The following is a 54,203-nucleotide window of genomic DNA, read 5'->3' on the forward strand; positions in this document are numbered from 1 at the left end:
CGCGCTAGCTTCAGGTGTTAGTGTCCCACGGATGTGAGGGTTCGAGTCCCTCTCTTCGCACCATCATTCTGCAAAGGCCCGTTACGAGAGTAACGGGCCTTTTGTGTTTTCATGCCCCATGGCTATGCTGTTGAAGATGCTGCGCCACCACGGGGGTTTTCCCATGATCCTGGATACCGATATTCACAACTTCTATGAGCATCTGGTGCTCAAGGAGATAGAAAAACAGGGGTTGGCTCGAACATTGACCCCCTATCAGCTGGCAGACCTCTGCTGCCTGACACTCAACCAGCTTCCTTCCCACTACATCCGCCACGATGTCGACATGATCTACTTCACGACAGATGCCGAACGCAGCGAGATGGAGAAGAAGGTCATCGCCTCCCTGCGCCAGGCCTACGACAAGATCCAGGCCGTCCCCACTCGCCAGGCTTAATGCCAGCCCTGCTGCCAGAGCAGAGTGACGACCCCTGTCATTCCCGCAACCGGCAGCAGGATCAACACCGGTCTCAGCCTGGGTTCCAGCATGACCCAGGCAGCCAGCAAGAACCCCAGGCTCCAGAACCCGTATTCCTTCTCCTGACCCCAGACCAGCACCGCCAGAAGGGCGGCCAAGAGCAGAGCGCGTGCTATCCAGTTCATTGGCATTGGTCCGAAAAAGATTAATGATAACTATTATCATCTTTGGTGTTGTCATCTGCAATCGAACTTGCCTATGGATCTCCGGCTATCAAACGGTGTCGATTGAACAGTGAAAAATGCCGTTCAGATCAACTATTTTGTGGGATTTTAAAATTTTAAAGCTGTTTTGCTGAATGAGCGGGGATTTTACACCTCCGCTTTATGGTAGATTGCGCCCTCTTTTGGTAAGCCTCTCGGGATCGACACATCCGCAGGACGAGAGGGGCTGACCTTGGCGAGCAAGAGTTTAGGGAGCGTCTATGCAAAACCAACAACACCACATCCGATTGCCGGGCATGTCGCAAGTATTTGCCTGCCTGGCCATTTTCCTGGCCCTGGCCTTCTCCTTCACCAGCGTGCTGGATCTGCCAATCCAGCTGGCACTGTTCATCGCCTGGTTCGTCATCATGGGGCTCGGCATCAAGCTCGGCCATGATTACAAATCCCTGGAACAGGCGGCAGTCGACGGCGTCGCCAAGGGGATGGGGGCCATCCTGATACTGATCTCCGTCGGTGCCCTGGTGGGCACCTGGATTGCCGGCGGCATCGTCCCCAGCATCATCTACTTCGGCCTCAAGGTGATACACCCCTCCATCTTCCTGCTGGCGACCCTGATCATCTGCTCTCTCACCTCGCTGGCCACCGGCACCTCCTGGGGCTCGGCGGCCACCGCCGGCATCGCCATGATGGGTATAGGCCACAGCCTGGGGGTACCCGCGCCGCTGGTCGCCGGTGCCGTGCTCTCCGGCGTCTACTTTGGTGACAAGCTCTCCCCGCTCTCCGACTCCGTGGTGCTGGCCTCTACCATGTCCAACGTCGACGTGATGGAACACATCAAGGGGATGCTGCCCATCAGCCTGTTCTCCTACGTCATCACCGCCGCCCTGTTCACCGTGGTCGGCATGCAGTACTCCGGCAACGTCAGCCTGGAGCAGGTCAATCTGGTGATGGACGCCCTCGACAAGCAGTTCAATATCACCCCCATGGCCATAGTGCCCGTGGTGCTGGTGCTGGGCCTGTTGGCCAACCGCAAGCCCGCCTTCCCGGTGATCAGCTTCGGCGCCTTGCTGGGTCTTGTCTGGGCCATCGTCTTCCAGGACATGGATCCGGTGAAGGCCATGCACTCCGCCTACAGCCCGTTTGCCATCACCTCAGGCGTCGATTTCATCGACAACATCCTGGGCCGTGGCGGCATGGAGTCCATGCTGGGCTCGGTAGCCGTCATCATCTTCGGCTTGGGCTTCGGCGGTCTGCTGGAGAAGGTCGGCATCCTGGAAGTGATCGCCAGCGCCTTCGAGAAGCGCATCAACAGCGCCGGCAGCCTGACCAGCCACACCATAGGCACCGCCTTCCTGGCCAACGTGTTCGGCTCGGCCATGTATGTGTCCCTGATCCTGACCCCCAAGATCATGGCCAAGAACTACGACCGGCTGGGGCTTGCGCGCAAGAACCTCTCCCGCAACGCCGAGTTTGGCGGCACCCTCACCTGCGGCATGGTGCCCTGGAGCGACAACGGCATCTTCATGGCCGGGGTCCTCGGGGTAGCGACCCTCGACTACCTTCCCTACATGTGGCTCAGCTTCACCTGCATCATAGTGACCATCACCCTCGCCTATCTGGGCAAGGGGGTGAACCGTGTACCGGTCACAGAGGCGGTGACAGCCCGCTAATTTCCGTAAAAACAACGACAAAGGCGCCATCACGGCGCCTTTTGTCTGGGTGCGATTCGAGGTTAAGCTGGCACTCACCTTGATCCCACGTGGCAGGACGCCCAGATGAACTTCACCTTTCGCCAGATCCGCTATTTCGTGGCGGTGGCCGACAGCTTCTCGGTCAGCCGGGCAGCCGCCGAGCTGCACATCTCCCAGTCGGCGGTCACCAGCGCCATCCGCGAGCTGGAGACCGAGCTCGGCGCCGCCCTGTTCGAGCGCAATCCGCGCGGGGTCAGCCTCACCACCCAGGGCCACCAGTTTCTGCTGCACGCCCGTCGCATCCTAAGCGCCATGACCGAAGCCGGCCAGTCCCTCAAGGCGGTGGCCCAGCAGGATCAGGGGCGGCTTACCATAGGCGTGACCACGCTGGTGGCAGGCTACTACCTCTCGGAGGCCCTCGGCCGCTTTCGCCGCGCCTTCCCGGCGGTACAGATCGAGGTGAAAGAGGATGAGCAGCCCTACCTCGAGCACCAGATCGTCAACGGTGAGGTGGACGTGGGGATCCTGATGACCAACCGCACCATCCGCCAGGAGGCGTTCGATACCGAGCTGCTGACCCGCTCGCCGCTGCGGGTCTGGCTCGCCGCCAACCACCCCCTCTGCGCCGAGTCGACCCTCTCCCTCAAGGCGCTCGGCGAGGAGCCCATGATCTCGCTGACCGCCGACCAGCTGGACCAGATCATCGGCGGCGGCCTGCGCCGCTACGGTATCGCGCCGCGCATCGTGCTGCGTACCGCCTCGGTGGAAGCGGTGCGCAGCCTGGTGGCGAGCCAGCTCGGGCTCGCCCTGCTGCCGGACTTTGCCTACCGCCCCTGGTCGCTGGAGCAGGAGCGGGTCGAGGCCCGCGCCATCAAGGAGCCCATTCCCGCCATCGACATTGGCCTGGTGTGGCGGCGTGGCTCGCGCCTTGACTGGGCCGCACGCGAGTTCATCGACATCGCCAGAGATCAGAGCCGGCTACGGGCCCGCCAGCACCTCCCCCGCTAGGACTGAGCCTGAACAGCCGTGACTCCGGCAAAAAATCAGATTCATCTGCACTCGATATCGATTTTACAGATACCAAAGCCGCTAAAAATTGAAATTCTCATTGCTCACCGCTTCTCCTACGCTCATGGCTGGTTAACAGGATGTTAATTGTCTGCGTGGCACCACAACCGTGCCCGCCCATGCAAGGAGAGCAAGATGAAACTGACCCCCCTCACCCTGGCCCTGATCCCCGCCCTGCTGGCAGGCCAGGTCCAGGCTGCCCCCACCACCCTCGGCAAGGGTGAAGGCCAGCTCAACATCGTGGCCTGGGCCGGCTATGTGGAGCGCGGCGAGACCGACAAGAACTACGACTGGGTCACCGGCTTCGAGAAAGAGACCGGCTGCAAGGTCAACGTCAAGACGGCCGCCACCTCGGACGAGATGGTGGCGTTGATGAACGAGGGGGGCTTCGATCTGGTGACCGCCTCCGGCGACGCCAGCCTGCGCCTCATCGCCGGCGGCAAGGTGCAGGCACTCAACCTGGCGCTCATCCCGAGCTACGGCAAGATAGATCCCCGCCTGCAGAATGCCCCCTGGCACACGGTAGACGGCAAGCACTATGGCGTGCCCTACCAGTGGGGCGGCAACATCTTGATGTACAACACCAAGGTGTTTCCCAAGGCGCCCGACTCCTGGAGCGTGGTGTTCGAGGAACAGACCCTGCCGGACGGCAAGTCCAACAAGGGGCGGGTGCAGGCATTTGACGGCCCCATCCACATCGCCGATGCCGCCCTCTATCTGATGACCCACCAGCCGGCGCTCGGCATCAAGGATCCCTACGAGCTGAACGAAGAACAGTACAAGGCCGCCCTCGACCTCCTGCGCCAGCAGCGCAAGCTGGTGGGACGCTACTGGCACGATGCCTTCGTCCAGATCGACGACTTCAAGAACGAGGGGGTGGTGGCCTCCGGCTCCTGGCCGTTCCAGGCCAATACCCTGATCGCCGACAAGCAGCCCATCGCCACGACGGTGCCCAAGGAGGGCGTCACCGGCTGGGCCGATACCAGCATGGTGCACAGCGAGGCGAAGAACCTCACCTGTGCCTATCAGTGGCTGGAGCACTCCCTCAACAACAAGCTGCAGGGGGATCTCGCCTCCTGGTTCGGCTCCGTGCCCGTGGTACCGGCCGCCTGCGAAGGCAATGCCCTGCTCGGGAAAGAGGGGTGCAAGACCAACGGCATCGACAACTTCGATCGGGTTCACTTCTGGCGTACTCCTGTCTCCCAGTGCAAGAGCCAGGGAACCTGCGTGCCCTACTACCGCTGGGTTTCGGACTATATCGCCATCCTGGGTGGTCGCTGAGGTGCCTCAGTAAATGCCGATATGGGGCCGGACAGGAGTCCGGCCTGCTTCCCACACAGACAAGGACGTCCCATGAATGCCGTACAATTTGACCGGGTCAGCCGCCACTATGGCGAGGTGAAGGCGGTCGACGACATCTCCTTCCAGATCCCGGCCGGCGAGTTTTTCACCCTGCTGGGGCCGAGCGGTTCCGGCAAGACTACCTGCCTGCGGATGATCGCGGGCTTCGAATACCCGAGCGAGGGGGAGATCCAGCTGTTTGGCGAGCCCTGCTCCACCGTGCCCCCCTACGATCGCAACCTCAATACCGTGTTTCAGGACTACGCCCTGTTTCCCAACATGGATGTGCGCGACAACATCGGCTACGGCCTGATGCTCAAGGGCGTCGCCAAGGCGGAGCGTTACCGCAAGGTGGACGAGATGCTGGAACTGGTGCGCCTGCCCGGCGTCGGCAACCGCAAGCCGGGCCAGCTCTCCGGCGGCCAGCGCCAGCGCATCGCCATCGCCCGAGCGCTGATCAACCAGCCGCGCATCCTGCTGCTGGACGAACCGCTCGGGGCCCTCGACCTCAAGCTGCGCGAGCAGATGCAGCTCGAACTGAAAGCCTTGCAGCGCCAGCTCGGCATCACCTTCATCTTCGTCACCCACGATCAGCAGGAGGCGCTCTCCATGAGCGACCGGATCTGCATCTTCAATCAGGGCAAGATCGAGCAGATCGCCGCGCCGGATACCATCTACGACGCCCCCGCCACCCCCTTCGTCGCCCGCTTCGTCGGCACAGTCAACCTGTTCGAGGGGGAGCAGGCCCGCCGTCTGTGCGGCGATGAGCGCCAGATGATGGTGCGCCCGGAGCGGATCCGCCTCGCCGAGGCCGGCACGCCCGGCTGGTCCGGGGAGGTGCGCGAGGTGGAGTATCTCGGCCCCTTCGTGCGCTACCGGGTCGATCTCGGCGAGCAGCTCGAGCTTATCGTCAACCATCCCAACGAGGGCCAGGCCCGCCTGCCCCGTGGCGCCCGGGTCAGCCTCAGCTGGCCGGAGCAGGCGATCCATCGCCTGCACACCGCCCCTCAGGGAGCTCAACCATGAGCGCCCCCCACAGTGCGAGCCTTGCCATGAGCCACACTACCGACTCCGTTCGCGTCAGGCCGCTGCGGCGCCTCTCCACCCTGCTCTACGGGCGGCCAGGCCTGCTGCTGGCCATCCTGCTGGGGCCGCCACTGCTCTGGCTTGGCATCATCTATGTCGGCTCCCTGCTGATGCTGCTCTCCAACGCCTTCTTCGGACTGGACGAGTTCAGCGGCCAGATCCGCCACGAGCTGGGGCTGCAGAACTTCGTTGCCCTGCTGCGGGCTGAGAACCTGGACGTGATCCTGCGCACCGTCGGCATGTCGCTGCTGGTGACCCTGGCCTGCGCCCTGCTCGGTTTTCCGATCGCCTACTACATGGCGCGCTACACCAGCGGCAAGACCCGGGCCCTGTTCTACGTCGGCATCATGCTGCCGCTCTGGTCCAGCTATCTGGTGCGGGTCTACGCCTGGAAGCTGATCCTGGCCAAGGAGGGGGTCATCAGCTGGCTGGCAGACACCCTGGGACTGGACTGGCTGCTGGACGCCATCCTCTCGCTGCCGGTGATCGGGGGGCCGTCGCTGTCATTCTCGCGCATCGGCACCTTCATCGTGTTCGTCTACGTCTGGCTGCCCTTCATGATCCTGCCCATCCAGGCGGCGGTGGAGCGGATCCCGCGCTCCTTGCTGGAGGCGAGCGGCGATCTCGGCGCCACCCCGGCCCAGACCTTTCGCACCCTGATCCTGCCGCTGGCCCTGCCCGGCGTGGTGGCGGGCTCCATCTTCACCTTCTCCCTAACGCTGGGGGACTACATCATCCCCGGCATCATAGGCAACTCCACCATGTACATAGGTCAGGTGGTCTACATGCAGCAGGGCACGGCGGGCAACCTGCCCTTCGCCGCCGCCTTCTCGCTGGTGCCGATCCTCATCATCGCCATCTACCTGACCATCGCGAAACGCTTGGGGGCCTTCGATGCGCTCTAATACTTCCATGAAACGGGACCATGACAGCCAGCCCTCCGGCCTGCTCAAGTACGCGGCCATCGGCGGCCTCTTGTTCCTGCACTTCCCGATCCTGTTCATCTTCCTCTACGCCTTCACCAGCGAGAGCAAGAGCTATCAGTTCCCACCGCCCGGGCTCACCCTCAAGTGGTTCGAGGTGACCCTCAACCGCCCCGACGTGTGGCGCGCCATCCAGCTATCGCTGGAGGTAGCGGGGCTGGCGACGCTGGCCGCCATGGTGCTCGGCACCCTGGCGGCGGGGGCCATCGCCCGCAGCCGCTTCTTCGGCCAGGAGGTGGTATCGCTGTTGCTGGTGCTGCCCATCGCCCTGCCCGGCATCGTCACCGGCATCGCGCTGCGCTCCGCCTACGGGGTGATGGAGATCCCTTTCAGCTTCTGGACCATCGTCATCGGTCACGCCACCTTCTGCGTGGTGGTGGTCTACAACAATGCCCTGGCGCGCTTTCGCCGCACCAACCAGAGCCTCATCGAGGCGTCGATGGATCTCGGTGCCGACAGCTTCCAGACCCTGCGCTACGTGATCCTGCCCAATCTGGCCACGGCACTGCTGGCGGGGGGCATGCTGGCGTTTGCCCTGAGCTTTGACGAGGTGATCGTCACCACCTTCACCGCGGGCCAGCAGACCACGCTGCCGATCTGGATGTATCAGGAGCTGATCCGGCCACGGGACAGGCCGGTCACTAACGTGGTGGCGCTCATCATAGTGGCCTTCACCACCATTCCCATTCTGCTTGCCTACTACCTCACCCGCGACGGCCAGGACGTTGCCGGCAGCGGCAAATAACGACTCAACGCGTGCGCAAGGATGCAACCATGAAACTCTCTACCCAACTTTTGATCGACGGTCAGTTCGTCACCGGTGACGGCCAGGCCGAGCCCATCCTCAACCCGGCCACCGGGGAGCTCATAGCCTCCGTGCCAGAAGCCTCGTTCGAGCAGGTGAACCGGGCGGTGAACGGCGCCCAGCGCGCCTTCGCCCAGTGGAGCCGCACCACCCCGGCGAGCCGCAGTACCCTGCTGCTGCGCCTGGCCGATGCCATCGAGCGCCACGCCGAGGAGTTTGCGGCCCTCGAATCCCTCAACTGCGGCAAGCCCTATCTGGCGGTGCTCAATGACGAGCTGCCGGCGGTAGTGGACTGCTTCCGCTTCTTCGCCGGCGCCGCCCGCTGCCTGCAGGGGCCGCTGGCGGGGGAGTACATCGAGGGGCACACCAGCATGATCCGCCGCGACCCCATCGGTGTGGTGGGCAGTATCGCCCCCTGGAACTATCCGCTGATGATGGCGGCTTGGAAGATGGCCCCGGTGCTCGCCGCCGGCAATACGGTGGTGCTCAAGCCCTCCGAGCAGACCCCGCTCACCGCCCTGCGCCTGGCGGAGCTGGCCAGCGAGCTCTTCCCGCGCGGCGTCATCAACATCGTCTGCGGCCGGGGCGAGAGCGTGGGGGCGCCGCTGGTGGAGCACCCGCTGGTGCGCATGGTGTCGCTCACCGGTGACATCGCCACCGGCCAGAAGATCCTGCAGAGCGCCGCCCGCACCATGAAGCGCACCCACCTGGAGCTGGGGGGCAAGGCACCGGTCATCATCTTTGACGATGCGGATCTGGAGGCCGTGGTGGCCGGCATTCGCACCTTCGGCTTCTACAACGCCGGCCAGGATTGCACAGCCGCTTGCCGCATCTATGCCCAGGGCAAGATATACGACAAGTTCGTCGCCGCCATGACCGAGGCGGTCGCCTCCATCAAGGTGGGCGGTCCGCGCGAGGAGGGAGTGGAGATGGGGCCGCTCATCTCGGACCGGCAGCGCAACCGGGTGGCCAGCTTCGTGGAGCGGGCCCAGAGCAGCGGTCATGTGGAGGTGACGGCGGGGGGCAAGATCCGCCCCGGCAACGGCTTCTTCTTCGAACCGACCCTGATCGCCCATGCCCGTCAGGAGGATGAAATTGTGCGCCGGGAGGTATTCGGCCCGGTTGTGTCGGTGACCCGCTTTGGCGACGCCGAACAGGTGGTGCAGTGGGCCAACGACTCGGACTACGGCCTCGCCAGCTCGGTCTGGACCCGGGATCTCGGCCTTGCCAGCAAGGTAGCCAGCCACCTGCAGTACGGCTGCACCTGGATCAACACCCACTTCATGCTCACCTCCGAGATGCCCCACGGCGGCATGAAGATGTCCGGCTACGGCAAGGATCTCTCCCTCTACGCGCTGGAGGACTACACGGTGCCGCGCCATATCATGGTCAAGCTCTAGGCTCCCGCCCTCCTGAAAACAAGATGGCCCCAAGGGGCCATCTTGTTTTGCATCAGGTCTGTGCATCCCTGCTGTGCACCGACGCAGCGTCACCGTTCACCCGACCGCGACCCGCGTCAACGTCATGACAACCGCCACAGCCAGTGGTGATCCAGAATCAGCAGACCAAACAGCAGCATCAGGTGATAGATGGAGAAACGGAAGGTGCGCATCGCCTGGCCGGGGCGATCCCCATACTTCAACAGCCAACCATGCCAGCAGAATCCGAGGTTCAACCCAAGGCTGCCGACCAGGTAGACAAGCCCCGACATGCCGATCAGATAGGGCAGCAGACAGACGAGCGTCAGGATCAGCAGATAGAGCAGGATGGCGGTCTTGGTGAAATCGGTGCTGTGGGTGACGGGCAGCATGGGAATGTCGGCACCGGCATAGTCATCGCGCCGGTGGATGGCCAAAGACCAGAAATGGGGCGGCGTCCAGGTAAAGATGATCATCACCAGCAGCCAGGGCTCGGCCGAAAGCTGCCCCGTGATGCTGGTCCAGCCCAAGAGCGGTGGCATGGCTCCCGCCAATCCGCCGATAACGATATTCTGCGGCGTGGCCCGCTTCAGCAGCAGGGTATAGACGACCGCATAGCCGAACAGGCTGGCCAGGGTTAGCCAGGCAGTCAGGGGATTCACGCCCCAATGGAGCAGAACAAACCCCGACAGTGCCAGACAGATCGCAGAACTCATCGCCTGCCCCGGCGTGATCCGTCCCATGGCGACCGGGCGCCAGCGCGTTCTGCGCATCCGGGCATCGATGCCGCTATCCAGAGAATGGTTCATGGCCGCCGCCCCGGCAGCGAGCAGTCCAATCCCCGCCAGGCCCAGTATCATCTCGTCCAGAGAGGCGCGTGTCGGCTCGGCCAGCAGCATGCCCACCCAGGCGGTCAGGAGCAGCAGGGCGACCACCTTTGGTTTGGTCAACTGACAATAATCGCGCACCCGGCGGAGGGCGAAGCGCTGTGCCCGCACTCTCCCATTCATGTCCGGCTCCTGACCATCCCAGGGGATGGCAAGGGGTTGTGATGAGGCATAGAGAGTCTCCCGCGCGCCAGCACACAGCAGACCAGCAGGTGGGCGGCCACCAGATTATGCGCAAGGGCGTTGGCCAGTGGCAGGGCCAGATGGACGTTCGCCAATCCCAAGGCAATCTGCACGGTCAGCAGACCCAGCAACAGCCAGCCAAACCCTCTCAGGGGGGGCCGCTGGCAGAGCAGCGCGAGGGCGAAAGCTCCCACCAGCAAGGCCGTGGTCAGCGCTCCCAGGCGATGGGCGATGTGAATGGTCTGGCGCGCCTCCTTGCCCAGCACGCCGAACTCATAGCTGGCGTGCCCCAGAGGGAGATGAAAGGCTTGCGCCCAATTCAGCTCTGCCTGCCAGTTGCCCTGGCACAAGGGAAACTCCACACATGCCATGGCCGCATAGTTCGCCGACGTCCAGCCCCCCAGCGCGATCTGCAGCAGCAACACGCCACAGGCCATGCTGCCAAGCCAGGAAACGCCCTGGTGTACGGGCGGGGGTGAAGGGAAACCTGCCAATTCGGCCCGATAGAGCCAAAGCAAGGTCAGGATGGCGAAGCCGCCCAGCAGATGAGTGGTCACCACCAGGGGATGCAGGGCCAGGGTCACCGTCCACATACCCAGTGCCGCCTGACCCGCAACCAGCACCAGCAAGATGAGCGAGAGGTGGCGCAGTCGGCCGCCTGTACGCCAGCCCAAGCCGGACAGGAGCACAATCACGCCTCCCAGCACCCCGGCGAAGTAGCGATGCACCATCTCGCTGCGCGCCTTGTGAGGAACAAGCGGGCTGGCCGGATAGCGCTGTGCCGCCAGTTCCGCATGCTCGGCGCGGGGAATGGCCAGGGAACCATAGCAACCTGGCCAATCGGGGCAAGCCAGCCCGGCATCCGTCAACCGGGTATAAGCACCGAGCGCGATGACAAGAACGGCCAGCGCAATGGCCACGGAGGCCAGCCTCTTGTGCATCTTCATATGCCGCCTCGTTGACCGTGCAGTAGCCAGAAGATGCGAGTCCCATGCCGGCTGCATCGTCACTGCACCCCACGCTGATACTTGAGCAGTTGCTGCAGATCCGACAGTACCGCCTTGCCAAGCAACGGCCAGGTCGTCGTGCTGCCGGGCACCTCGTAACGCAAGATGGCCAGCCCGCGGTCGTCCACCAGCAGTATATCCCCCTCCCTCATTTCACTGTTTGCCTCGTGAGGTGGCGTCAACTGGACCAGCTCCAGCTTGTCCAGATTACGGCCAAGTGCGGCCTGGATACGTGCCATCAGCGCGGGGACCTGCCGGCATTGCCCCTCGCAGCGAGGGGCCACCAGATAGACCAGTCGCCATTGGTGCTGATGGGCTGGAAGCGGTTGCAACAGGTAGATCTCCTGGTGCAGCCAGTGCCCCTTGCTGCGCGTGCCGGGTTCATACCAGCCCTGGTGAAGAGTCAGAGCCGCCAGCACCACAGGCAGCAGGATCACCGCAGCAAAGAGCGCTGGCACCCGCCAGCGTCGCCATCCGCTCATGGGGAGCACCTCCTTGTCAGCATGACCCCCCCTGACAGAACCACCAGCGCCAAGCCGAGCCATTGCACCGCATAGGCCCGGTGTTTTTCAGGAGGCATGACATTGTGCTGGTAGTGATAGAGGAATGGGGTTCGTCTTTGATACAACACGGCGTCTGCAAGCGGGGCTCCGATTGCCTGTCGCAGGGTCTCGGCCCTGATGGATTGCAGCCGGTTCGGGTAGGGGCCTGGTTCTATGTTCTGTCCCAGCAGGAAGCTGCCGGGAGCCATGCGCAGAACACCTTCAAGGGTCATTGCGGCGGGGATGGCGGGATTGGGCAATTGCGACCTGTCGGATGGCGCGGGCACCCATCCCAGGTTGACCAGCAACAGTGAGGATCCTCCCTCTGTGCGTACCGGGATGAGCACGTCATAGCCAACCTCCCCGTTGACGATCTGGTTGTCCAGCAACCAGACATAAGGGCTGACCCACTCGGCTTTCCCTTGCAGAGGCTGGCCATCCAGTGACTCCGGGTGTTGCCAGTCGATCTGGGCCAATGTCCTTGGTCCGGCCTGCTGCATCTTTGCCATCTGCGCCAGCCAGGCCGTTTTTTCCATTCCGCGCTGCCACTGCCAGAATGCCAGCTTGCACAAACCGGCCGTCACCACCAGAGTGAACAACAAGACGAACCAGCGTCTGTGATGCCATGGTCGTCGCTTGTCACGTGCAGCCGAATCGCGCATATCGAGGAGGATCCCAAGATGTTGATCAAGGTCGTTCTGATACTCATGCTGCTGCTCATCATCGGCCAGCTGTTTCACGCCCTCTGGCTGATGCTCAGTGCAGGCAATACGCAAAAGATGTCGGTACCTCTGGGTCGGCGCGTTTTCTTCTCCCTGCTGGTGGTCATCATACTGCTGCTCTCTCTCGCGATGGGCTGGCTGGAGCCCAACCCGCGCCCCTACTGAGCACGGCATCAAAGCAGGTAGACAAAGACGAACAGACAGAGCCAGACCACATCGACGAAGTGCCAGTACCAGGCCGCAGCCTGGAAAGCGAAATGACGCTGTGGGGTGAAATGATCCCTCAACATGATTCGCAGCCAGATGATGGTCAGGAAAAGGGTGCCCAGCAGCACGTGCAGTCCATGGAACCCGGTCAGAATGAAGAAGGTATTGCCATAGATGCCGGAATCCAGCCGCAGTCCGAGATCCCGATAGGCATGCAGATACTCATAGCCTTGAAACCACAGGAATATCAGCCCGAGCACCACGGTGGCCAGCAACATCCCCTTGAGCCGCATGCGTCTGCCGTTTTCCAGACTCATGTGTGCAAACAGCAGGGTCACGGAGGAGCCGAGCAGGATCAGGGTATTGATGAGGGGGATCCCCTGCCAGGGCATGGCCTGGGTCGTGGCCCCGCCGGGCGTCTTGAGCAGGGGCCAGTGAGCGGTGAAATCCGGCCACAGCAGCTGGCCCGTCATCACCCTGTGGCCCGCACCATCCAGCCAGGGCACCGCAAGCTGGCGGGCATAGAACAGCACTCCGAAAAAAGCCAGAAAGAACATCACTTCGGAGAAGATGAACCAGACCATGCCCTGCCTGAAGGATCTGTCCATCTGGGCGCTGTAGAGCCCGGTCATGGACTCCCGGATGATGTGACGGAACCAACCAAACAACATGAATGCCAGCAGGGCGACACCGGCCATCATCAGATACCGGCCGAAACCGGTCTGCCCACTCGCTACTTCATTGACCAGATGTCCCGCCCCCAACGCCAGGAAAAACAGTGCAATGGCACCAATGATGGGCCAGCGACTCTGGTCCGGGACATAATAGGTCTGGTTCACCTTGGCCATGGTCATTTCCTCTGTGCGAGTGCCGGTGCAGGTACGGACTCCGTGATGTCATAGAGCGAGTAGGAAAGCGTGATGGTATTGATGCTGTCCGGTAGTGCCGGATCGATATAGAACTTGAGCGGCATCAGCTTGCTCTGCCCTGCCCTCAGCTCCTGGCGATTGAAACAGAAACACTCCACTTTCTTCAGATAGGCTGCGGCGGGACCGGGAGAGACCGACGGGACCGCCTGACCCACCATGGTCCGCTCCGTGGGATTGAACACCCGAAAGTTGACCATCTTCACCTCCCCCGGCCGCACCGATAGCCGAGCCGTCTCACCGTTGAACTCCCACGGCATCCGGGTATCCGCATGAGCAAGAAACTCGATCTGGATGCTCCGCTTGCTGTCGATCACCGCCCGCTCCGTACTGGCCGCTTGATCAGACGTCTTGCCATTGAGGCCGGTGATCCGGCAGAAGACGTCATAAAGCGGCACCAGCGCAAAGGCAAAACCAAACATGACGAGCACGACCAGAGCCAGTTTTCTGAGCAAGGGGGCATGACTGACCTGGGTCATATGATCTCCCTAACGCTCTTCCGACCGGATATCCGGCGGAGTCTGGAAACTGTGATAAGGAGGGGGAGAAGAGAGCGTCCATTCCAGCCCCTCGGCCCCCTCCCATACCCGATCGCTCGCCTTGGCTCCGCCTCTGATGCATTTGACCACGCCCCAGACAAACAGCAGTTGGGACAGGCCGAAGGCAAAACCCCCCAGGCTGATCAGCATGTTGAAGTCGGCAAATTGCAGGGCGTAATCGGGAATGCGGCGAGGCATGCCCGCCAGCCCGACAAAATGCATGGGGAAAAACAGCACATTGACCGAGACGAGCGAACACCAGAAATGCCATTGGCCGAGCCGCTCGTCATACATGTGCCCCGTCCATTTCGGCAACCAGTAGTAGGCCGCAGCCAGGATCGAGAAGACGGCACCGGTCACCAGCACATAGTGGAAATGGGCCACTACGAAATAGGTGTCGTGATACTGAAAATCAGCCGGCGTCATGGCCAGCATCAGCCCGGAGAAACCGCCAATGGTGAACAGAGTGATGAAGGCGATGGCAAACAGCATGGGGGTCTCGAATGTCAGAGAACCACGCCACATGGTGGCAAGCCAGTTGAATACCTTTACCCCTGTCGGCACCGCGATCAGCATGGTGGTGTACATGAAGAACAGCTCCGCCACCACGGGCAATCCGGTGGTGAACATGTGGTGAGCCCAGACCATGAAGGAGAGCAAGGCGATGCTGCTGGTGGCATAGACCATGGAGCGATAACCGAACAGCTTCTTGCGGGAGAAGGTCGGAATGATGCTGGAGACGATGCCGAAAGCCGGCAATATCATGATGTAGACTTCCGGGTGCCCGAAGAACCAGAAAATGTGCTGAAACAGGACAGGATCCCCCCCACCGGCCGCATCGAAGAAACTGGTCCCGAAATACTTGTCCGTCAGCACCATGGTCACCGCAGCCGCCAGCACCGGCATGACAGCGATGAGCAGAAACGCCGTGATCAGCCAGGTCCAGACAAACAGCGGCATCTCCATCCAGCCCATGCCCGGCGCCCGCAGGTTGAAGATGGTCACGATGACGTTGATGGCCCCCATGATGGAGGAGATCCCCATGATGTGAATGGCAAAGACAAACAGGGCCGTGCTGTTGCCGCTGTACTGGGTAGACAGGGGGGCATAGAAGGTCCAGCCAGAACTGGGGCCGCCTCCCTCCATAAACAGGCTCGACAGGAGGATGAGGAAAGCAAACGGCAGGATCCAGAAGCTCCAGTTGTTCATGCGGGGCAGTGCCATGTCAGGGGCCCCAATCATGATGGGGATCAGCCAGTTGGCGAGGCCGGTGAAGGCGGGCATGACGGCACCAAAGACCATGATGAGGCCGTGTACCGTGGTCATCTGGTTGAAAAACAGGGGTTCCACCAGTTGCAGTCCGGGCTGGAACAGTTCTGCCCGGATCACCATGGCCATGGCGCCACCGGTAAAGAACATGGTGAGGGCAAAGCACAGATAGAGGGTACCGATGTCCTTGTGATTGGTGGTGTAGAGCCAGCGCCTCAGACCGGCCGCTGGCTGGTGGACATGTTCGCTGTGCGGGGTATCCGTGATTCCATCACTCATGCCGACGCCTCACTTGTCCTTGTCCGGATTGGCCGGGTTGAGAAGGGACTGCACCTCGGCTGGCTGCACAAGGTCACCGGTCTTGTTATCCCAGGCATTGCGTTCATAGGTGATGACGGCGGCCAGTTCCTTCGCCGTCAACTGTTTGCCAAAAGGTTGCATCGCCGTACCACTCCGGCCGTGCAACACAGTATCCAGATGCTGGGCACGATGCTCAGCCTGTGTGGTCACCTTGCTGCCATTGAGCGCCGGGAAGATGCCGGGCAATCCGGTACCCGCGGGCTGATGACAGGCCGCACAGTGGCCCAGATAGACTTTCTCCCCCAGCGCCATGGCTTGTGGCAACGTCATGGTCTCCGCTGCCTGCAACTGTTGCTGTGCCTTGGCGGTTGCCTGCTCGTCTCCCTTCCTGGCAATCCACGCCTCGAACTCCTCTGCGGATTTGGCCACCACAACCACGGGCATGAAACCGTGATCCTTGCCGCACAGCTCGGCGCACTGCCCACGATAGGTGCCCGGCTTGTCGATCCGCGTCCAGGATTCGTTGATGTAGCCAGGATTGGCATCTTTTTTCACGGCGAAGGCGGGAACCCACCAGGAGTGGATGACATCGTCCGAGGTCATCAGGAAACGGATCTTCTTGCCGACCGGCAATACCAGAGGGTTATCCACCTCCAGCAGATAATTGCCGCCCTTGGGGGCATCACCGGAGATCTGCTGTTTGCTGGTCGCCAGCAGGGAATAAAACGCCACCGGATACTCGAGGTATTTGTAATGCCATTTCCATTGCGAGCCCGTGACGAGGACGGTGAGATCGGCCTTGGAGGTATCCTCCATCTTCAACAGGGTCGAGGTTGCCGGTGCCGCCATCGCGATCAGTATCAACACGGGGATGGCAGTCCACAGCAACTCGATGCGGGTGCTTTCGTGAAACTGGGCGGCTTTGGCACCGCGCGATTTTCGATGGTGCACGATGGACCAGAACATGATGCCGAAGACGAGCAGACCGATGACGCAACAGATATAGAAAATCGTCATATGCAGGTCATAGACCTGCTGGCTGATGGCGGTGGCCCCGCGCGTCATGTTGAACCGGATCTCATTGGCAAAGGCGCTGCTGCTGATGAACCACATCATCATTCCGGCACCTGCCTGAGCTGCATCGTTTCTCACATTGCACTCCCTGTGCACGTTGGAGAAGATGGCCAACATTCGACACCCAATGCTAACCATCTGAAAATAATGCATTTATTAAAATTCATTTCACATTCAAGTATTAGTCCATATTCAGAAAAAACCAAAATGCAGATAGCCTTGGTCAGGCTCATCAGAGCAGTGGCAATGGGCAAAACGCGAGCAGGGAAGAGGGAGAAACTGGTCCCGGGGTGGCCGCGCCTTGAACGGGGAGAGCTTCAGCCATGGTGAGTCGAATCGATGTGCAGAACCCGGGAGGGGCCATGGGGTCCTCCCGGGCTCCGTGGTTTTCTGCCGTGCAAGAGGCGGGGTCAGCCCGCTGGTGCTTGCTGAGCCAGCAGTCTGGCCAGCAGGGAGCGCAGTGCTTTTATCAGGGTGGGTTTGCCCGCGACGCCCTGTCGGGCAGCCAGCTCGGACCAGGGCGCATATTGCCAGATGGTGGCGATCAGCAACCGTCGTTCATCCTGACTCAACCCGTCCAGCATCATCACTTGCCGGAGCAGCCAGCGTTGCAATGTCCCCTGGCACAATTCGAATGGTTTGTGATGGTGGGCAAAGCAATCGAGTTCCCGATGCTCGAATTCATCCAGATCCGGCACATGAGTGACAGGTCCGCCTCTGAGGGATAGCCAGACCAGTTCGGTATCCAGCCTCTTGAGTTCACCCGCCAGCAGGGCCGGCAACTGGCTCATGAAACGCTGTCGCCATTGCGCCAGCTCGGCGTGATATTCCGATTGCAGCGGCATCAGCAGCAAAGCTGCATGACTGCCGCTGGCCGCATCGCGCTGCAGACCAAGACGTAGCACCTTCAATCCCGCCTTGAGCCAGAATGGCAGCAGATCTGGACTGGCGGAGAAGGCAGATCCCAGATAATCGACCCCTAATGCCCGATAATGTGATACCAGCTTGTCCAGCAACCAAGACCCCAGCCCGAGACGATGAAGGGCAGGATGGATGGCGATGCGCATCACCCTGGCATAAGAGCGCTCCCCCGCCGTCACGAAACCGGCGTGGGCCAGCAGCGACTGGGGCAGCAGATGTCCACGAGGGCGCCTTCGTCCGGCCCAGATCGCATGTGCCAGATCAGGGGGTATATTGCCCTCCCGCGCGACCAGCGCCACCCCGAGCAACTCCTGTCCCTGCTCCATCAGATGAATATCGAGATCCGGCCCCTCCAGCAAATACCGCAGATCGCTGGGGCTGGTCTGGTAGTGAGCCAGCACGAGTAGGCCGAACACCCGATTGAGCAGCGCGTCATCACGGGCCAGTTCATCTTGTCCGACCTGGCGCCAGGTCGGTGATGTCGGGGGATGAGGTGCCGATATGTCAGCATTCAGGCCAAGGAGCCGGAAGATCAGAGGCTCCAGCGGATCGCTCAGGCTCCAGCGAATGGGCTCCACCAGGCGCAGCTCCTGCCAATCCGGGGTTTGCTCATCGAGTATCCGCTTGAAGCGCAGATGAAAGCCGCGCCCCGTCCCCTCATAGCCGTGCTCCGTTGTAGCGAAGACAATACGACTGTGACGGGCCAGCATGGCCTCCAGCAGTGGGGTCGGGATAGCGGCGGCCTCATCCACCAGCAGCAGATCCGCCAGTACGTCTCCTTGAGCCACCCGATCAGGGGACACATAGCTCAGACCGGCCAGCCGCTCAGGCATCTCTGCCAGCGCGCGCTCTGCATGGGCAAAAAGTGTCGCCACTGTGGCGTGGGAAGGGGCCGTCACCGCTATCCTCAAGGCCGGATCCCGACTCAGCAAGTCGGCGCTCGCCAGCCCCAGCACGGCGCTCTTGCCACGACCGCGATCGGCGCTCAGCACCAGGGGGCGACGGCGATGGCCGTGCAACACGTTGTGGATGGCGGGCAGCGCACGGGCCTGATCCGCGCTCAGCGGCCGGTCTCCGTCGAGAGGCTGCCAGGTCATATCACAAGAGGCAGGCGTCAGATCTCGCGCCGGATCTTCTTCCAGCAACCGTACCAGACGGGAGATGAACCCCTGCCCGGCACGATCGGCCTCCTCTGGCTGGGCGACCAGCCTCTGACGATCAGGGTCTGGGTAGGTCGGCCATACCTCACGCGGCGGGGTCAGCAGAAGCAAGAGCCCCCCAGCCCTCAATGTCCCCGCCAAGGCACCGAATGCATCGGGGTGAAAACCACTGAAGGCATTGAATACCAAGGTGTCGCACTCCTGACCGAGCCGTTGAAGCGCCTTGGCGGCAGGCTGCGGAGCATGACGCTCAGGACCCTGCCCCAGCCAGAACACCTCTCCCCACAGCAAGGATTCGGCACGAACGATGCAGTCATCCTCCTCCCCTTCCAGCCAGATAAGACGCCGCTCGCCGGCATGAGCGATAGCGTGGCGCAAGGCGAGCAGCTCGGCTGACATCATGGAGCTGGGCTGGCGTCTGGCTTCACGCGGGGTTCAAACATGCGCTCCCCCATCTGGTCGATGAAGGTATGGGCCTTTTGCACCATGAAGCGCTCTGCATCCGCCGGGTTGGCAAAGAGATCGGAGCGGATGAAGCGATGGGTCTGTAATTGCCCGTCGATCTCCCTGGTGATGCGACCTGCCAGCCTGTATTGCCCCCCTTCCGCCATGGGCTCGGGATAGATGAGATAGCCCATGTATTCGATGGGCTCAACCTCGGGGCTCTGGGCGATCTCTCCCTTGAACAGGGCATTGAATAGTTTTTTGAACATGTTCGCATCCTCTCTGATGCAGGCATTCTCCCCAAGGGTGGAATCACTGGCAAGCACGGGATCTTATTACCATTCGTTCTTTGCATTACGAACCATTCTCATTTAGATTTCATCTCATTCCAGCATGAGGTCCAGATTATGTACGTGTGTTTGTGCCGCGGCATCACAGATAACCAGATCCGCAAGGCGGTACAGGCAGGCAAGACTGAATTCCGACAGTTGAAACAGTCGCTGGAAGTCGGTACTCAATGTGGTAAATGTGTGCGCATGGCGATGGAGATCATCGCTACCGAAATCGACAAGATGGAGTCAGAGCAGGCACCGCTCTATTACGAAGTGGCGTAAAACCGCCGACTTCTCGTCTTCATCTCTCCTTCTGCCCTCCAGGGGACGACTTTCCCCATCACGTTATGGTCATGTTTCTGGACTAAGCTCTAGTGATCGTTGCCTAGGCTCGAACACGAGGAGTAATGTCGATGAAAGGAGATCCCAAAATCATTGCCCACCTCAACAAGGTGCTGGCCAATGAGCTGGTTGCCATCAACCAATACTTCCTGCATGCCCGCATCTATGATGACTGGGGCCTCAAGGGGCTGGGGCACAAGGAGTATCACGAATCCATCGATGAGATGAAACATGCCGACGAGCTGGTCAAGCGGGTGCTGTTTCTGGAAGGGCTGCCCAACTTGCAGGATCTGGGCAAGCTGCGCATCGGTGAGACGGTGGAAGAGATGCTGCGCTGTGACTTGTCTCTGGAGATGGACGCCATCCCCGACCTGAAAGTCGCCATCACCTATGCCGAGTCCGTGCAGGACTACGTCAGCCGCGACCTGTTTCAGGAGATCCTGGAAGATGAAGAGGAGCATGTGGACTGGCTGGAAACCCAGCTCGATCTCATCGCCCGTATCGGTCTGGAAAACTACCAGCAATCCCAGCTCCATGCCGAGTCATCCTGAATCTAGATGACATCAAGAGACAATCCCAACCCGCCCAGGCGGGTTTTTTCATGGCACCAGCGGCAGAGATCTTGCCCAACGATACGGTAGCCAACCTGGTTGCTGACAAGGCAGGCCAGAGTCTGTCAGGATGGCAGGCGCCGGATTGAACCGCCTCCGGGATCACAGTTACGATGCATGGGGCAGCGGCAGGCGCCGCTTTCGATTAGGATACGACCCCATTCCCATCATTTTGCTACGGATGACCTCCATGGAACTGATTGCACGCGAGATGGCGCCCCACAAACGGGTTGCCCTGGTGGCTCACGACAACATGAAAGCCCCTCTGCTGAACTGGGTGCTGCGCCGCAAGGAGGAGCTCAAGCTCCACCATCTCTATGCGACCGGCACCACGGGCACCCTGCTCGGCAAGAAGGCGCAGCTGCCCATTACCTGCCTCTTCTCCGGCCCCATGGGAGGGGATCAGCAGCTCGGCGCCCTCATCGCCGAAGGGAAGATAGACGTGATGATCTTCTTCTGGGATCCCCTCAATCCCGCCGCCCACGATCCTGACGTCAAGGCCCTGCTGCGCCTCGCGGCCGTCTGGAACATCCCGGTCGCCACCAACGAGGCGACGGCGGACTTCATCATGGACAGCCCGCACATGCAGCAGGCATTCAGCGTCCAGGTGCCCGACTACGCCGGCTACCTCAAGGCCAGAACCGAATAAGCAACGCCAGACAGCAAAGAGCCGGAACAGATGTCCGGCTCTTTTCTTTCATGGGGAGAGAAGGTCAGCGCTGGAGGCTTTTCTGCGCGAATTTTGGCCTGGCATTCATGATCTGCTCCACCTGCTCGTCGCTCATCTTGCCGCGCGACAGCCCCAGAACCTTGTAGGTCAGCAGAGGGCGCGCTGGCAGGGCGATCATCAGGGCGCGGATCTGGTTCTCGTCCTCCTTCTCTCGCGCCGGCTTGCCGTAGGCGTAGGTGAGCACGCCGGCATCCATCAGGTTTTTGACGGCGGGTTCGGTGATCGGCAGGTTTATGACGCTTTTCCGTTGCAGTACGAACTCCCGCAGCACCGCCTTCTCGTTGAAGTCGAGGAAGCCAATCATCTGGGCCAGTTGATCCTGCTGGCGGCGGGACTGCCACTCGTCACAGGCCCACTCCCAGGCGATCAGGAAGCCCTGACTGCAGAAATAGGAGATGGCGATCAACATGCCGACCCCAAGCCAGGCCGCATGAGCCGTGGCCCACTGGCTCACGGCACCTTTCATCAATCCGGCCGGAAACAGCAAGATGATGCTGCAGCAGAGCAGCAGCCAGACCATCAGCCAGTTGAGGCGATTAAGCTGGTAAAAATGTTGGATCCACCGTTTCATCGTTCACCCTTCCCAAGTCAATGTGGACAGTAGCCAACTCATAGCAATCGCTGTGCCAGCACAAGGATCCCCGTAAAAAGATCAGGATCCCGGACGGGAGAGTCGAGGGTTGTCACATCCTTTTACAACTTGTCGCGCGGATCATCCCCTGTTGGCCTTGCGCCTCACCGAGCCACTTGGTAAAAAGTCCGCACTGTCACTGGGGAGTAGCAACCCGCCCGAAATCCGGGCAGGGCCCATGTCAACACTCTTGGATCCGCAGATCCATGGCATGGGCGGCGATAGCACCTGTCGTCCTGCAAGACCTTTGGCCTCGATATGCACGCCAGCCAGGCGAGCCGTATCGGGTCCATCGGTTGTTCTGCTCGCCTGGCGGTTACTCATCATGCTGATCACCCTGCTGTTATTTCTGATCTCTGCCGTCACCATCTATCTGGCCTGCAAATACTTCGTCAACGGCATCGAATGGACCGGCCATCATTTCAAACTGTCCCAAAGTGCCACCGGTTCTCTGCTGGCGGCCCTCGGCACGGCCCTGCCCGAATGCATCGTCACCCTGACCGCCCTGCTGATGGGGGATGCCCCCGCCCAGCAGCAGATAGGCATAGGTGCGGCCCTCGGCGGTCCCCTGGTGCTCTCCACCCTTGGCTATGCCGCCGTTGGCGTGACCCTGCTGCTGTGCATGAGCCGGGAGCACAGAGCCATCAATGGCGAGGTGCAGCGCGAAATAGGCCGCGATCAGGTCTGGTTTTCCGGTATCTTCCTGCTGGCCGTGCTGCTTGGCATGGTGGCCTTCACCGGTAAAACCTGGCTGGCCCCCCTGTTCGTGCTGATGTACCTCCTCTATGTGCGACGTGAGCTGAAACAGACCGACAGCCACGATGCGGAATTGCCCTCCCCCCTCAAGCTGGATCCGCACGCCAGGATCCCGGCGCTCGGCAAGGTGCTGCTGCAAACCCTGGTGGCGCTCGGTGTGGTGGCGCTGGCGGCCCAGCTGTTCGTTCACCAGCTGGAGAACATGGGCGAGCTGTTCGGTCTCTCTCCGGTGCTGGCGGCCCTGCTGCTGAGCCCGGTGGCCACCGAAATGCCCGAGCTGATGAACGTGCTTATCTGGGTGCGGCAGGGCAAACACCGGCTGGCGCTGGCCAATATCTCCGGCGCCATGATGATCCAGGGCACCATTCCCAAGGCGTTCTGCCTGCTGTTCACACCCTGGCTGCTGGACAGCACCATGATGGCCTCCTCCCTGGTGACGCTGCTGGCGGTCACGCTGCTGTGGTGGGGGTTCAGTCGGGAGCGGATGACGGCGGGCAGGCTCGCCCTGGTGGGACTGGTTTACCTGGGTTTCTGCGGCTGGCTGATGATGAGCTGAGGACCGACCTCTGCCTCTGGCGCAACAAGAAAGGGCAGGATCCTATCCTGCCCTTCATCTCACGGGGTAGTGTCAATCAGACCGATCCGAGGTCTTAGAACTGCTGGAACCAGCGCTGGATCTGGGCCGGATCCTTGCTCTGGGTCAGGGCGAGCATCAGCAGCACCCGCGCCTTCTGCGGGTTGAGGGTCTCGGCGGCGACGAAGCCGTACTTGGCATCATCGATCTCGGCATCCAGGGTGGTGGAACCGGTCGGCACGCGGGCGGAACGCACCACGCGAATGCCGTCCTTGCTCGCCTTGGCCAGGGTGTCGAACAGGGTGTGGTAGAGGTTGCCGTTGCCCACCCCGGCGCTGACGATGCCGTCAAACTTGGCATCCACCAGGGCCTTGGCCGGCAGGTCCGAGGCGTTGGCGTAGCTGTAGACGATGCCGACCTGGGGCAGCTTGTCGAGCTTGCTCACGTCGAACGGGGTCTTGCTGGTATGCAGACGGGCCGGGCTGCGCTGGTAGTCGATCTTGCCGTTGTGGATGTAGCCGAGCGGGCCGAAGTTGGGGGAAGCGAAGGTCTGCACTCCTGTGGTGTTGGTCTTGGTGACGTCGCGGGCATCCAGCACGGTGTCGTTCATCGCCACCATGACGCCACGTCCCTTTGAGGCGGGGTCGGAGGCAGTCACCACGGCGTTGTAGAGGTTCATGGGGCCGTCGGCGCTCATGGCGGTGGAGGGGCGCATGGCGCCCACCAGCACCACCGGCTTGTCGCTCTTGACGGTCAGATTGAGGAAGTAGGCGGTCTCCTCCATGGTGTCGGTGCCATGGGTGATGACGATGCCGTCCACGTCATCCCTGGCCAGCAGAGCGTTGACGCGCTTGGCGAGCGTGAGCCACACCTCGTCGTTCATGTCCTGGGAGCCGATCTTGACCACCTGCTCACCCTGCACGTCGGCCACGTTTTTCATCTCGGGCACGGCGGCGATCAGCGTCTCGATGGCCACCTTGCCGGCCTCGTAGTTGGACTGTGTGGCAGACTGGCCCGCCCCGGCGATGGTGCCGCCGGTGGCCAGAATGTGCACGCTGGGCAGCGCCATGGCCATGGGGGAGAGGGTCAGGCCGAGTACGGCGGCGATCAGGGTCTTGCGAATGGGAAGGGTCATGCTGCAATCCTTTTGGATGAGGGAATTGCAGCATTTTTATTCTTTTTAAACGGGATTTAAGTGATCATTCTCACCAATAAAAAGAAGTAAACAGAATATTAGTCTGATTTATACCAATTAAGTGATAATTCACTCTACCTGAAAGCCTCTCGCCTCGATCAGGGCGATCAACTCGGCTTTGCTCAGCTCGCTCTCGATGGCTGCCTTGCGGCTGGCAAAGTCGACCGTGGCGGTGCGGACTGACGGCTGAGCCAGCAGGGCCTTTTGCAGGCTGGCAGCGCAGCCGCCGCAGGACATGCCGGTAACGGTGAGTTCGATGATCATGGGCTCTCTCCTCTGTCGATGTGCAATCAGCCTAAAGCTGCCGCCTCCGGCAAGGTCAAGGGCGAATGCCGATCCCGTCAACCCCGGGTCGTGCATCATGGCGGCGCCCCATCACCCCATCAGTCCCAGGTAGTTCATCAGGGCGGCCCCCAGGCTGGTGGTGACGAGCGAGCCCAGGGTGGTGGTGGCGATGATGTTGGCCGCGAGGGCACTGTCACCCCCCATGGCACGGGTCATCACATAGCTGGCGGCGGCGGTGGGGGTTGAGCTGATGAGAAACAGGATGCCGAGGGCCTGAGGGCTGAAGCCGAGCGCCCAGGCCCCCAGCACCAGCAGCACGGGGATGCAGCACAACCGGTTGACCGTGGCACAGCCGGTCAGCATGGCGCCGCCGCGCAGGGCCTTGAGGTTGAGGCTGGCACCGGTGCAGAGCAGGGCCAGCGGCAGGGTCATGTTGGCGAAATAGTTGCCCGTGGTGATGACCAGCTGGGGCAGTTCGATGCCGAGCAGACCGAAGGGCAGGGCCGCCAGAATGGCGATGATGAGGGGGTTTTTGACGATCCCCTTGAGTATGGGGGCGAGCCCCTTTCCGCCCCCCAGGCTGCGGGTCAGGGTGATCACCGCGAGCACGTTGTAGAGCACAGTGATGGAGCCCACCAGCAGGGCGGCGGCCCCTATCCCCTCCGGGCCGTAGGCGTTTTGCACATAGGCCAGCCCCATGATCCCCATGTTGCCGCGAAAGCTGCCCTGCACGAAGATGCCTCGCAATTTCTGCTCGCTGATGAAACGGGCCGCCAGTACCTCCAGCACCAGGAAACCGGCGAGGGTGCCGAGCAGGCCGTAGAGGATGAGCCAGGGGCTCGGCATGGTGGAAAAATCGGTGCGCACCATGCTCAGAAACAAGAGCGCTGGCAGGGTGACCTGGAACACCAGACGGGAGGCTGACTCGACGAAGCTGTCGGGCAAAAGACCCAGCCGCTTGAGCCAGATGCCGAGTACCAGCACCAGACAGATGGGGCCCGTGATGGAGAGGGAGAAGTGCAGACTTGCCAACAGATCCATGATGCGCGTCCTGTGCAACGGCGAAGAAAGTCGCCTGGGAAAGGGCATTCTAACGCCATGGGCTTGTATTCACAGGAGTTAATCACAACAATGTCTGCATCCCGGTTGTCGCCCTCCCCTGTCACGGATCCCCCATGGAAAAGAAACTGACCATCCTCGATATCGCTCGCCTCAGCGGGGTCGGCAAGTCGACCGTCTCCCGGGTGCTCAATCAGGATCCCAAGGTCAATGCCCAGACCAGGGCCAGGGTCGAATCGGTGATCGCCCAGCACGGTTTCGTCCCGAGCAAATCGGCGCGGGCCATGCGCAGCCAGAGCCAGCAGGTGGTCGGCATCGTGGTGTCGCGCCTCGACTCCAGCTCCGAGAACCAGGCGGTGCGCGGCATGCTGGAGACCCTCTACCAGCGTGGCTACGACGCCGTGCTGATGGAGAGCAAGTTCTCCCCCGCCAAGGTGAGCGAGCACCTGGCGGTGCTGGAGCGGCGCGGGGTGGACGGCATCATCCTGTTTGCCTTCAACGATCTGGACTATGCCGCCATGGCGCCGCTCAGGGAGAAACTGGTGCTGATGGCCCGCGAGCGCCCAGGCTTCTCGTCGGTCTGCTTCGACGATGACGGGGCGGTGCGCGCCGTGCTCGCCCACCTCGGGGAGCGTGGCCTGACCGAGGTCGCCTATCTCGGGGTGGAACGCAGCGATCTCACCACGGGGCTGCGTCGGCATCAGGCTTACCTCGACTACTGTCGGGAACAGGGGCGCACGCCCCGCAGCGCCCTCGGGGATCTCGGTCTGCAAAGCGGCTATCGGCTCGCGGCCAAGCTGCTCACCCCCACCACCCAGGCCATGGTCTGTGCCAGCGACACCCTGGCCATCGGCGCCGCCAAATACCTGCAGGAGCAGGGTCGCACCGACATCCTGGTGAGCGGCCTTGGCAGCAATCCCATGCTGACTTTCCTCTTTGCCAACACCCTCAGCCTGGATTTCGGCTACAAGGATGCCGGTATACTGGCCGCCAGACAGCTGCTCGATCAGATTGAAGAGGGGCAGCCCCCCAGAGCTACCATCGCCCCCTGTCAGCCCCTGTAGTCTATCTTTTCCTCCATTCCCGGCGTTTTGCGCTTTTTGTGACCAGCGCCACGAATTGGGAACGTTCCCATTGCCGATGCCAGCCACTGGCTTCATGCTGATTGGGAACGATACCAATAAACGGGCGGTCCTTGGCCAGCCGGTAAAGACACGACCATTATTCATGGAGTCACAGAGGGAAGGCTCATGTCAAAAGTCAACACACAGCATCTGGCGCAGCTGATCGAGCGGATCGGCGGCAAAGAGAACATCACCACTGTCAGCCACTGCCTGACCCGGCTCAGGTTCGTGCTGGCCGATCCGGCCAAGGCCGATCCCAAGGCCATCGAGACCATCCCTTCGGTGAAGGGGAGCTTCACCCAGGGTGGCCAGTTCCAGGTGGTGATCGGCAACGAGGTGGATCAGTGGTACAAGGCGCTCACCCAGGAGATCGGCGTGAGCGGCGGCAGCAAGGAGGCCGCCAAACAGGCCGCCCGCCACAACATGAACCCGTTGGAGCGCGGCATCTCCCACCTGGCGGAGATCTTCGTCCCCCTGCTGCCCGCCATCATCACCGGTGGTCTGATCCTGGGCTTTCGCAACGTCATCGGCGACATCAAGATGTTCGACGACGGCACCCACACCCTCACCGAGATCAGCCAGTTCTGGGCCCAGGTGCACGCCTTCCTCTGGCTGCTGGGTGAAGCCATCTTCCACTTCCTGCCGGTGGGTGTCTGCTGGTCTGCGGTGAAGAAGATGGGCGGCTCCGAGATCCTCGGCATCGTGCTGGGTATCACGCTGGTGTCGCCGCAACTGATGAACGCCTATGGCATCGGCCAGCAGACCCCGGAAGTGTGGGACTTCGGCCTCTTCGTCATCCAGAAGGTAGGGTATCAGGCCCAGGTCATTCCGGCCCTGCTGGCGGGTGTCTTCCTCGCCTGGGTGGAAACCAGCCTCAAGCGCATCATCCCGGCCTATCTCTACCTGGTGATTGTGCCCTTCATCTCCCTGCTGCTGGCAGTGATCGTGGCCCACGCCCTGATCGGTCCGTTCGGCCGCTGGATTGGTGACGGCGTCGGCTTTGCCGCCAAGGCGGCCATGACGGGTTCGTTTGCCCCCATCGGCGCCGCCCTGTTCGGCTTCCTCTATGCGCCCCTGGTCATCACCGGCATCCACCACACCACCAACGCGGTGGACCTGCAACTGATGCAGAGCATGGGCGGCACCCCCATCTGGCCGCTGATCGCCCTCTCCAACATCGCCCAGGCGTCTGCGGTCGTCGGCATCATCCTGATCAGCCGCAAGGAGAACGAGCGGGAGATCTCGGTCCCGGCCGCCATCTCCGCCTATCTCGGGGTGACCGAGCCGGCCATGTACGGCATCAACCTCAAGTACAAGTTCCCCATGCTGTGCGCCATGGTGGGCTCAAGCTGTGCGGCTCTCATCTGCGGCTTCGCCGGTGTGATGGCCAACGGCATCGGGGTGGGCGGCCTGCCGGGCATCCTCTCCATCCAGCCGCAATACTGGGGCATCTACGCCATCGCCATGCTGGTGGCCATCGTGGTCCCCGCCCTGCTGACCCTGCTGGTCTACAAGCGCCAGCAGGCTGCCGGCAAGCTGGATCTGGCCACGGCCTGATCCACACAACCTCGGCGGAGCCCTGGCTCCGCCCTTTATCGTTGCCCTGTTCCAACTAATCCGGTTTCAACCAATGAGCGAACCAACCATGACACAGACACCCTGGTGGCAAAGCGCCGTGATTTACCAGATCTACCCCAAAAGCTTTCAGGATTCCGGCGCCCGTGGCACCGGTGATCTCAAGGGGATCATGGCCCGCCTCGACTACCTCAAGACCCTCGGCGTCGATGCCCTCTGGCTGACCCCGGTCTACGTCTCCCCCCAGGTGGACAACGGCTACGACATCGCCGATTACCTCAACATAGATCCCGCCTACGGCACCATGAGCGATTTCGAAGCGCTCCTGGCCGCCGCCCATGCGCGCGGCATCCGCATCGTGATGGACATAGTGGTGAATCACACCTCCACCGAGCATGCCTGGTTCAAGTCGGCGCTGGGGGACAAGCACAGCCCCTATCGCGACTACTACATCTGGAAAGATCCGGTAGACGGCGGCGTGCCCAACAACTGGCAATCCAAGTTTGGCGGCAGCGCCTGGGAGCTGGACCCGGCCACCGGCCAGTACTACCTGCACCTCTTTGCCCGCGAGCAGGCGGATCTCAACTGGGAAAACCCGGCCGTGCGCGCCGAGGTGAAGAAGATCATCCATTTCTGGGCGAAAAAAGGGGTCGACGGTTTCCGCCTCGACGTCATCAACCTCATCTCCAAGGATCAGGCATTCCCTGACGACGAGGTGGGGGATGGCCGCCGCTTCTACACCGACGGGCCGCGCATCCACGAATTTTTGCAGGATGTGAGCCGCGACGTGTTTGCTCCTGTCGGCGCCATGACGGTGGGCGAGATGTCTTCCACCAGCCTGGAACACTGCCAGCGCTATGGCGCGCTCGATGGTTCCGAGCTCTCCATGGTGTTCAACTTCCATCACCTCAAGGTGGATTACCCGGGCGGCGACAAATGGACCAAGGCCCCGTTCGATTTCCTCGAACTCAAGCGCATCTTCAACCACTGGCAGAGCGGTATGCATGGCAAGGGGTGGTCGGCGCTGTTCTGGTGCAACCACGATCAGCCGCGCATCGTCTCCCGTTTCGGCGATGAGGGCGAGCATAGGGTGGTCGCCGCCAAGATGCTGGCCAGCACGCTGCACGGCCTGCAAGGCACCCCCTACATCTATCAGGGGGAGGAGATCGGCATGACCAACCCCGGCTATCAGTGCATCGATGACTATCAGGATGTGGAGAGCCGCAACATCTTCGCCATCAAGCAGGCGGAAGGGATGAGCGAGGCCGAGATCCTCGCCATTCTCGGCGCCAAGTCCCGGGACAACTCGCGCACTCCGATGCAGTGGAGCGCCGCCTCCAACGCCGGTTTCACCAGCGGGACGCCCTGGCTCAAGCCTGCCGCCAACTATTCCGAGATCAACGCCGAGGCAGCGCTGGCCGACCAGCACTCGGTGTTCTGGCACTATCGGGATCTCATCGCCCTGCGCAAGAGCCATCCCATCTTCACCCAGGGGGATTATCAGGAGCTGCTGACCGGGCACCCGCAGATCTGGGCCTATGTCCGCCGCGCCAACGGTCAGACCCTGCTGGTGGTGAGCAACTTCTACGGCGAGCCGGTGGAATTTGCCCTGCCTGCCGAGCTGCAAAGCGGGGAGGGGCGACTGCTGCTTGGCAACTACCCGGATAGCCCGACCCGCCCGCAATCCTGCAAGCTGCGCCCTTACGAATCCCTGATCTGGCTGATGGAGCAATGATGACTGACGCAACAACAGTGCAGCGGCCCGCCGTGCGTGGCCCCGAGTGGCAGAAGATGGTGGCGGGAGCGCCCTATGATGCAGGGGACCCCGAACTGCGGGCTGCGCGGGAGCAGTGCCGCGCCCTGCTGGGAGAACTGAACCGGGAGCGAACCGATGCCCCTGGCTGGGATGAGCGCCTCACCCGCCTGCTGGGTGGCCGCGCAGAACGCTGTTTCATCACGCCCCCCTTCTTCTGCGACTATGGCGCCAATATCTTTGTCGGCGAGAATTTCTACGCCAATTTCAACTGCACCATCCTGGATGTGTGCGAGGTACACATAGGCGACAACGTGCTGCTGGCCCCCGGAGTGCAGATCTACACCGCTACCCACCCGGTGGCGGTAGCGCCTCGCATCAAGGGGGTGGAGTTCGGCAAGCCGGTGCGCATCGGCAACAACGTCTGGATTGGGGGCAGCGTCGTCATCTGCCCGGGCGTCACCATAGGGGACAACAGCGTCATCGGGGCGGGGTCCGTTGTCACCAGAGACATTCCGGCAGGCGTGGTGGCGGTCGGCAATCCCTGCCGGGTCTTGCGCCCCATGACGGCAGAGGAGCTGGCGCCCGGGGCACCTGGCTGACACAGAAGGGGCAGGCCGTACCTGCCCCTGTTCGTTTCCCTGACGGCGCTCCCGCAATGCCGGCAAGGCTTCGGCGCAGCCCCCTCTTTACCCGGGCAGCAAGGCGCCGCAACGCTTGTGCTGTCCCATGACCACCAGAGTCTTGAAACTGCGCACCTGGTCCCTGGCATGGAGCACCCGACGGGTGAACTGCTCGTAACTTTGCATGTCCCTGGCGGCCACTTGCAGCACGAAGTCCTGCTCCCCCGTCACATACCAGAGATCCATCACCTCGGGTTCCCGCTGCAGGCTGGCGATCATCTCATCGACGATGCGGCCATGATCCCGCTCCAGGGTCACCAGCACCAGCATGGTGATGGGCCAGCCCATGGTGGACGGTGCCACCAGCGCCACTTCCCGCTCGATGAGACCGGACTCCCGCAAGGCGCGGACGCGGCGGTAGCAGGCTGGGGCGGAAAGACCGACCCTGTGGGCCAGCTCCGGCGTGGGCAGACGGGCATCCTGTTGCAGCTCGGCGAGGATGAGCAGATCAAATTTGTCGGTCATGGGGTTCATTAGATAAAAATTATCGCACAAGGCCAGTATTAGACCGGTTTTACCCAAGTCTCCAGATATATTTTACTGCCCATCGTCCTGCCCGGTATGAACACCATGCAACCCAATCCCAATGCCCTCTCCTCTCTTCTGGCCGTCCTGCTCGCCATGTTGTCGATCACCCTCGGCGCCTCCCTGGCCAAATCCCTGTTTCCCCTGCTGGGAGCCGCAGGCACGACCCTGTTCCGGCTGGGGTGCGCCGCCCTCCTTCTCTCCCTGGTGTTTCGCATCTGGCGTGCCCCCCTCGACCGACGCACCCTGCTGGGCGCCATCCCCTACGGCCTGTCGCTTGGGGCCATGAACCTGCTCTTCTATCTCGCCATCGCACGCATTCCCCTCGGCGTTGCCCTGGCCATCGAGTTCATCGGCCCCCTGACAGTGGCCCTGCTCTCCTCACGCCACCGGGCAGACTTCATCTGGCTGATACTGGCCATCGCCGGGCTGCTGCTGCTCTTGCCCCTGCGGGCAACACAGCAGGCCATCGATCCCCTGGGGGCCGCACTGGCTCTCGGGGCTGGCCTCTTCTGGGGGCTCTATATGCTCACCGGAAAGCGGGCAGGAGCCTTGCTGGGCGCACAGGCTCCGGCGCTGGGCATGTGGGTGGGCACCCTGCTGGTATTGCCCTTCGGGCTGGAGGGGGCGATCGAGGCGTCATTCACCGTCCCCGTGATCCTCACCATCATCGGGGTGGGGCTGCTCTCGAGCGCCATCCCCTACTCTCTCGAGATGTTTGCCCTGCGCCGCCTTCCCCTCAAGAGCTACGGCATTCTCACCAGCGGTGAACCGGCCATGGGAGCCTTGATGGGACTGGTATGGCTGGGGGAGCAGTTGCCCCCGTCCCAATGGCTCGGGATAGCCGCCATCATCGCCGCCTCCATGGGCACCACCTGGCAGGCGGGTCGTCGACAAGCGGGCTCCGCCTGAACCAAAAAAACGGGGCCGGCGATGACCGGCCCCGGGGATGGCACGAGCGCGTCAGGACGAGTAGTCGTAACAGCGTTTGAGCTCGCCGAAGTCATAGAAGAAGCTGCCCACCGCAATGGGGGCGCAACCTGCCTTGAAGGCGAGCTCCTTCTCGTTGTAAAGCATCTTCACCAGCACCCGGCCGGCCTCGTTGCGGTAGACATCCCACTGGATATTGGCCGCATAGGGAGAGACCCAGCCGCCACGCCATTCGTTGTTTTCCTGGCTCATCAGCACGCCGGGCTGGGCGCTCTGGCGGCTCCCTTCCAGCTTCATCAGGGCCGCCAGCGGGATCAGGGTCTCCGCATGGGCGAAGCGCAGCTTGGCGACATGCTCACCCGCCTCTTCCACCACCTGGGTCTGAACCTCGTTGAAGAGGCCGTCAAGCAGGGGCTGGGCCACAGCGTAGGTAGCGCTCTGGCTGGCAAGACTCGGCCCCTTCTCGTAGAAGTCCTCGGCATCGGAAAGGTAGGAGAACCAGGCAGACTCCTCTGGCGTGATGAACTGCTCGAGATCCCAGGACCCGCCTTGTGCCTGCGCCTCCCGGATCATCCCCGGGCCGATGATGAAGAGGTTGTAGAGCATGAGGGCGGCGTCCACCTCGTCGCGCACATGGGTCTTGCCACCATCCTCCGGATTCACCGCCACATAATCCACCCCGGCGGCCAGCTCGTCGACGAAGGCCTTGCTGTAGAGACGCTCGAGCATCTCGCGGGCCATCACTCGGGTCCTGGGCAGGGCCTTGAGCGCATCGAGGGCCTCGGTCAGTTCGGGAGCGGGAGCCACCCCGTTCTCTTCGTCCCCGACAAAGGCCTGATAGGCCTGGAAGGTGGGCAGATACCGGGTGTACTCCCCCTGCGGCTCGGTCTTGTGGAAGTAGAGCTCGAACTTGTTGCGCAGCCCCTTGTCGATCTCGGAAGGGTTCTCCTGGCTTACGTAACAGTCGGGGCTGTCCGCCACCAGAGAGACCCGTTTGGCCAGGCTCTGCATGAAGAAGTAGGCGCTTTCGTTGGCGCGATCCTTGCCCGATGTCTCGACCTTGAGGCAGAGGGGAGTCGATTCAGTGGTCAGCAGGGTGGGCAGCCGTTCGGCGAGCCGGGTCGCCAGGTTGGCGTGCTCCTCCTTGCCGAGCGCACTCAGCAGGCCATAGCCGAGGGTCTGGTTGGCGGCCGTGACGGCGTCCACCTTGGCGCCGAGCCGTTGGCCCAGCTCGGTCAAGGCCCCCTGTCTCGCGGCCTCCTCCCACACCAGCTTGGTCAGCACATCGTATTTGGGGCTGGACAGCGAGCGGGAGCCGTGGCGTGCCACCAGTTCGGTGAAGACGGGACTAAAGCCTTCAGGGGCAACCTCATAGCTGTTCATTGCCTGACGGGCGGCATAGACCGCCTTGGTGCTGTATTGATAGTCGCCGACGGCAGGCGAGGAGGAGTCATTGCCCGAATGGCAGCCGCTCAGCAGGGTGGCCGCCACGCAGGCGGCAAGGGAAGAGATGCGAAACATAGTCATCCTTGAACCAGTGTGAAAATGAAGCCGCACAGTACGCACCGGATGTGACAATCCGGTGTCAGGCCTGGGACATGCACCTCTCTCCGGAAGGGTGAAGCCCCTCCAACCGGCCTGCTTCCTCCCCACAAAACATCATTCATATTTTTTGAACGTGTAGACCAGTTTATCTCGCTAACAATGACCGGGTGAGGCGCTTAATATTCACACATCGCTTAGGCAGGAGCGCCAAGCCGCAAAACAACTGGTCGTTCATGGCAGTCCCCCATACACATGGGTGACAAACATCCGTGACAAAACAACACACCATTTGAATGACCTCTTGCAAGGATGCATTGATGCAGGCCTGTCAGGCCTTGCCAATGACATAAAAACCAAGAGAGTGAATGAACATGAAAAACGTGATCAAGATGCTGGCCGTTGCAGGCCTGATGAGTGCCGGTGTTGCCCAGGCTTCCGTCCCCGCCGACTTCAACGCCACCCCGGGTGTGCTGTTCGTGAACTGGCATGCCAGCGCCGCCATGGCCGGCAAGGCCAACCCCATGCTGGAGGTGCGCGATGAATCCGGTGATCTGGTAGCCTCCGTCCACGCCAACCTGATGGGTACCCAACAGGTACAGATCCCGAGCCGCGCCCAGGGCAACCTGACCGTCAGCCTCGGCGATCAGAGCAGCGATTATCGCATCCCGTTCGGCATCGGCAGCGGCAATCCCCGCTGATCAACGCAGACGACTTCCCTCCCGGGTCTGGCAAAGACACGCCGACCAGGCGAGAGATCAACGACAAGGGCGCCATCAAGGCGCCCTTGTCGTCGTTGCCGTCGGCACGCACGGCTACTGGGTGAAGACGGGACCGAAGCCGGATCCCCACAGGATGGCCGTGGCAGCCAGCACGCAGACCAGCAGCACCAGGCCGACCGTCACCACTGAGCTGGCGTAGATGAATCCCTGCTCCTTGGTGATGTGCATCAGGATGGGCACGCCAATATAGAGCAGGTAGACGGAATAGGTCAGCCCGACCAAACCGATGAGCATCACGAACCAGAGATGCGGGAAGAAAGCGGAGAAGCCCACCATGAAGAGTGGCGTGGAGGTGTAGGCCGCCAGCTCCAGCGAGGTCGTGTAGCTGGGATCCGAGCCGAAGGTATGCCCCATCCAGTGCACCAGATAGGAGAGTGCCAGCACGCCGATGATGAGGGTCACGTACATGGCGACCGACAGCTTGAATGCGCTGTTGGCGGTCAGGGTGATGGGATCACCGACCCCGATGCTCCAGCCGATGTGAACGGCGGAATAGTAGGCGCAGATGGGAGGGATAAGGGCCACGAGCAGGATGTGGGTCAGACTGTTTCTGAAGCTGTCGTGCCGCTCGTCTATGGTATGCCATTCGGTGTGGGGATGGGCATACAATCCCCATAAGTGATTCAATATCATAGCGTTATTCCTTCTCTACATCGGTGGTTGGCGGATCGATACCGGGCTTTCTCCTCTGATTGCGTCATGTCCGGGCGCTGGTGGCGCCATCGCTTGCCATGGCATGCGATGACTTTAAATAAAGTCGCTCCACCGCCGCTGCGTCAAGCAGGGTCGCCGAGCCAGCCGGGAGGGATGGGAAGACAGCAGGAGGGCACCGGAGGCGGGCACTGATGGCACCCGCCGCCGGCACTCCCGTCAATACTGCTTGGTTTTCGAGGCAAAACCCGCGAGGAAGAGACCTGTCAGGAACATGCCGCAGAAGGCTTCGATGGCCGACAGCAGCTGGAGCGGGGAGGAGGTCTGGGAGATGTCCCCATAACCCAGGGTCACGAAGGTGACGATGCTGAAATAGAGGGAGCGCCCCAGATGGCCGTGGGTTGCAGACTCCGGTGCCAGGAAATAGGTCAGGGTCGCCAGCAGGATCACCCCCATCGACATCAGCAGGCTTCTGATGGGACGCTCCCCAAACCCCCAGGTGATGAAGCTGATGAACTTGCCCGCGCACTTGAGATAGCACAACAGGGAGAGCCAGCACTTCGTCATCGGACCGCTTCGCAACCAGCGCTCCCGGTACAGCTCCCGCGGGCTCGCCAGGGACTTCATCTCGTGCAGCTTCTCCTTGTAGTAACACTCGCCGGCATCGACGGTGTCACCCACGCTGGAGAAGAGGCGCTTGGCATTGCGATAGAGTTTGCTCGCCTCATTGTGGTCGATCCGCCCATTGTCGTTGTAGACCACCTCCACCTTGTCCAGGTTGGTGTGCTCCATGGTGGCATCGAAGTTCTTGGCGCTGACGCTGAAGTTTTTCAGCACCGCCCGGGAGGAGTGGAAGCGGATCTCCTCGCACTCTATGGTGAAGTCCTGAAAGACCCCGTCCTCCAGCGCCAGCTCCCGCTTCTTGGCCCAGGCCCTGTGGTCCCACAGCAGGGAGTCGAACAGATCGAGCCCGATCACCCCGCCATTGACCCTGACCCCCTTGGCCGAGCAGTGCCACAGATAAACCTTGGAGTTGTTGACGGCCCCATCGAGAGAGAGCTCGTCGAGACAGGTAAAATCGAGCAACCGGCCGGAGATGATGGGGCTTTTGAGGGCAACACCGCCGATGTTGAGCAGACGATGCTTGCCCAGCACCTGGGCCTCCCCCTTGTTGTTCTCCGAGACCGAGAGCAGGCTTTGCACCCGTTTCACCTCGTCATTGCCATGTTTTCCCGCCAGCCACATGCTGTAAGGCTCGAAACGGGTCTCCGAGCGGATGAGGCCGCTCTTGCGTAGGGATTCCAGTGCACTCGAGGCGCTCTCATACAGGCGGACCTTGTCGTCGCTCATGTAGACACAAAGGCTCAGCACGCAGCGGGAGCTGATGAAGCGGGCGATGCCGATCTGGAAGATCACGCTTTTTTCTATCTTCTGCTCCGCCATCCAGTCGTCGAAATGGGGCAGCGACGCCACCAGCAGCGCCCAGATACGGGGATAATCGTTCTCACGCCGCCACTCGTTGAATTGCTCGGGGGAAAGCTGCCAAAGCTCTGTTGCATTCATGCATGACCTCACTCAAGAAACCGATCCCGTTTTGCCGGGCCGGGGTGACGGCAAGCGTCGATCACGACAGGGTGATCCGGCGGGCACAGCATAGGGACTCACCACGCCATCATACTCGGCAGACGGGCCAAGTCACTGGGAGGAAAGATTCAAGAGGGGCGCTGCGACAGCTTTGTCACCGGACAGGACGCTTTTCGAACAGCGGGAAGCGGAACATCGAAAAACGGGAAAAGAAAAAGCCCAGCATTGCTGCTGGGCTTTTTATTTGGCTCCTCCTGCTGGGCTCGAACCAGCGACCTGCGGATTAACAGTCCGTCGCTCTACCGACTGAGCTAAGGAGGAATTATTCGTGGTGCCCAGAGACGGAATCGAACCGCCGACACGGGGATTTTCAATCCCCTGCTCTACCGACTGAGCTATCTGGGCAAATGGTGCCGGCTACCGGAATCGAACTGGTGACCTACTGATTACAAGTCAGTTGCTCTACCTACTGAGCTAAGCCGGCACACTTCAAACCATTGTGCATGAACACGTTTTTATTTCATGGCACCAAAATATGGTGCCCAGAGACGGAATCGAACCGCCGACACGGGGATTTTCAATCCCCTGCTCTACCGACTGAGCTATCTGGGCGTGGGCGCTATTAAACGGATTTTAGGGCAGGTGGTCAACGGGAAATTTCACTTTTCGTCTCGTTCGTCTCTTTTTTGCGCAGCATCATCCATTTTCATCACTTCTGCTGGTGGGACCGCTCCCCGGCGCCCCCAGAGGCGGGACTCCTCCCCCTTGAGCAGGCGGGTAATATTCTCGTGATGACGGATCAGGATGAGACAGGAGAGCAGGGAGACCGGCAACGTGTATTCCGGTTTGAGCAGATAGGTAAAGAGCGGAGTCAGCAACACGGTCACGATGGACGCCAGTGACGAATAGCCGCTCACCAGCAGCACCAGCAACCAGGTGGTGATGACGGCGCCCCCCATGGCAAAGCCGATGGGCAGCATGGTACCGAGGGCGGTGGCGACGCCCTTGCCGCCACGGAAGTGGAAGAAGAGGGGGTACATGTGGCCCAGACAGGCGGCCACCCCGATAAAGCCGAGGTAGACGGGCTTGATCTGCAGATACCAGGCGAGGTAGACGGGGGCCATCCCCTTTAGCACGTCGAGAAGCAGTACGATCAGCGCCGCCATCCGGCCGCCGAGGCGCAACACATTGGTCGCCCCCGGGTTGTGGGAACCATGGTCACGGGGATCCGGCAGACCCGTGATGCGGGAAACCAGCACGGCACTGGACAGCGAGCCGCCCAGATAGGCCAGAATAATCATCAAAATCGTCAGGGCCGTCATCTTGGTCGTTTTTACCACGATATGAATGGGGTATGATGCGGGCCACATTCCCAGGCCCGGGCTTGCCCGAAAGCGTGTCGCCCAAACCGGCCGCCAGCGGCAATCTGCTTGCCGGGCCTGCATCCCTGCGCTGTTTTCACAGCCCATCAAGAGTAAAGAAGAAGTACTGTCATGGACAAGGTGTTTATTCGCGGACTCGAGGTTTTGACCACCATAGGGGTATATGAGTGGGAGAAGGGCATTCGCCAGAAGCTCTGTTTCGACCTCGAGATGGGGTTTGACAACCGCCCAGCCGCCGCAACCGACGATATCAATCTGGCGCTGGATTACGCCACCCTCTCTCGCAAGATCTGTGATCACGCCCAGGGCAAGATAGTGGAGCTGGTCGAGACCATGGCCGAGCAGGTCGCCGCCCTGGTGCTGGAAGACGAGCGGGTACAGTGGGTCAAGGTGACCCTGACCAAACCGGGTGCCGTGCCCAATGCGGCAGGCGTCGGGGTCGAGATCCTGCGCCATCGCACGCCGGCTGCGAGCGCCAACTGATGACCCGCATCTATATCAGTCTGGGATCCAACATCGATCGGGAACGCCATATCCGCGCCGGCCTCGATGCCCTGCACGCCGAATTCGGCGAGTTGCAGGTCTCCAGGGTATTCGAAAGCGAGGCGGTGGGCTTCAACGGCCGCCCCTTCTACAACCTGGTGGTGGGTGCCGATACCGAGCTGCCCCTGGCGACCCTGTGCCAGCGGCTGCGCGCCATGGAGTTCGCTCACGGCCGCGAGCCGGATGCCAAGAAGTTCGCCCCGCGCACCCTGGATCTCGATCTGCTGCTCTACGGCGAGCTGGTCTGCGAGACACCGCTGGTGCTGCCGCGCGGCGAGATCCTCACCAACGCCTTCGTGCTCTGGCCGCTGGCGGAGCTGGCTCCCACATTCCGCCATCCCATCGATGGTCGCACCATCGCTGAGCTGTGGGCAGGTTACGACAAAGCCTCCCAGCGCCTTGACCCCATTCCCTTCCACTGGAAAGCGGGCGAATTGCAGCATCACTGAACAACAAGGGCACCCTCGGGTGCCCTTGTTGATGACTCCGCTGATGACGGATAAGAAACGGTGATTGGGCCTGCGCCGGTGCAAGTGGCAGGATGACCGCCATCACAGGAGAACCCCATGCCACTCGATGCCATTCACGACTTCAACCGTCAGTTGCTCACCGACCTGCCCCACCAGCGCTTCGAGCACGAACCCATCCTCGATTACGCCACCGACGAGCGGGTCAAGGCTCGCCTCGGCTGGCAGGCCGAGTTCAGCAAGACCCTTTTCCTCAAATTCAAGGATGGTCGCTTCGCCCTGCTGCTGACCCACAGGGACGGCCGGCTCGACAGCAAGGCGGTCAAGGCGGCGCTCGGTGCCAAACCCTCCATCTGCACCGCTGACGAGATGCAGACCGAGATTGGCTGCCTGCCGGGAGCCGTGTGCCCCTTCCTGCCCCGCGCCGACATCCCTCTGCTGGTGGATCCCGTGCTCATGAATCACCACGCCTTTACCTGGACGCCGGGCCACCCCGAGCAGACTTTCCTGCTGGAGACCACCCACCTGGCCGGACTGCTGGCCCGATTGCCCTGCGACGTGAGCTACCTGCCCGCCCCCTGAGCCTGGGACTCAGCGCTTTTCCCGCGCCAGCTGGGCGAAGATCAGCGCCGCCAGCATGGACATCAGGCCGATGCACAGATAGGTGAGGTGGAACCCCTCCAGCCAGCGGCCACTCTCCTCGGGCTGGCCGATGGAGAAGAGCCCCAGCAGGCTGGCGGCGATGGCCACCCCCAGGCTCATGGAGAGCTGCATCACCACCGACAGCAGACCGTTGCCGCTGCTGGCGTGCTCGCTGCTGAGATCCTGCAGGGTCAGGGTGTTCATGGCGGAAAATTGCAGGGAGTTGATGGCGCCAAAGACCGCCAGCCACACCAGCAGTACGCCGTGGGGCACCTGGTTGTCGATGAAATAGAAGCTCGCGATCATGGCCCCGAGCGCCAGGGTGTTGCCGATCAGGATGCGGCGATAACCGATGCGCGGAATGAGCTTGTTCACCAGCGTCTTGGTCAGCATGGCGCCGATCACCGTGGGGATCATGGTCATCCCCGCCTTGCTCGGGGAGAAGCCGAGCCCCAGTTGCAGGAAGAGCGGGGTGAGAAACGGCATGGCGCCGCTGCCGAGGCGGGCAAACAGATTGCCCCAGATACCGATGGCGAAGGTGGACGTCTTGAACAGCGCCAGACTGAACAGGGGCTGCTCCGCCGTGGCGGCATAGAGCCAGTAGCTCGCCATGGCGGCCAGACCGAACAATACCGCAAACAGGGCCCAGCCGGTTGAGATGCTGTGCTCCCCCAGGCCTTGCAGACCGACGGATACCAGCACCATGCCGACACTGAACAGCACAAACCCCTGCCAGTCAAACCTGGCGGTGTGCTGGCGAAGGTCGGGCATGAAGTGCCAGCTCGCCACGAAGCCGAGCAAGCCCACCGGCAGGTTGATGAGGAAGACCCAGTGCCAGCTCGCCACCTCCACCAGCCAGCCCCCCAGGGCCGGACCGATGAGGGGGCCGAGCAGACCGGGGATGGTGACGAACGACATCACCCTCAGCAGCTCATGCTTGCTGTAGACCCGCAGCACCGCCAGACGCCCGATGGGCATCAGCAAGGCCCCCCCGACCCCTTGCAACACCCGGGCGATCACCAGCATGGGCAGAGTGTTGGCGATGGCACAGGCCAGGGAACCCAGGGTAAACAGCAGGATGGCGACCAGATAGACCCGGCGGGTGCCGAATCTGTCCGCCAGCCAGCCGGAGGCAGGAATGAGCAGGGCCACCGTCAGCATGTAGGCGATGATGACGGACTGCATCTGCAGCGGACTCTCGCCCAGGGCCTCGGCCATGCTGGGCAGGGCGGTGTTGAGGATGGTGCCATCCAGAGTCTGCATGAAAAAACCGACCGCCGTCAGCCAGGGCAGCCATTTGCGCTGGGCGGGCGTCACCATCGGGGAGCTGTCAGGCATGGTTCTGTCTCTCCTCATCACATAAGAAAAGACCCGCACGAGCGCGGGTCATATCAGCATATCAGGCATCCGGCTGGCCGAGCATGGCCTTGAGGTGCTCTTCCAGACTGGGTTCGGGGGCATTGAGGGTCGAGAGGAACAACTGCTCTATGCCTACCCTGTCCTGGCTCTTCACGATGAACACCAGCCGGGACTGGGCCTTGCCTTCGGGCCACTCCCCCAGCGCCTGCAACGGATAGAGCTGGCCGTGCACGCCGTGGATCACCACGGGCTGGCTCTCCCCTTCCAGTTGCAATATCCCCTTGAGACGCAGCAGGGCATCGCCGTATTGTGCCTGCACCGCGTCGATGGCGGCCAGCAGGCGGGAAGGCTTGAGCGGCTCGCCGATGCGCAGGGAGAAACTTTCGATATTGCCGTGCTCGAAGCGGGTGGGCGCGGCCGTCCCCACCTTGGCGGCAAACGGCGTCATCTTCGGCTGCATGGGCGAAGCCAGCCCCTGTTTCGGGGATTCGGTACGCAGCCAGGCCAGCAACTGGCGCACGTCGCGCCCCGCCGCCTCGTTGTAGGCGCCGAGCTTCTCCAGCACCGCAGGTGAGAGCACCCCATTGCTGACCCGCTGGATGGGAGCTGCCGGATTGAGGGTCGCCAGTTGGGCTTCCACCCGAGCAAGGGTCTCTTCATCCACCAGATCGCCCTTGCTCACCACCAGCAGATCCGCCAGCGCCACCTGTTTGACCGCCTCATATTGAGCCGCAAGCTGCTGCTCGATATGGCCGGCATCCACCACGGTGACGGTGCCGTCGAAGCGGTAGCGTTGGGCGATAAAGCCCTCTTCCCTCAACGTGAACAGCACGGGGGCCGGATCGGCCAGACCCGTGGTTTCGATGATCAGCCGTTTGAAGGGCTTGATTTTCCGTTGGATGGCCTTCATGAAAAGCCCCTGCAGCGCCTCCACCAGGGAGCCCTGCACCGAGCAGCAGATGCAGCCGGAATCGAGCAGCACCACCTGCTCGTCCACCTGCTGTACCAGATGGTGATCCAGCCCCACGGAGCCGAACTCGTTGATGAGCACGGCGCACTCCCCGAGCTCGGGCTGCTTGACCCAGTGGTTGAGCAAGGTGGTCTTGCCGCTGCCGAGAAAGCCGGTCAGCAGGGTCACGGGGATGCGGGTGTCTTGCATGTCTGTCATCGGGTTGCCCCCCCTCTGATCGGCAGGAGGATGAGTAAGCGAGTGTCTTGCATATCGGTCATGTCAGATCCTTACCGGTTGGCGAACAGGTCGCCGAGCCAGCGGTTTTCGAAACGGCCATGGGGGTCAAGCTCCCGCTTCAGGGCCAGGAAGTCGTGCCAGCGCGGCAACAGGGCCGGGAAGTCGTAGAGGTCCATCGCCAGGTGCTTGCCGAAATGGGGAATGCCGCCGAGGGGCACCAGCAGTTGCTGCAACTCGCGCATCTGCTCCATGGAGCCCCCGACAAAGGTCCCGTCCGCCGCCAGATAGACCAGAAAACCTATCCAGCACACCGACTTGTCATGGGCGGCACTGAGCCAGGCCACGGAGGGACCGGTGCAGCGCAGGATGAAGGGGTAGTGCAGCACGCCGGGGTTCGCCTCCTGCCATGCCAGCAGGATTGCAAGGGCCTCCCCCATGCGTTCGAGGGGCACGGCCACCTCGCAGTTGATCTGGGGAGCAGGGATCCCCTTGCAGAGGATCTGGTAGACGTTGCCCACCAGATCCGAGGCGTCCTTGAAGCGGCGAACCGTCTCGAAGTGCTCGCCTGCCCTGGCCTCGTCCTTGGTGTCTCTGGCCATCTTCTGCAGGGTCGCGTCTATGGTGGCATTGAGCGCCAGGTTCATGCGCTCGTCCATGTCTCCCTCCAGCACCAGCGGCTCGCTGCCCCCGGCCCGGTAGCGGGCCACCTCGTCATCGGAGGCGGGATCCACCAGCCAGATGTGGCTCTCGCCGGTCCAGGCGAACCACCAGCTCTTCACGAAGGCGTGCTCCCGGTTGAGGCGCTCGTTGTGTTCCAGCAGGAAGGGGTAGTCGGTGGTGAACTTGGTGCAGCGCATGATGCGGTTGGGCACGGTGTTGAGGGTCACATCCAGCAGGATGCCGAGCATCCCCATGCCCATCACGAAGGCGCCGAAGCGCGGATCGGTGCGATCCACACGGATGATGTCGCCGCTCGCCAGCATCACGGTCAGGGCAGCCACCGCATCGCACAGGGCGGACTGGTGCAATCCCTGCCCATGGGTGCCGGTGCTGAGCGCACCGCCCAGGGTCTGGATGCCGATGACGCCGGGGGACGCCGGCAGCATGCGATCCATGGCGATGAGGTCGGCATAGACGGTATCAAGCGGCGTCCCCGCCAGGTAGGTCACCGTATCGGCAGTCTTGTCCAGCTGGCCGCGCAGGTGGTGCAGGTCCACCAGCAGCGCCTGGCTGCCTTCGGCGTAGACGCTGTGGATGGGTTCGAAAGAGAGGCCGGAGCCGATGAGCCGCAGCTTGCGCTCGGGATATTCCCGCAGCAGTTGCTGCAGCTCGTCACGGGTCGTCGGGCGCCACACCTGATCAAGGGCGCCGAGGGGGTTGGTTCTGGACCAGTTGAACAGCACCTCCCGATTGCCAATCGCCTTGATGCTGTGAAATGCCTGGAACCTGACCGTCATACCGCGCCTCATCTGACTTCAAAATGAGCGCCAATTCTACCGAAAAGTGGCAGCCAAGGCATGAAAAACAAGACCCTACAGTCGGGGTTGGATAGGGGGAGCGCCCCTCCCCGCCTCAGCGCGTCTGCTGGGTCAATGCCAGCAACATGCCGAATCCCACCAGCAGGCCCCCGAACACCCGATCGATCCAGTGGCGTACCGCCAGCAGTCGGTCCCGCACCGCGGGGGTGGAGAAGAAGAGCGCCACCGCACCAAACCAGAGGGCGTGCGCCAGCGCGATGAAGGCGCCATAGCCGATCTGGACCACCAGCGGCGTCTGCGGCTGCACCACCTGCATGAAGAGGCTGACGATGAAGATGGTCGTCTTGGGATTGAGCACATTGGTCAAAAATCCGGTGCGCAGCGCACCCAGACTGGAGAGGGCAGGCTGACAGATGCTCTCTTCATCGGCAGCCGGTTTGGCCCGCAGCATCTTGATGCCGAGGAAGATGAGATAGGCGGCCCCCGCCAGCTTGATGAGGTTGAACAGCCAGAGGGATTGCTGGATCAGCAGGCCCACCCCCAGCAGGGTGTAGGCCACGTGCACGCAGACCCCGGCCGCGATGCCGATCGCCGTCAGCACGCCGGTGCGGCGCGAGAGCAGCAGGCTGTTGCGCGACACCATGGCAAAGTCGGGTCCGGGGCTGATGACGGCAAAGAGGGTAATGGCGACAACGGCTAACAGTTCAGTCATGAAAAGAGTCCTGATTAGAGGGGATATCGGCTATTTTATTTGCCAATAACACCAATAACGAACGATGATTTCTGACATGAATGGTGAAAAAAACTCACAAAAAGCCCTCTCGCTTCCCTCCCTCACCGCCCTGCGCTGTTTCGAGGTGGCGGCCCGCACCGAGCATTTCGGCCGCGCCGCCGACGAACTGCATCTCACCCATGGCGCCATCAGCCGGGCGGTACGACTGCTCGAGGAGGATCTGGGGGTCATGCTGTTCGAGCGGCGCCAGCGTCGGGTCTTTCTGACCGACGCGGGTGAACGGTTCTATCAGGCGGTCAGAGAGGGGCTGGGCAGCATCCGCCAGACGGCGCAGGCCCTGCGCCAGCAGAGCCGCCCTCAATCACTGGTGCTCTCCTGCGAACCCACCCTTCTGATGCGCTGGCTGATCCCGCGCTGGCCCGCCTTCCAGGTCCTGCACCCGGAGCTGGACGTACACCTGATGGCGGGGGGTGGCGCCCTCAACTTTGGCAGCGGCATCGATCTCGCCATCCGGCGCAACGACTTTCACTGGCCTGCCGAGCTCTACAGCCAGTTGCTGTTCGAAGAGCGGACCGGCCCTGTCTGCCCGCCGAGCAAGGTGGCGCAGTTTTTTGAACCCAGGGGGGATGTGCAGGCCCTCAGGCCAACGGCCCCCCGTCTGCACACCAAGACCCGTCCGGGCGCCTGGTTGGAGTGGCAGCAGCACGCAGGCATGCCCGCCAACGAGGAGGTGCCGGGTCAGACCTTCGAGCACTTCTATTTCAGCCTGCAGGCGGCAGTCGCCGGGCTGGGAGTCGCCATCGGCCCCTACCGCCAGGTGTGCGACGATATCGAGGCCGGTCTGCTGGTGGCACCGCTCGGCTTCGTCCCCGACGGCACCGGCTATCACCTGCTCGCCCCCGCCCCTCCCGAACCCGGCAGCCCCCACGACACCCTGGTGAACTGGCTGCACAGCCTGGTGGGCGCGGCCTAGCCCTGGGCGGTGCGCCCGGCGGCGACCTGTATCTCTCCCGCCGTCAGCTCCCGGCAGAACTGGCGTATCGGCATGGGGCGGGCAAACAGGTATCCCTGCAGATACTGGACCCCCTTGCCTCTCAGATAGGCGGCCTGCTGCTCCGTCTCCACCCCTTCGGCCACCAGGGACAACCCCAGCCGTCCCCCGAGGTCGATGACGTTGTCCACGATGTGCTCGGAGAGGGACTCCGTCCCGATACGGCCGATGAAGGAGCGGTCGATCTTGAGATAGTCCACGTGGAATTGCTGCAGATAGATGAGGCTGGAGTGGCCGGTGCCAAAGTCATCGATGGCGAGCTGCACCCCCATCTCGTCGAGCTGGCGAAACAGGGAGAGGGTCTGCGGGCTGGTCACCAGCAGCTCCCGCTCCGTGAGCTCCAGCACCAGCACCACCCGTCCCGGCACGAAATGGCCGAGGAAGTCGCGGCACTCCGCCACCAGGGAGAGGTCCCGGCAGTGGATGGCACTGATGTTGAAGCTGATGTGAAATGCCTCGGGCAGCTGCTCCTGCACCGGGTGGAGTGTCTTGGCCACCGTCTTCATCAGGTTGACCGTCATGGGCACGATCAGGCCAGACTCTTCCGCCTGGGGGATGAAGAGATCGGGACGGATCAGCCCCTCGGTGGCATGTTGCCAGCGCATCAGTACCTCGGCCCCCACCATCTTGCCGCCCTTGCTGGCGATCAGCGGTTGCAGATAGGGGACAAATTCCCTGGCTCGCAGCCCGCGCCTCAGCTCGTCCGTCAGGGCCCCTGGCCGCCCAAGCAGCCACCACACCAGCAGTGAGAGCACCAGCGAACTGGCTCCCAGCCAGATCAGCTGCAGATGGCGAGCCTCCCACAGGGCACGCCAGTAGATCGGCATGGCATAACCGGCGTGGATGGTGAAGGGATAACGCTGGGAGGCGAGTATCAGGGCAAACTTGCTGTGCAGTTTCGGCGGATCGCTTTGGAAGTGGCCGGACTCATCGAGCCAGGCGGACCCCACCTGCAAGAAGAGCTCGCTGGGATCGCTGCTCAGGGTGAGCATGAAGCTGAGCTGGCTGCTGTCAATGGCGCTCAGTGCCGCATCACGCCCCCGCTCCTGACGCACCACCAGCAAGGGGTGATTCTTGCGCACCAGGTTGCCGCTCATCAGCAGCAACTTGCGATCCGTGTAGCGGGAACCGTCATCCACTTCCCTGGCAGGCCCGAACAGCGAGGTGCAGTTGATGATCCCCTGTCGCACCAGATTGATGGAGCGCAGGAAAGGCTCCAGCGCCACCCGCTTGCGCAGCAGCAACAGGTTGTCGCTGCAAGGTCGACCGGCCAGCGGCAATACCTCGAGGTTGGCCCGCTCGGCCTGATCCAGCATGCGCTCCAGCAAGGTTCTGGCCTTGCTGGCTGACGCGCTGGCATCGTTCTTCAGCTCCTGCTCGTAGCTGTCGTGCACCATCCACCCTCCCACCACCAGGGGCAGGGCCAACACCAGCAGGGCACAACCAAGGCGCCACTTCATGCGGGCCAGATCAATCCGGAACAGAAACATAGCAACCACGCCGCAATGCGCGGGCCCGCTTCGCAGGTACCGCGGTATAAAAGTGCCCACCAGGAAACGGTGGGGCCATCATGGCCAGACAACGAAAGCGCAACGCGCGTACCAGGCAAATCGACGACGCCGTTGCTGGGCATGGCGGGTCATTATCGCGCAGCCCCCTGAAATGGAAAATGCCGCGTCGAGACGCGGCATTGTTATTTTCAGTGGTCAGACCGGCGAGTCTCAGACCGCTTGCTGCAGGATCACCGCATCGGCCTTCTTGGTGTAGGAGGCGATCTCGTTGAAGTTCAGGTAGCGGTAGGTGTCGGCCGCAGTGGCGTCCAGGGTCTTGGCGTACTGCAGGTACTCGGCCACGGTCGGGATCTTGCCGATGATGGCGGCAACCGCAGCCAGCTCCGCAGAGGCCAGATAGACGTTGGCACCCTTGCCCAGGCGGTTCGGGAAGTTGCGGGTGGAGGTGGAGACCACCGAGGCCCCTTCCGCTACCCGCGCCTGGTTGCCCATGCAGAGGGAACAGCCGGGGATCTCGATGCGGGCACCGACCCGACCGAAGATGCCGTAGTAGCCCTCTTCGGTCAGCTGATCCTTGTCCATCTTGGTGGGCGGGGCGATCCACATGCGGGTCGGCAGCTCGCCCTGATACTTCTCGAGCAGTTTGCCGGCGGCGCGGAAGTGGCCGATGTTGGTCATGCAGGAACCGATGAACACCTCGTCTATCTTGTCGCCAGCTACGTCGCTCAGCAGACGGGCATCGTCCGGATCGTTCGGCGCACACAGGATGGGCTCCTTGATGGTGGCCAGATCGATCTCGATGATTTCGGCGTACTCGGCGTCCTTGTCCGCCTCCATCAGCACCGGGTTGGCCAGCCACTCTTCCATCCCCTTGATGCGGCGGGTGATGGTGCGCACGTCGCCGTAGCCTTCGGACAGCATCCACTTCAGCATCACGATGTTGGACTTCAGATACTCGATGATCGGCTCTTTATCCAGCTTGATGGTGCAACCGGCAGCGGAACGCTCGGCGCTGGCGTCCGCCAGCTCGAACGCCTGCTCTACCTTCAGGGTCGGCAGACCTTCGATCTCGAGGATGCGGCCGGAGAAGATGTTCTTCTTGCCCGCTTTCTCGACGGTCAGCAGCCCTTTCTGGATGGCGGCATAGGGGATGGCATGGACCAGGTCACGCAGGGTGATGCCCGGCTGCAGCTCGCCCTTGAAGCGCACCAGCACGGATTCCGGCATGTCCAGCGGCATCACGCCGGTGGCGGCGGCGAAGGCCACCAGACCGGAGCCCGCCGGGAAGGAGATACCGATGGGGAAACGGGTGTGGGAGTCACCACCGGTACCCACGGTATCCGGCAGCAGCATGCGGTTCAGCCAGGAGTGGATGACGCCGTCACCCGGACGCAAGCTCACACCGCCGCGGTTCATGATGAAGTCCGGCAGAGTGTGGTGGGTCTGTACGTCGATGGGCTTGGGATAAGCCGCGGTGTGGCAGAAGGACTGCATGGTCAGATCGGCGGAGAAGCCGAGGCAGGCGAGATCTTTGAGCTCATCGCGGGTCATGGGGCCCGTGGTGTCCTGGGAGCCGACCGTGGTCATCTTGGGCTCGCAGTAGGTGCCGGGACGAATGCCCTTCACGCCACACGCCTTGCCCACCATCTTCTGGGCCAAGGTGAAGCCCTTGCCGGTGTCGGCGACAGGCTGCGGACGGCGGAACACGGTGGAGAAGGGCAGACCCAGCGCTTCGCGGGCCTTGTCTGTCAGACCGCGGCCGATGATCAGCGGAATGCGGCCACCGGCGCGCACTTCGTCGATCAGCACCTCGGTCTTCAGTTCGAACCGGGCCAGCACCTCGTCGGTACCGTGGCGGGTGATCTTGCCCTCATAGGGGAAGATGTCGATGACATCGCCCATCTCCAGTTTGGAGACGTCCACTTCGATGGGCAGGGCGCCGGCATCTTCCATGGTGTTGAAGAAGATGGGGGCAATCTTGCCGCCGAGGCAGACGCCGCCGGCACGCTTGTTCGGCACGAACGGAATGTCGTCGCCCATGAACCAGAGCACCGAGTTGGTGGCGGATTTACGGGAAGAGCCGGTACCGACCACGTCACCCACGTAAGCCAGCGGGAAGCCCTGCTCTTTCAGGGAATCAATGGTCTTGATGGGGCCGATGACGCCATCCTTGTCCGGGGTGATGCCGGGACGGGCGTTCTTCAGCATCGCCAGGGCGTGCAGCGGAATGTCCGGGCGGGACCAGGCGTCCGGCGCCGGCGACAGATCATCTGTGTTGGTTTCGCCGGTCACCTTGAAGACGGTGACGGTGATCTTCTCGGCCAGGGCCGGGCGGTTCAGGAACCACTCGGCGTCGGCCCAGGATTGCAGCACCTGCTTGGCGTGAGCATTGCCCGCCTTGGCCTTCTCTTCCACGTCGTGGAAGGAGTCGAACATCAGCAGGGTGTGGGAGAGGCCCTTGGCGGCAAGAGGAGCCAGGGTCGCATCGTCCAGCAGGTCAATCAGCGGCTGGATGTTGTAACCACCCTGCATGGTACCGAGCAGCTCGACGGCTTCGGCGGCAGTCAGGATGGGGGAATGGGCCTCGCCCTTGGCGACGGCGGTGAGGAAGCCGGCTTTCACATAGGCCGCTTCATCAACACCCGGGGGAATACGGGAGGACAACAGTTCTTTCAGAAAGTCCTGTTCGCCGGCGGGCGGATTCTTGATCAGCTCAACCAGGGCGGCGACCTGCTCTGCGTCCAGAGGTTTGGCGACCACGCCTTCGGCGGCACGTTCTGCGACGTGTTTACGGTATGTTTCAAGCACGACTAATTCCTCTTTGGTCTTTTTTTTGGGGTTCGCCCAAGCTCGCGGCGATCGTCCTTGCGGGACACCCGTAGGGTGCCCCCCACTATATAAGTTTTAACGACTAATTAAAATCCAAACCCTGTGCAGTTATTCATCAAACCAGCATAACCATATAAACCCATTAGGTTTTTTTAGAGTGACAAGCCGCCCACCCAAGGTGAGTTAACAAAAAGGCAGCATTTCGCCCTTATTGGAACGTAGTGCCCAATTGCAGATAGAACATGTCGTGTCCCCCCTCCGCCACGCCATAGCCGAGGAAGATGGGACCGAGGAAACTCTCCACCCCCATATAGAGGGAACCCGAGGTATAGGAGGATTCGATACTGATGTCCTCTCCCTTGTCCCAGACCCCCCCTTGCTCGAGGGAGCCCCCGAGGAACAGGGGCGCCTTGAAGGCGCCGAAGTCGTTGTCCGCCACCCGGTAGATGTAGCGCAGCCCGCCGAACAGGCTGTAGCGACCGCTCAACTGGTAATGCTGGAAGCCGGACATGCGGAACAGCCCGCCCAGATCCTGCACGAACAGCGGTACCGTCTCCTGGGAGCTTGAGCCGCCCCCTTCCAGCATCAGGTTGAGGCTGTGCCTGTCCCAGGACCAGGGCTTGATCATCACCAGCCGGTAATTCACCCCCTCGGCCTGCTCGGAGGGCGCGTCCGCGGGGTCGAGATCGACGTAGGAGTAGCCCCCCTTGATGTCCCAGTAGACCCCCTGATAGGGGAAGTAGCGGCTGTCGAGGGTGTCGTGCTCGAAGCGGATGTAGGGTCCCCAGGCGGAGGCATCGGCATCCGCGTTGGTGAGGTTCTGGATCTCCACGCTGCCGATCTTGCCCTCCAGTCCAAGGGAGAAGCGGCTCCAGGGCTGGCGATTCCAGCCGACGGCGAGATCCACGCTGGTGAAGCTGTACTCGGAGTCCAGATAGCTGACCCCGGACGACGACCTGCTCTCTTCCGGAAAGAAGACCCGTCGCTGGGTCTTGTCGTAGGCCAGGCTCGTCTCGCCGAAGTAGGTCTGGGAGGGCTCCAGCGGGGTGTAGAAGTCGGTCTTGAGGTGCTTGGCGGTCCCGAGGGACGCCTCGGTCAGCCACTCGCCTCCCCAGTCGTTGACGTTGGTCAGGGTGTAGGACATGCCGACGTTGTAGTTGGAGCTGCTCTCGAAGTCATCGGAGAAACCGAGCTGGAAGTTGAGATAACCCGGCCCCCAGTTCTTCTCGCTGGCGTCCACCACCAGCACGTTCTCCCCGTCCCGCTCCTCCACCTCGTAGGTGATGCGATCGAACGACTCCAGGGCGTAGAGGCGACGGATCCCCGCCTCCAGGCTCTCGTAGGTCTGCACCTTGTCCGGACGCACGTTCAGCATGGCCCGCACCGTGTCGTCGGAGAGGCGCGACTTGTTGATGATCTCCACCTTGTCGATGTAGTAGGCGGGCTGGCCGCTGCGCTCGGCGCGCCGGCTCAGCTTGCCGTTGCGATAGTCGGCGTAGGCGGCGGGCGAGAGAGAGAGCGCATCGAGCCGGGCCGCAGCACTGTTGGCGACCGCCTCCCCGATCTTGATCCCCTCCGGCATCAGGGCGAAGTCGGCGATCCCCATGTTGCCGAACTCGGGGGTCAGCAGGATGTCCCCGGGGCCGAGCAGCGCCTTCTGCTTTTCGGTCCCCACCTGGGTCATGTAGGTGGTGAGCTGATCGATCATGGCCAATCCCGACTTGAGGGACTCCCGGGTACGCAGCTTGGCGCTGATATCCACCGCGATCACCACGTCGGCCCCCATGGCCTTGGCCACGTCCACCGGCATGTTGTTGACCGTGCCACCATCGGCCAGGATGCGGCCGTCCCAGTCCACCGGCTTGAGGGCACCGGGAATGGACATGGAGGCCTGCATCGCCTTGGCGAGGCTGCCGTGATCCAGCACGAAGGGGGTCACCGTCTCCATGTCGGTCGCCACCGCGCGATAGGGGATAGGCAGGTTGTCGAAGCTCTTTTGCGCCGGCAGGTTGGAGGTGGCGTGGCGCAGCAGGCTGGCCATGGACTGTCCCTGGAAGAAACCGTCCGGCAACTGGGTCTGGTCACCGTTGACCCCGATGTCGGTGCGCAGCTGGTATTTCTCGGTCTGCTGCTTCTTGCGCAGGGAGAGCTCGTCGCGTCCCACCTTGTCCTGATAGCCCTTGTTCCAGTCGATGGCCAGCGTCGTGCGCTCCACCTCCTCGGCGCTAAGCCCCATGGCATACATGCCCGCCACATAGGAGCCCATGCTGGTCCCGACGATGATGTCCACCGGGATGTGCTTTGCCTCCAGCACCTTGAGCACCCCGATATGGGCCGACCCCTTGGCACCGCCGCCGCTCAGTACCAGGGCGATCCTCGGACGCTCCATCTTGGTTGCCCCCGGGTTTCTGGCCGAACGCGCGGGATCATTGGCTCCGGCCGCCGCCATGAACGGCAGGGTCGCCAGCAGGAGCACGAGCAGGTGGGTCCATCCCCGATGAAAGATGCGCATATGAGAGTCCATAAATCCGGTGCGAGTCGAGCGGGCAGGCCGCCAGTCAGGTGCAGCCTACTATAAGTGCAAGCACTTTAACCGCAAGCCGGGGTGCTGGCGAGGGGTCGCCCCGCTTGCGACGATGTCTCGGCAAAATCGGGCGCCAATCCAGCCCAATCCGGGTGTGAGCGCAAACGTTAATCGACAATAAAGGCCCCCACCGCCTCAAGAGCGCGCCAAATCAGCCGCTATTATGAGTTCAACCCTGGTTCACACTTCCGAGTCACCCTTATGTTCGCAAGCCTGACACTGAAACAGAAAATTCTGGCCACCGTCATCCTCGCCGTGGCCCTCTCCTGCCTGCTGGTGGGCTATTTCAGCCAGCGTTCTGCCCAGCAGCTGATCGAGGACCGCATGTTCGAGCAGGAGCTGCCCAACCTGACCCAGCGCATCGGCAAGGAGATCGAAAAGGATCTCACCTCGGTCGCCAATGCCGCCAGACAGCTTGCCAACGACCGCTTCGTGCTGGACTGGGTCGAGCGCGGCATGCCCAAGGAGCAGGAGTCCATCCTCATCAACCAGCTCAAGGACATGACGAGCCAGTATGGTCTGGTCACCGCCTCCTTCGCCGATCGTCAGAGTGCCGCCTACTACAACCAGGACGGTTTTCTGCGCATCCTGAACCACGAGCAGGACAACTGGTTCTATGACTACACCAAGAGCCGCCAGGATCTGATGCTCAGCATCTTTCGGGAGAGCAATGGCGAGGTGAAACTGTTCGTCAACTTCCAACAGCTCAATGGCCGCGGCCTCGCCGGCCTCGCCAAATCCCTCGACAGCATGGTCAGCATGCTCGCCAACTTCCGCATCGGCGACAGCGGCTTCGTCTTCATGACAGACGGCAGCGGCAAGGTGAAGCTGCACCCCGACGCCGCCCGCATCGATCGGGACAACCTGACCCAGCTGGCCAGCGGCAGCAGCACCAACCTGCTCAACAAGCAGCCCTTTGCCGCCACCCATGCCGAGGTCGACGGCCAGCCAGTGATCCTGGCCAGCAGCTACATCCCCCTGCTCGACTGGTATCTGGTGGCCCAGGTGCCGGAGGCCGAAATTTATGCCGAACTGGACAGAGCGCGCCTGCACATGGTGCTGGTCAGCCTGGCCATCGCCGTCGGCATGGGGCTGCTCGGCGTTCTCCTGGCGGGCTCCGTGAGCCGCCCCCTCAACGAACTGGCCCGCCTGTTCCGCGAACTCGGCAGCGGTGATGGCGACCTCACCCATCGCCTCAAGGTCGATGGCCGTGACGAACTGGCCCAAGTGGCGACCGGCTTCAACAACTTTGTCGCCAAGATCCACGGCTCCATCGAACAGGTGGCGAGCAACTCCCGCCAGCTCGCCGCCACCGCCAACGAGGTGGCGGCCAAAGCCCAGCTCACCCAGCACAACTGCACCGCCCAGCGGGATCGCACCGTCCAGGTCGCCACCGCCATCCACGAGATGGGAGCCACCGTCAGCGAGATCGCCGGCAATGCATCCCTGGCAGCCGACGTCGCCAAGCAGGCCAACGAGCAGGCCGATGCGGGGGCCCAGGTCGTCGCCCAGGCCCG

General features: G+C 62.1%; 51 protein-coding genes, 4 tRNA genes and 1 riboswitch. Of the genes, 24 read left to right on the forward strand and 31 right to left on the reverse strand.

The window, feature by feature from the left end; all coding sequences use genetic code 11:
* Window positions 1-163: 163 nt before the first annotated feature.
* On the forward strand, window positions 164-436 hold the full coding sequence (locus tag BGO64_RS15105) for a late competence development ComFB family protein (protein WP_029314828.1): 273 nt from the start codon (window positions 164-166) through the stop codon (window positions 434-436).
* On the opposite strand, the gene BGO64_RS15110 is transcribed toward BGO64_RS15105, so the two are convergent.
* On the reverse strand, window positions 433-642 hold the full coding sequence (locus BGO64_RS15110) for a hypothetical protein (RefSeq protein WP_010675758.1): 210 nt from the start codon (window positions 640-642) through the stop codon (window positions 433-435). The two genes, BGO64_RS15105 and BGO64_RS15110, sit on opposite strands and share 4 nt — an antisense overlap.
* Before the next feature lie 299 nt (window positions 643-941).
* Between BGO64_RS15110 and nhaC the strand changes: the two genes are divergently transcribed.
* The 7 genes from nhaC (at window position 942) to BGO64_RS15145 (ending at window position 9,055) form a co-directional block, all read left to right on the forward strand.
* A complete protein-coding gene (gene nhaC / locus BGO64_RS15115; protein WP_010675759.1) occupies window positions 942-2,351 on the forward strand; it encodes a Na+/H+ antiporter NhaC in 1,410 nt (469 codons plus the stop codon).
* A gap of 105 nt (window positions 2,352-2,456) precedes the next feature.
* On the forward strand, window positions 2,457-3,380 hold the full coding sequence (locus BGO64_RS15120) for a LysR family transcriptional regulator (RefSeq protein ID WP_069651945.1): 924 nt from the start codon (window positions 2,457-2,459) through the stop codon (window positions 3,378-3,380).
* A gap of 195 nt (window positions 3,381-3,575) precedes the next feature.
* Entirely contained in the window at window positions 3,576-4,721 is a 1,146-nt protein-coding gene (locus BGO64_RS15125) for an ABC transporter substrate-binding protein (protein WP_286700948.1), read from the forward strand.
* 72 nt (window positions 4,722-4,793) lie between these two features.
* Window positions 4,794-5,807: an ABC transporter ATP-binding protein gene (locus BGO64_RS15130; protein WP_286700949.1), complete on the forward strand. Its 1,014-nt coding sequence runs from the start codon at window positions 4,794-4,796 to the stop codon at window positions 5,805-5,807.
* Window positions 5,804-6,772 (forward strand): ABC transporter permease, encoded by a 969-nt coding sequence (locus BGO64_RS15135; RefSeq protein ID WP_286700950.1) that lies wholly within the window; start codon window positions 5,804-5,806, stop codon window positions 6,770-6,772. The genes BGO64_RS15130 and BGO64_RS15135 overlap by 4 nt, the downstream gene beginning before the upstream one ends.
* 7 nt (window positions 6,773-6,779) lie before the next feature.
* On the forward strand, window positions 6,780-7,595 hold the full coding sequence (locus BGO64_RS15140) for an ABC transporter permease (protein ID WP_286700966.1): 816 nt from the start codon (window positions 6,780-6,782) through the stop codon (window positions 7,593-7,595).
* Between the two features lie 29 nt (window positions 7,596-7,624).
* The gene (locus tag BGO64_RS15145; protein ID WP_069784282.1) at window positions 7,625-9,055 is read left to right on the forward strand and encodes a gamma-aminobutyraldehyde dehydrogenase; all 1,431 of its coding nucleotides are present in this window, start codon (window positions 7,625-7,627) and stop codon (window positions 9,053-9,055) included.
* A 122-nt stretch (window positions 9,056-9,177) separates the two neighbouring features.
* On the opposite strand, the gene cyoE is transcribed toward BGO64_RS15145, so the two are convergent.
* From cyoE to BGO64_RS15165, 4 genes are read right to left on the reverse strand one after another with little or no spacing between them, the layout of a single operon-like run.
* Entirely contained in the window at window positions 9,178-10,083 is a 906-nt protein-coding gene (gene cyoE / locus BGO64_RS15150; RefSeq protein WP_286700951.1) for a heme o synthase, read from the reverse strand.
* On the reverse strand, window positions 10,080-11,090 hold the full coding sequence (locus BGO64_RS15155; protein WP_286700952.1) for a COX15/CtaA family protein: 1,011 nt from the start codon (window positions 11,088-11,090) through the stop codon (window positions 10,080-10,082). Before BGO64_RS15155 ends, cyoE begins: the two co-directional genes overlap by 4 nt.
* 59 nt (window positions 11,091-11,149) lie before the next feature.
* Window positions 11,150-11,632 carry a hypothetical protein gene (locus tag BGO64_RS15160; protein WP_042878279.1) on the reverse strand — a complete coding sequence of 161 codons (483 nt, stop codon included), beginning with the start codon at window positions 11,630-11,632 and terminating at the stop codon, window positions 11,150-11,152.
* Window positions 11,629-12,354: an SURF1 family protein gene (locus tag BGO64_RS15165; protein WP_286700953.1), complete on the reverse strand. Its 726-nt coding sequence runs from the start codon at window positions 12,352-12,354 to the stop codon at window positions 11,629-11,631. Before BGO64_RS15165 ends, BGO64_RS15160 begins: the two co-directional genes overlap by 4 nt.
* Window positions 12,355-12,372: 18 nt before the next feature.
* Here BGO64_RS15165 and BGO64_RS15170 point away from each other — a divergent pair, with 18 nt between their 5' ends.
* The gene (locus BGO64_RS15170; protein WP_043152873.1) at window positions 12,373-12,579 is read left to right on the forward strand and encodes a DUF2909 family protein; all 207 of its coding nucleotides are present in this window, start codon (window positions 12,373-12,375) and stop codon (window positions 12,577-12,579) included.
* 8 nt (window positions 12,580-12,587) lie between these two features.
* Here the strand turns inward: BGO64_RS15170 and BGO64_RS15175 are convergent, their stop codons facing one another.
* The 6 genes from BGO64_RS15175 to BGO64_RS15200 all read right to left on the reverse strand — a co-directional run bounded on the left by BGO64_RS15175 (window position 12,588) and on the right by BGO64_RS15200 (window position 19,523).
* A complete protein-coding gene (locus BGO64_RS15175; protein ID WP_043152874.1) occupies window positions 12,588-13,469 on the reverse strand; it encodes a cytochrome c oxidase subunit 3 in 882 nt (293 codons plus the stop codon).
* 2 nt (window positions 13,470-13,471) lie between these two features.
* Window positions 13,472-14,026 (reverse strand): cytochrome c oxidase assembly protein, encoded by a 555-nt coding sequence (locus BGO64_RS15180; RefSeq protein WP_103259495.1) that lies wholly within the window; start codon window positions 14,024-14,026, stop codon window positions 13,472-13,474.
* Window positions 14,027-14,035: 9 nt separating this feature from the next.
* The gene (gene ctaD / locus BGO64_RS15185; protein WP_041211746.1) at window positions 14,036-15,634 is read right to left on the reverse strand and encodes a cytochrome c oxidase subunit I; all 1,599 of its coding nucleotides are present in this window, start codon (window positions 15,632-15,634) and stop codon (window positions 14,036-14,038) included.
* 9 nt (window positions 15,635-15,643) lie between these two features.
* Complete coding sequence (coxB, locus tag BGO64_RS15190) at window positions 15,644-16,774, reverse strand: cytochrome c oxidase subunit II (protein WP_286700954.1); 1,131 nt, start codon at window positions 16,772-16,774, stop codon at window positions 15,644-15,646.
* Window positions 16,775-17,139: 365 nt separating this feature from the next.
* Window positions 17,140-19,212 carry a tRNA(Met) cytidine acetyltransferase TmcA gene (locus BGO64_RS15195; RefSeq protein ID WP_286700955.1) on the reverse strand — a complete coding sequence of 691 codons (2,073 nt, stop codon included), beginning with the start codon at window positions 19,210-19,212 and terminating at the stop codon, window positions 17,140-17,142.
* Window positions 19,209-19,523, reverse strand: coding sequence for an HlyU family transcriptional regulator (locus BGO64_RS15200; RefSeq protein ID WP_041211748.1), 315 nt, complete (start codon window positions 19,521-19,523; stop codon window positions 19,209-19,211). The genes BGO64_RS15195 and BGO64_RS15200 overlap by 4 nt, the downstream gene beginning before the upstream one ends.
* Window positions 19,524-19,661: 138 nt before the next feature.
* Between BGO64_RS15200 and BGO64_RS15205 the strand changes: the two genes are divergently transcribed.
* The 3 genes from BGO64_RS15205 to BGO64_RS15215 all read left to right on the forward strand — a co-directional run bounded on the left by BGO64_RS15205 (window position 19,662) and on the right by BGO64_RS15215 (window position 21,188).
* Window positions 19,662-19,868, forward strand: coding sequence for a bacterioferritin-associated ferredoxin (locus tag BGO64_RS15205; RefSeq protein WP_039039715.1), 207 nt, complete (start codon window positions 19,662-19,664; stop codon window positions 19,866-19,868).
* Window positions 19,869-19,999: 131 nt separating this feature from the next.
* The gene (gene bfr, locus BGO64_RS15210) at window positions 20,000-20,479 is read left to right on the forward strand and encodes a bacterioferritin (RefSeq protein ID WP_010675778.1); all 480 of its coding nucleotides are present in this window, start codon (window positions 20,000-20,002) and stop codon (window positions 20,477-20,479) included.
* A gap of 250 nt (window positions 20,480-20,729) precedes the next feature.
* Window positions 20,730-21,188 (forward strand): methylglyoxal synthase, encoded by a 459-nt coding sequence (locus BGO64_RS15215; RefSeq protein WP_041211864.1) that lies wholly within the window; start codon window positions 20,730-20,732, stop codon window positions 21,186-21,188.
* 64 nt (window positions 21,189-21,252) lie between these two features.
* On the opposite strand, the gene BGO64_RS15220 is transcribed toward BGO64_RS15215, so the two are convergent.
* The gene (locus BGO64_RS15220) at window positions 21,253-21,840 is read right to left on the reverse strand and encodes a superinfection exclusion B family protein (RefSeq protein ID WP_041213974.1); all 588 of its coding nucleotides are present in this window, start codon (window positions 21,838-21,840) and stop codon (window positions 21,253-21,255) included.
* 189 nt (window positions 21,841-22,029) lie between these two features.
* Window positions 22,030-22,137, forward strand: a riboswitch (yybP-ykoY riboswitch).
* 88 nt (window positions 22,138-22,225) lie between these two features.
* Here BGO64_RS15220 and BGO64_RS15225 point away from each other — a divergent pair.
* Entirely contained in the window at window positions 22,226-23,212 is a 987-nt protein-coding gene (locus tag BGO64_RS15225; RefSeq protein ID WP_286700956.1) for a sodium:calcium antiporter, read from the forward strand.
* Window positions 23,213-23,306: 94 nt separating this feature from the next.
* Here the strand turns inward: BGO64_RS15225 and ansB are convergent, their stop codons facing one another.
* The 3 genes from ansB to BGO64_RS15240 form a co-directional block, all read right to left on the reverse strand.
* The gene (gene ansB / locus BGO64_RS15230; RefSeq protein WP_010675782.1) at window positions 23,307-24,365 is read right to left on the reverse strand and encodes an L-asparaginase 2; all 1,059 of its coding nucleotides are present in this window, start codon (window positions 24,363-24,365) and stop codon (window positions 23,307-23,309) included.
* Window positions 24,366-24,494: 129 nt separating this feature from the next.
* On the reverse strand, window positions 24,495-24,689 hold the full coding sequence (locus BGO64_RS15235) for a heavy-metal-associated domain-containing protein (RefSeq protein WP_286700957.1): 195 nt from the start codon (window positions 24,687-24,689) through the stop codon (window positions 24,495-24,497).
* 111 nt (window positions 24,690-24,800) lie between these two features.
* Entirely contained in the window at window positions 24,801-25,751 is a 951-nt protein-coding gene (locus tag BGO64_RS15240; protein WP_286700958.1) for an AEC family transporter, read from the reverse strand.
* Between the two features lie 134 nt (window positions 25,752-25,885).
* Between BGO64_RS15240 and treR the strand changes: the two genes are divergently transcribed.
* The 4 genes from treR (at window position 25,886) to BGO64_RS15260 (ending at window position 30,823) form a co-directional block, all read left to right on the forward strand.
* Complete coding sequence (treR, locus tag BGO64_RS15245; protein WP_257707137.1) at window positions 25,886-26,833, forward strand: trehalose operon repressor TreR; 948 nt, start codon at window positions 25,886-25,888, stop codon at window positions 26,831-26,833.
* A 186-nt stretch (window positions 26,834-27,019) separates the two neighbouring features.
* Entirely contained in the window at window positions 27,020-28,450 is a 1,431-nt protein-coding gene (gene treB / locus BGO64_RS15250) for a PTS trehalose transporter subunit IIBC (RefSeq protein ID WP_039039721.1), read from the forward strand.
* Between the two features lie 88 nt (window positions 28,451-28,538).
* Entirely contained in the window at window positions 28,539-30,203 is a 1,665-nt protein-coding gene (gene treC, locus BGO64_RS15255) for an alpha,alpha-phosphotrehalase (protein ID WP_286700959.1), read from the forward strand.
* Window positions 30,203-30,823: a sugar O-acetyltransferase gene (locus BGO64_RS15260; protein ID WP_103243774.1), complete on the forward strand. Its 621-nt coding sequence runs from the start codon at window positions 30,203-30,205 to the stop codon at window positions 30,821-30,823. Before treC ends, BGO64_RS15260 begins: the two co-directional genes overlap by 1 nt.
* 87 nt (window positions 30,824-30,910) lie before the next feature.
* Here BGO64_RS15260 and BGO64_RS15265 read toward each other — a convergent pair whose 3' ends face one another.
* Window positions 30,911-31,369 (reverse strand): Lrp/AsnC family transcriptional regulator, encoded by a 459-nt coding sequence (locus tag BGO64_RS15265; RefSeq protein ID WP_039039724.1) that lies wholly within the window; start codon window positions 31,367-31,369, stop codon window positions 30,911-30,913.
* A gap of 96 nt (window positions 31,370-31,465) precedes the next feature.
* Here BGO64_RS15265 and BGO64_RS15270 point away from each other — a divergent pair, with 96 nt between their 5' ends.
* The gene (locus BGO64_RS15270) at window positions 31,466-32,341 is read left to right on the forward strand and encodes an EamA family transporter (protein WP_039039725.1); all 876 of its coding nucleotides are present in this window, start codon (window positions 31,466-31,468) and stop codon (window positions 32,339-32,341) included.
* Window positions 32,342-32,392: 51 nt separating this feature from the next.
* Here the strand turns inward: BGO64_RS15270 and BGO64_RS15275 are convergent, their stop codons facing one another.
* The gene (locus tag BGO64_RS15275; protein WP_286700960.1) at window positions 32,393-33,880 is read right to left on the reverse strand and encodes a histidine-type phosphatase; all 1,488 of its coding nucleotides are present in this window, start codon (window positions 33,878-33,880) and stop codon (window positions 32,393-32,395) included.
* A gap of 389 nt (window positions 33,881-34,269) precedes the next feature.
* Here BGO64_RS15275 and BGO64_RS15280 point away from each other — a divergent pair, with 389 nt between their 5' ends.
* Window positions 34,270-34,602, forward strand: a complete 333-nt coding sequence (locus BGO64_RS15280; RefSeq protein WP_039039727.1) for a hypothetical protein — start codon at window positions 34,270-34,272, stop codon at window positions 34,600-34,602.
* A gap of 114 nt (window positions 34,603-34,716) precedes the next feature.
* Here BGO64_RS15280 and BGO64_RS15285 read toward each other — a convergent pair whose 3' ends face one another.
* The 7 genes from BGO64_RS15285 to plsY all read right to left on the reverse strand — a co-directional run bounded on the left by BGO64_RS15285 (window position 34,717) and on the right by plsY (window position 38,240).
* A complete protein-coding gene (locus BGO64_RS15285; protein ID WP_029314835.1) occupies window positions 34,717-35,316 on the reverse strand; it encodes a Yip1 family protein in 600 nt (199 codons plus the stop codon).
* Window positions 35,317-35,553: 237 nt separating this feature from the next.
* Window positions 35,554-36,897 carry a potassium channel family protein gene (locus tag BGO64_RS15290; protein ID WP_104452217.1) on the reverse strand — a complete coding sequence of 448 codons (1,344 nt, stop codon included), beginning with the start codon at window positions 36,895-36,897 and terminating at the stop codon, window positions 35,554-35,556.
* Between the two features lie 266 nt (window positions 36,898-37,163).
* A tRNA-Asn gene (locus BGO64_RS15295) sits at window positions 37,164-37,239 on the reverse strand.
* 8 nt (window positions 37,240-37,247) lie between these two features.
* Window positions 37,248-37,323, reverse strand: a tRNA-Phe gene (locus BGO64_RS15300).
* A 3-nt stretch (window positions 37,324-37,326) separates the two neighbouring features.
* Window positions 37,327-37,402: transfer RNA gene (locus BGO64_RS15305), tRNA-Thr, on the reverse strand.
* 52 nt (window positions 37,403-37,454) lie between these two features.
* Window positions 37,455-37,530 (reverse strand) — tRNA-Phe (locus tag BGO64_RS15310).
* A gap of 47 nt (window positions 37,531-37,577) precedes the next feature.
* Window positions 37,578-38,240 (reverse strand): glycerol-3-phosphate 1-O-acyltransferase PlsY, encoded by a 663-nt coding sequence (plsY, locus tag BGO64_RS15315; protein WP_029314836.1) that lies wholly within the window; start codon window positions 38,238-38,240, stop codon window positions 37,578-37,580.
* 171 nt (window positions 38,241-38,411) lie between these two features.
* On the opposite strand from plsY, the gene folB reads away from it, so the two are divergent.
* The 3 genes from folB (at window position 38,412) to BGO64_RS15330 (ending at window position 39,892) form a co-directional block, all read left to right on the forward strand.
* Window positions 38,412-38,783, forward strand: a complete 372-nt coding sequence (gene folB, locus BGO64_RS15320) for a dihydroneopterin aldolase (protein WP_010675798.1) — start codon at window positions 38,412-38,414, stop codon at window positions 38,781-38,783.
* Window positions 38,783-39,292 (forward strand): 2-amino-4-hydroxy-6-hydroxymethyldihydropteridine diphosphokinase, encoded by a 510-nt coding sequence (gene folK, locus BGO64_RS15325; protein ID WP_041213984.1) that lies wholly within the window; start codon window positions 38,783-38,785, stop codon window positions 39,290-39,292. The genes folB and folK overlap by 1 nt, the downstream gene beginning before the upstream one ends.
* A gap of 117 nt (window positions 39,293-39,409) precedes the next feature.
* Window positions 39,410-39,892 (forward strand): YbaK/EbsC family protein, encoded by a 483-nt coding sequence (locus tag BGO64_RS15330; protein ID WP_042864868.1) that lies wholly within the window; start codon window positions 39,410-39,412, stop codon window positions 39,890-39,892.
* Between the two features lie 9 nt (window positions 39,893-39,901).
* Here the strand turns inward: BGO64_RS15330 and mdtD are convergent, their stop codons facing one another.
* The 4 genes from mdtD to BGO64_RS15350 form a co-directional block, all read right to left on the reverse strand.
* Window positions 39,902-41,290 (reverse strand): multidrug transporter subunit MdtD, encoded by a 1,389-nt coding sequence (gene mdtD / locus BGO64_RS15335; protein WP_010675801.1) that lies wholly within the window; start codon window positions 41,288-41,290, stop codon window positions 39,902-39,904.
* A 61-nt stretch (window positions 41,291-41,351) separates the two neighbouring features.
* Window positions 41,352-42,479: a CobW family GTP-binding protein gene (locus BGO64_RS15340; protein WP_286700961.1), complete on the reverse strand. Its 1,128-nt coding sequence runs from the start codon at window positions 42,477-42,479 to the stop codon at window positions 41,352-41,354.
* A gap of 71 nt (window positions 42,480-42,550) precedes the next feature.
* Entirely contained in the window at window positions 42,551-43,957 is a 1,407-nt protein-coding gene (locus tag BGO64_RS15345; RefSeq protein WP_286700962.1) for a D-arabinono-1,4-lactone oxidase, read from the reverse strand.
* Window positions 43,958-44,072: 115 nt separating this feature from the next.
* Window positions 44,073-44,690 carry a LysE family transporter gene (locus BGO64_RS15350; RefSeq protein ID WP_124813357.1) on the reverse strand — a complete coding sequence of 206 codons (618 nt, stop codon included), beginning with the start codon at window positions 44,688-44,690 and terminating at the stop codon, window positions 44,073-44,075.
* 76 nt (window positions 44,691-44,766) lie between these two features.
* Between BGO64_RS15350 and BGO64_RS15355 the strand changes: the two genes are divergently transcribed.
* Window positions 44,767-45,684 carry a LysR family transcriptional regulator gene (locus BGO64_RS15355; RefSeq protein ID WP_286700963.1) on the forward strand — a complete coding sequence of 306 codons (918 nt, stop codon included), beginning with the start codon at window positions 44,767-44,769 and terminating at the stop codon, window positions 45,682-45,684.
* On the opposite strand, the gene BGO64_RS15360 is transcribed toward BGO64_RS15355, so the two are convergent.
* From BGO64_RS15360 to BGO64_RS15370, 3 genes are all read right to left on the reverse strand, one after another.
* A complete protein-coding gene (locus tag BGO64_RS15360) occupies window positions 45,681-47,252 on the reverse strand; it encodes an EAL domain-containing protein (RefSeq protein ID WP_041213989.1) in 1,572 nt (523 codons plus the stop codon). The genes BGO64_RS15355 and BGO64_RS15360 overlap by 4 nt on opposite strands.
* Window positions 47,253-47,483: 231 nt before the next feature.
* A complete protein-coding gene (gene acnB / locus BGO64_RS15365; RefSeq protein WP_109111859.1) occupies window positions 47,484-50,081 on the reverse strand; it encodes a bifunctional aconitate hydratase 2/2-methylisocitrate dehydratase in 2,598 nt (865 codons plus the stop codon).
* A gap of 229 nt (window positions 50,082-50,310) precedes the next feature.
* Window positions 50,311-52,614, reverse strand: coding sequence for a patatin-like phospholipase family protein (locus BGO64_RS15370; protein ID WP_286700964.1), 2,304 nt, complete (start codon window positions 52,612-52,614; stop codon window positions 50,311-50,313).
* A gap of 273 nt (window positions 52,615-52,887) precedes the next feature.
* Here BGO64_RS15370 and BGO64_RS15375 point away from each other — a divergent pair.
* Window positions 52,888-54,203, forward strand: a 1,316-nt coding sequence (locus tag BGO64_RS15375) for a methyl-accepting chemotaxis protein (protein WP_286700965.1), incomplete at its 3' end; no start/stop codon positions are given.

This window comes from Aeromonas sp. 62-46 (assembly GCF_001898585.1).
In the GTDB taxonomy this organism is placed as follows: domain Bacteria; phylum Pseudomonadota; class Gammaproteobacteria; order Enterobacterales; family Aeromonadaceae; genus Aeromonas; species Aeromonas caviae.

What these genes read in the sequence shown, in the direction of transcription:
- BGO64_RS15105 (WP_029314828.1), top strand. Translation starts at nt 164, where the DNA reads ATGATCCTGGATACCGATATTCACAACTTCTATGAGCATCTGGTGCTC.
- BGO64_RS15110 (WP_010675758.1), bottom strand. Translation starts at nt 642, where the DNA reads ATGAACTGGATAGCACGCGCTCTGCTCTTGGCCGCCCTTCTGGCGGTG.
- nhaC (WP_010675759.1), top strand. Translation starts at nt 942, where the DNA reads ATGCAAAACCAACAACACCACATCCGATTGCCGGGCATGTCGCAAGTA.
- BGO64_RS15120 (WP_069651945.1), top strand. Translation starts at nt 2,457, where the DNA reads ATGAACTTCACCTTTCGCCAGATCCGCTATTTCGTGGCGGTGGCCGAC.
- BGO64_RS15125 (WP_286700948.1), top strand. Translation starts at nt 3,576, where the DNA reads ATGAAACTGACCCCCCTCACCCTGGCCCTGATCCCCGCCCTGCTGGCA.
- BGO64_RS15130 (WP_286700949.1), top strand. Translation starts at nt 4,794, where the DNA reads ATGAATGCCGTACAATTTGACCGGGTCAGCCGCCACTATGGCGAGGTG.
- BGO64_RS15135 (WP_286700950.1), top strand. Translation starts at nt 5,804, where the DNA reads ATGAGCGCCCCCCACAGTGCGAGCCTTGCCATGAGCCACACTACCGAC.
- BGO64_RS15140 (WP_286700966.1), top strand. Translation starts at nt 6,780, where the DNA reads ATGAAACGGGACCATGACAGCCAGCCCTCCGGCCTGCTCAAGTACGCG.
- BGO64_RS15145 (WP_069784282.1), top strand. Translation starts at nt 7,625, where the DNA reads ATGAAACTCTCTACCCAACTTTTGATCGACGGTCAGTTCGTCACCGGT.
- cyoE (WP_286700951.1), bottom strand. Translation starts at nt 10,083, where the DNA reads ATGAATGGGAGAGTGCGGGCACAGCGCTTCGCCCTCCGCCGGGTGCGC.
- BGO64_RS15155 (WP_286700952.1), bottom strand. Translation starts at nt 11,090, where the DNA reads ATGAAGATGCACAAGAGGCTGGCCTCCGTGGCCATTGCGCTGGCCGTT.
- BGO64_RS15160 (WP_042878279.1), bottom strand. Translation starts at nt 11,632, where the DNA reads ATGAGCGGATGGCGACGCTGGCGGGTGCCAGCGCTCTTTGCTGCGGTG.
- BGO64_RS15165 (WP_286700953.1), bottom strand. Translation starts at nt 12,354, where the DNA reads ATGCGCGATTCGGCTGCACGTGACAAGCGACGACCATGGCATCACAGA.
- BGO64_RS15170 (WP_043152873.1), top strand. Translation starts at nt 12,373, where the DNA reads ATGTTGATCAAGGTCGTTCTGATACTCATGCTGCTGCTCATCATCGGC.
- BGO64_RS15175 (WP_043152874.1), bottom strand. Translation starts at nt 13,469, where the DNA reads ATGGCCAAGGTGAACCAGACCTATTATGTCCCGGACCAGAGTCGCTGG.
- BGO64_RS15180 (WP_103259495.1), bottom strand. Translation starts at nt 14,026, where the DNA reads ATGACCCAGGTCAGTCATGCCCCCTTGCTCAGAAAACTGGCTCTGGTC.
- ctaD (WP_041211746.1), bottom strand. Translation starts at nt 15,634, where the DNA reads ATGAGTGATGGAATCACGGATACCCCGCACAGCGAACATGTCCACCAG.
- coxB (WP_286700954.1), bottom strand. Translation starts at nt 16,774, where the DNA reads ATGATGATGTGGTTCATCAGCAGCAGCGCCTTTGCCAATGAGATCCGG.
- BGO64_RS15195 (WP_286700955.1), bottom strand. Translation starts at nt 19,212, where the DNA reads ATGATGTCAGCCGAGCTGCTCGCCTTGCGCCACGCTATCGCTCATGCC.
- BGO64_RS15200 (WP_041211748.1), bottom strand. Translation starts at nt 19,523, where the DNA reads ATGTTCAAAAAACTATTCAATGCCCTGTTCAAGGGAGAGATCGCCCAG.
- BGO64_RS15205 (WP_039039715.1), top strand. Translation starts at nt 19,662, where the DNA reads ATGTACGTGTGTTTGTGCCGCGGCATCACAGATAACCAGATCCGCAAG.
- bfr (WP_010675778.1), top strand. Translation starts at nt 20,000, where the DNA reads ATGAAAGGAGATCCCAAAATCATTGCCCACCTCAACAAGGTGCTGGCC.
- BGO64_RS15215 (WP_041211864.1), top strand. Translation starts at nt 20,730, where the DNA reads ATGGAACTGATTGCACGCGAGATGGCGCCCCACAAACGGGTTGCCCTG.
- BGO64_RS15220 (WP_041213974.1), bottom strand. Translation starts at nt 21,840, where the DNA reads ATGAAACGGTGGATCCAACATTTTTACCAGCTTAATCGCCTCAACTGG.
- BGO64_RS15225 (WP_286700956.1), top strand. Translation starts at nt 22,226, where the DNA reads ATGCTGATCACCCTGCTGTTATTTCTGATCTCTGCCGTCACCATCTAT.
- ansB (WP_010675782.1), bottom strand. Translation starts at nt 24,365, where the DNA reads ATGACCCTTCCCATTCGCAAGACCCTGATCGCCGCCGTACTCGGCCTG.
- BGO64_RS15235 (WP_286700957.1), bottom strand. Translation starts at nt 24,689, where the DNA reads ATGATCATCGAACTCACCGTTACCGGCATGTCCTGCGGCGGCTGCGCT.
- BGO64_RS15240 (WP_286700958.1), bottom strand. Translation starts at nt 25,751, where the DNA reads ATGGATCTGTTGGCAAGTCTGCACTTCTCCCTCTCCATCACGGGCCCC.
- treR (WP_257707137.1), top strand. Translation starts at nt 25,886, where the DNA reads ATGGAAAAGAAACTGACCATCCTCGATATCGCTCGCCTCAGCGGGGTC.
- treB (WP_039039721.1), top strand. Translation starts at nt 27,020, where the DNA reads ATGTCAAAAGTCAACACACAGCATCTGGCGCAGCTGATCGAGCGGATC.
- treC (WP_286700959.1), top strand. Translation starts at nt 28,539, where the DNA reads ATGACACAGACACCCTGGTGGCAAAGCGCCGTGATTTACCAGATCTAC.
- BGO64_RS15260 (WP_103243774.1), top strand. Translation starts at nt 30,203, where the DNA reads ATGACTGACGCAACAACAGTGCAGCGGCCCGCCGTGCGTGGCCCCGAG.
- BGO64_RS15265 (WP_039039724.1), bottom strand. Translation starts at nt 31,369, where the DNA reads ATGACCGACAAATTTGATCTGCTCATCCTCGCCGAGCTGCAACAGGAT.
- BGO64_RS15270 (WP_039039725.1), top strand. Translation starts at nt 31,466, where the DNA reads ATGAACACCATGCAACCCAATCCCAATGCCCTCTCCTCTCTTCTGGCC.
- BGO64_RS15275 (WP_286700960.1), bottom strand. Translation starts at nt 33,880, where the DNA reads ATGTTTCGCATCTCTTCCCTTGCCGCCTGCGTGGCGGCCACCCTGCTG.
- BGO64_RS15280 (WP_039039727.1), top strand. Translation starts at nt 34,270, where the DNA reads ATGAACATGAAAAACGTGATCAAGATGCTGGCCGTTGCAGGCCTGATG.
- BGO64_RS15285 (WP_029314835.1), bottom strand. Translation starts at nt 35,316, where the DNA reads ATGATATTGAATCACTTATGGGGATTGTATGCCCATCCCCACACCGAA.
- BGO64_RS15290 (WP_104452217.1), bottom strand. Translation starts at nt 36,897, where the DNA reads ATGAATGCAACAGAGCTTTGGCAGCTTTCCCCCGAGCAATTCAACGAG.
- plsY (WP_029314836.1), bottom strand. Translation starts at nt 38,240, where the DNA reads ATGACGGCCCTGACGATTTTGATGATTATTCTGGCCTATCTGGGCGGC.
- folB (WP_010675798.1), top strand. Translation starts at nt 38,412, where the DNA reads ATGGACAAGGTGTTTATTCGCGGACTCGAGGTTTTGACCACCATAGGG.
- folK (WP_041213984.1), top strand. Translation starts at nt 38,783, where the DNA reads ATGACCCGCATCTATATCAGTCTGGGATCCAACATCGATCGGGAACGC.
- BGO64_RS15330 (WP_042864868.1), top strand. Translation starts at nt 39,410, where the DNA reads ATGCCACTCGATGCCATTCACGACTTCAACCGTCAGTTGCTCACCGAC.
- mdtD (WP_010675801.1), bottom strand. Translation starts at nt 41,290, where the DNA reads ATGCCTGACAGCTCCCCGATGGTGACGCCCGCCCAGCGCAAATGGCTG.
- BGO64_RS15340 (WP_286700961.1), bottom strand. Translation starts at nt 42,479, where the DNA reads ATGACAGACATGCAAGACACCCGCATCCCCGTGACCCTGCTGACCGGC.
- BGO64_RS15345 (WP_286700962.1), bottom strand. Translation starts at nt 43,957, where the DNA reads ATGACGGTCAGGTTCCAGGCATTTCACAGCATCAAGGCGATTGGCAAT.
- BGO64_RS15350 (WP_124813357.1), bottom strand. Translation starts at nt 44,690, where the DNA reads ATGACTGAACTGTTAGCCGTTGTCGCCATTACCCTCTTTGCCGTCATC.
- BGO64_RS15355 (WP_286700963.1), top strand. Translation starts at nt 44,767, where the DNA reads ATGAATGGTGAAAAAAACTCACAAAAAGCCCTCTCGCTTCCCTCCCTC.
- BGO64_RS15360 (WP_041213989.1), bottom strand. Translation starts at nt 47,252, where the DNA reads ATGTTTCTGTTCCGGATTGATCTGGCCCGCATGAAGTGGCGCCTTGGT.
- BGO64_RS15370 (WP_286700964.1), bottom strand. Translation starts at nt 52,614, where the DNA reads ATGCGCATCTTTCATCGGGGATGGACCCACCTGCTCGTGCTCCTGCTG.